This window comes from Neobacillus sp. 19 (genome assembly GCF_049463095.1).
Classification (GTDB): domain Bacteria; phylum Bacillota; class Bacilli; order Bacillales; family Cytobacillaceae; genus Neobacillus.
The window spans coordinates 1-57671 of the sequence record NZ_JBMPZU010000099.1 but is presented as its reverse complement, the minus strand read 5'-3'; the positions used below and the strand labels follow the sequence as shown (position 1 = coordinate 57671).

The window sequence follows — 57671 nt, the reverse complement described above, 5'->3', positions numbered from 1 at the left end:
AAGACCATGTATTAAATCATCGTGTTAGCCGGCTTTCAATCGTATCAAGTGATCCAGGCTTACTTAATGAAGTCGACCCTGGTAAAATTGCTGCCTATCAAAAAATAGCTGGAAAGGCTTTCAAAGCACAACGCATAGCTACGCAGAACGATGATTTAAAATGGACCGTTGCCGCTGCTGCCGGAGCAGGCTGGGCTGCAAAAGTGTTCCCTGATCTTGCAACTTCTGAAGAACAAGTGGATGCTTTATGGGATCAAATCTTTAAAACTACACGTGTGTATGCAGAGGATCCAATTGCTGCCTGGGATGAACACAAAAAGACATTGAATGAAAAGGCAGTGAAATTAAACGATATTCAATTTGATGCCTTGCACTACACAGCACCTGGTACGGATTTAACATTAGGCTTACCAAAGAATCACATTTGGGCATGTGCGGAAAGTTATAATCCAAAAGGGGAAGAATTTATTGCTAACATGCCGACAGAAGAAATCTTCACTGCTCCTGACACCCACCGCATGGATGGTGTCGTTCGCAGCACGAAGCCATTAAGCTATGCCGGTACATTAATCGAAGGCATTGAAGTTCATTTTAAAGAAGGAAAAATCGTGGATATTTCTGCTGAAAAAGGCGATGAAGCGATTAAGAAATTGGTGTTTGATAACGAAGGCGGCACTGGATTAGGTGAAGTTGCCCTTGTACCAGACCCATCTCCGATTTCTCAATCCGGAGTTATTTTCTTTAACACTCTTTTTGATGAAAATGCATCTAATCACTTAGCAATCGGGTCAGCCTACCCGACTACAATCCAAGGCGGAACAAAAATGAGCCAAGAAGAATTATTAAAAAACGGCATGAATACGTCTACCGTACACGTTGACTTCATGATCGGCTCTGACAAAATGAACATTGACGGCATCAAACAAGATGGAACCATCGTTCCAATCTTCCGTAATGGAGACTGGGCGTTTTAATTAAAACAGGGCCGGATCTTATACTTCGTAAGCATAAGATCCGGCCCCCTGCTTTATATTATCTCTGCTAACGCAACTTCCTGATAGGTTTTAAAGAAGGCATTGCAAAATGCATCCCACTCACTTGCGGACTCCATCGACTCTTCAGTTACTTCTCCGAGAACCGGCCGTTGCAGCAGGTCTTCCAGCTGCGCTGAAAATGTTTGAATGGTTTCTTGTGGTGCTCCATCAAGAGCATTCCTGACAAAATCAGCCGGTGGATACCAGTCAGCGACTCTAGTGATGTCACGATAAATTTGAGTTAATAAAAGATTTCTTGGTCCTTCCCATTGTTCGTTCACCACGACATCACGGAATATCCTTGGCAGCGAGGAGAACTCTTCCATTACACCATGACCGGCGAACACGGAAATGGCCTCGCGCAATACTTCCACTCCCTCTTTGGTAGCACCAATTTTCTGCAATAAAATTAATTCCCTTAGATTAAATAGTTGTTTCCTGATTTCCAGCGGATGGTCGGATTGAAGTCCAGGATTGAGCGGCTTTTCAAGACGTAAGAATAGATCATAAATCTTAAAGGCACCTGCCGTTGTCCGTTGGGCTGCATTCTCTATTAGCCTTAATTTGCTTGCGGCCAGTGGGTAGTCTTTTATCTTTTTTCCAAAAACGGAGCGGAATTCACTATAAAGATTTGCTTCCCTAGATGCTCGAAGCATAAAACCGGCACAGGCAATGCCGATTTCAAGCCGTGATAACGTCAAAACAATTCCTACTGCTACAGCAATGCCCTTATCTTTCGGTCCAATTGGATAGGCTAATGCACCATCATATTGAAATTCACCTGTCGGAACCTCGGCTGTACCCATTTTCCATTTAATCCGGTTAATTTGATAGCCATTTCTCTTTTCCTTCACTTTATCTCCCGGCAGCCACGACGGAACAATAAAGGTGGACACTTTGTTTGATCCCGTTATTTTCGCAGTGACGACGGAATAATCCGCATGCGCAACAGAACAGAAAAACTTATTTCCATATAAGCGATAGTTTTTTCCATCCGGAACGGCTTCTAACAGGTTTGCAGGCAAATCAGATCCGCCCTGAATCTCTGACATAAACTGGGCGCCGATGGCAAATTCGCCGTTAACCCCTTCTTTTGTATGTTGCAAAATTTCATGGAGTTCTGAATGGGCCTCATCCGGAAATTCTTCAATTAGGGCAATTAATCCATGGGTACAGGTCAAGGGGCATGTTACTCCTGCTTCGCCTAATTGATGAATGAGCATTCGTTTGACAAAACTCTCCCAAGCTGTGATTTGACTAGAAAACAGCCCTTCGCCAAAAACTCCCTTTTCTAACAGCTGCGTTTCCATCGGCCGTACCACTCTGTCAATCCTGTGGTTAAATGCATCATAATGAAGCATGTGCGGACGAACCTCCGGCCGCGCACTTTGTGCCGCCAGATGATCCCATGTGGAAGATACGGTTGGAGAAAAGGAAAGAATTTTTTCATGAATTTGTTCGTATTCGTGACCAGTAAATTTTTGTAATGATTTCTGTAAAAATGGTTCATCACGGTACCAATCAAGATTTCTGCGCTTTTCTACGAATTCATCAAAGGTGTAGGAATTTTTCCCTCTAGCTTCTGTTTCTTGGGAAGTCAGGCTCATCAAATGCTCACTCCATTTCAATTGACAAATTTGATTATTCGGAATTATTATATAGTTAAGTTTACGCAAACGTCAACTAGGGGGATGCTTTAATGTCTGAAGAACGTCTTTTTTCAATAAGTGAACTTGCAAGTATGTTTGATGTCAGCTCCAGAACGATTCGTTACTATGAAGAAGTCGGAATGCTAACGTCAGAATCGCGCGATCGTTTAACGAAGCAGCGCAGCTATACGAACCGTGAACGAGTACGGCTAAAATTAATTCTTCGCGGTAAAAAACTGGGATTTAGTCTGCAGGCAATTAAGGAAATGATTGAGCTGTACGAAGCAAACCCTGAAGGAGTAGAAGAGAAAAAAAGAATTATTCAGCATGCAGACCGGAAGATTCAGGATATTAATGAGCAAATTTTACAACTGCAAATGCTAAGAGATGAAATTATCGCTCATAAGGAAAGGTATATGGAGCAAGCTCCCAGGAATGATTGACGGCTCTAGATTGGAATTGCATTAGGAATAAACAGTCGGGGGTATTGGCTTCAAATCTTGTCAAGAGATTTTGAGAAATGAATCTAATAGGGATTATTGGCTTCAAAACTCATTAAAAAAGTTTGAGTAATGCATCCAATAGGGGCTATTGACTTCAAAACTCATTATAAAAGTTTGAGAAATGCATCCAATAAGGGCTATTGGCTTCAAATCTTGTTACAAAAATGGGAATGTAAATTATTTTGTGTAAATGGTTGAATTACCTTATTTTAGACTATACTGACATTACAATGTTCTTACCTACTAGGGGGATAGGGCAATGCTGGGGAGCAACCCGAGCACCTAATAGGGTTCTGTACAAAAGGAGAGGGGAATTTTCCTCTCTTTTTCCTTTTGGGAGAACAAAAGCGATAAACCCTTAGGGCGTAGCCCTAACTCTATAAAGGGTAACTTACAGAATTACTTCCCAAGCCGCCCTTCAAACATAATCTCAAACTGTTGTCTACATTCTATCCAACCCGGAATAGGATTAGTCCATTTATCCGTAACACCCACTGTAGCCAGATATACAATCTTTTTGAGTGCATTGTCGGTAGGATAAGCGGTCTTGGTTTTCGTGACTTTTCTCAATTGTCTATGGAAGGCTTCTATCGTGTTCGTGGTATAGATTAGTTTCCTAATCTCTACAGGGTACGAGAAGAAGGCAGTAAGTTCGAGCCAATTAGCCTCCCAAGATTTCACAACAGCAGGGTATTTTTTGCCCCATGTCCCCTTAAATTCGTCAAAGGCAATTTCAGCCTTTTCAAGAGTAACAGCCTTATAGACTTTCTTTAAATCATCCATAACGGCCTTACGGTCTTTATTTGGAACATACTTAACATTATTACGTAATTCATGAATAACACACGACTGAATAGTGGTCTTTGGATAGGCCGCGTTGATTGCCTCAGAGAAGCCAGAAAGCCCGTCCTTACAGGCAATTAAGATGTCCTGGACACCACGACTTTTTAACTCCTGGCACACATTCAACCAAAAACTTGCACTCTCGTTTTCGCCAATCCAAATGCCAAGAATGTCCTTAACACCTTCCGAATTGATGCCTAATACCGTGTAAGCAGCTTTACTGATGATCCTATTTTCATGTTTCACCTTGAAATGGATGGCATCTAAAAACACAATCGGATAAACAGGGTCTAGTAGACGGGTCTGCCATTCAACAACCATGGGTAAAACTTTATCAGTCACCTTACTCACCAAGCTTGGTGAAACGTCAATACCGTAAATATCCTTCATATGTGCTTCGATGTCCCTCGTTGACACTCCTTTGGAATAAAGAGCAATAATTTGATCCTCTAAACCATTGATTGAGGTTTCGTAATTTTTAATAATTTGAGGTTCATATGTTCCATTACGATCCCTTGGGATGCTTAATTTAGTCTCACCAAACTTGGATTTAATCGTCTTCGATTTAAACCCGTTGCGACTATTTCCCGAGTTATTCCCTCTTACGTCATTTTTTGCATATCCGAGGTGATTCTCGATTTCAGCTTCAAAAACCTGTTGTAGAGTTTCCTTAAAGAGGCCCTTAATCATGGCTTGAATATCATCCACGGTTTCACATTGGCTAGCCAATTCCTTAATCGTCATATCCCCAAAATTTTGCATAAATGATCATCTCCTTAGTTGGCAAGTATAACCATTTACACAAAATTTTAGACGTTCTCACAAAATTTGAGAAATGCATCCAATAGGGGGTATTAGCTTCAAATCTTGTTACAAAAGTTTGAGAAATGCAGCCAATAGGGGGTATTAGCTTCAAATCTTGTTACAAAAGTTTAAGAAATGCATCCAATAGTCGTTATTGGCTTCAAACTCGCAATAAACAAGAACATGAAACAAAGAGGACTAGGATTTCAATTATTTGAAGCAGGTGATCGCACCTCTGTTTTATTCTTTTGGTATGAATGGTCTCCTCAAATATCCCTTATCCCTGTGATATAAAACTATTGCGATCACTAAAAACCCTGATGCAATCCAAATAGATGTATTCCCAATATAGGTGGTCGAAACCGTCCCTGTCATGGCACCAAATAGAAAAGAAAGAATGATTCCAAAGAATTCTTTGAACTGTCTTTTTGCCTCCTGGTTATGTTCGATAAAGGCCGCATAGGCTGCTTGTGTTGCTGTTCGGAGATTCCCGGTTGTCATCGTTGAATTGTAAGCCCATTTGTCTAATTTATTGAAAGTGGAGATTTGTAATGATGATACAAATGATATACTCACGGTTACCACGATATTTGGCACACTATTTGGCAAAATACCGACAACGACCAGGACAAGGCACTCTAAGATGAGGATGGAACGTCTATAGCTATGCAGCACTTGCCTTATATGAGGAATCTTCACTATTTCGGATACCAAAACCCCAAGAATAAAAGCTAGAATAGGCAAAATAAAAAGAAACGAACCCCTCCACTCGCCATTTGCCACTTTCACCGCTAATAATACGATATTTCCTGTTTGGGCATTCGCAAATACCCCGTCCCTGCTAATGAAAGTATATGCATCTAAAAAACCGCCCACTATGGCTAACAATATGCCCAATCGAACAGAATTCGACGATAATGAAGGGATCATCTTTTGTTTGTCTATCATATGTTGTGCTCCTGTTTCTCTGATAATGATTTATTTTACACCATAATCGGCCTTTTTAAGAATCTAACATTGACAAAAAGAGTACTATTAACACGCTATTAATAGTTAATCAATCGTTTGATTAATTTTCCCATCCTAGTCATACCAACAAATCAGCCATTCAATCAAACGTTTGGTTAGTTTTTTTAATGCAGACATTCCTTGTATATAGAAAACCTAGTAAAGACACTTTTGCTATTTTCCAGAACCGTTTTGTCTTTAAGAGGCCTTATTAAAGACACTTTTGCTATTTTCCGGAGCAATTTTATCTTAAAGAGCCCATTCAATCAAATGTTTGGTTAGTAATAAATTGCATGTTTTAGGAATCTATTCCCTGTTTTGTGCTATCTTAAAACATAGTAAGTTAATGTATTTAATGAAGGATGTGTACAATGAACTTTTCTAAAAAAACTGTGGTCATAACAGGTGCCGGAAATGGGATTGGCAAGGGGATCGCTTTACTTTATGCGGAAAAAGGAGCCAATATCATCCTTGCGGATATAGATGAAAAAGCAGGGGCTAGTGCAGCCAGTACGATAAAGGAACTGGGCGGAGAGGCCATTTTCGTACAAACAGATGTAAGACTAGAAACGGATATTGTTCGGTTAATGGAACTAGCCCATCAAACGTTTAGTCAAATTGATATTTTAATCAATAATGCAGGGAAAGCAATATTCAAGTCTCCATTTGAATTAACTTTAGAAGATTGGGACGATGTGATGAACACAAACTTAAGAAGTGTTTTCTTGGGATCACGTGAAGCAGCAAAATATATGCGTCATAACAAGGATGGCGGCTCGATTGTGAATATTGCCTCCACAAGAGCCATCATGTCAGAGCCTAATTCAGAATCGTACGCCGCCACAAAGGGCGGAATTATTGCTATTACACATGCGCTCGCGGCTTCATTGAGCAATGATCATATTACCGTAAATTCTATTTCTCCCGGTTGGATTGAAACTGGTGATTATTCAAAATTAAGCCCCCAGGATCATGACCAGCATCTCTCAAAGCGGGTGGGAAAACCAGAAGATATTGCCCGAACCTGCTTATATTTGACATCCACAGAAAATGATTTTGTTACAGGAATTAACCTTGTCGTAGATGGCGGTATGACGCGAAAAATGATCTACGAGGAATAGGATTGGGTAATTTCCATATCGCCATAAATTTTTTAATCAATCAATTGATTAATTTCCTCAGGCTAGCCATACCAACTGATCCATACAGTTAATCAAACGTTTGATTGGTTTTTTCGACAGTCCTGTATAGGACCTTAGAATTTTAATCAAACGTTTGATTCGTCTTTTGACTAGTAAATCTAATCAAGATATGGATTAACTTTCTTCACATGTAGCGGAGGAAAGAGCTAGAACATGTTTCTGTTCTATCACCACTGTTCCCCCAATATCAATACATGCTTCTAATTTAATCTGATTTGCCTCATAATTACTTTTCATTTGGAGGAATCTAATCACTCCACTTATAAGAATAACAATGGATAAAACGATTGGAACTAGCATTTTTATTCTGTTTTTATTCAACCCCAGCCTCACCCTTTCCTATTTTTATTTATCTCTAACAAACTCAGTTCTGGCACCATATGAGTCTATTAATTCTATTGATAGTGGCAGTCCGTTATCATTCAATCGGAAGATATACGTATCGTGGATCCAATCGCTTTTGCAGACGACTCTTGCTTGATCTGCCTCGGTTGGAAGCAGTTTAAACTTATACGGCACCCCGTACAATTTTGGAACAATGGCATAAAGCTCTTTGTCAAAACTTATAGATACAGTCTCTTCACCGTTCAAATACGTCCCAACTAGGTTTTTACTCTCTATCTTTAACGGTTTAAACGGTGGAAATCCCTCAACCTCTTTTCCAAAAACAATACGAATTAGGTCGCCGCTAATTTGCATAACCGGTGTAATATTGATATTACTTAACACTATCACAACCAGTTCCTCTTCCGGATACATCACGAGTTGATTGACGAAGCCATTGATATCACCGAAGTGACTTACCTCCTTATGGGCACCGTCCTCGATGAACCAGCCAAACCCATACCCATTTGTGCTTGTATACATTTGATCCTGTAAATTCTTATCAATTAATGAATTTTTCAAGAGTGCCTGACACCATTGATATAAATCTTCAACAGTTGAATACATCCCGTAGGCGCCTAATGGGAACGACATGTCGATGTAATCTGTATGAACGACTTTTTCCCAAACAGTATGGCCTTGTGCCAGTGACTTAACGATTGATCGTCCGTTATCAACCCCAGTGCTTGTTAAACCCAGTTCATCGAAAATTTCCTTTTGTAGAAAATCGGCAAACTCCATCCCGGAAACTTTTTCAATTATAGCTGTTAATAATAAATAGCCGGAGTTGCTGTAACTCATGTTAGTGCCGGGTTCAAACTCTAGCGGCATTGACTGAAACGATTCAATCACCTCCTGCAAAGTTGCCGGCAGTCTCATCGTCTTTGTCCAATAATCCGGTGTAGAGGTAAAGTTTGCTATTCCCGATGAGTGGTTCAATAAATGGCGGATTGTCATCGAAGCGCCCTTCGGATAATCCGGAAAAAACGGATCGAGAGAATCGTCAAGGTTTAAAGCACCTTTGCCATGCAGTTTCACAATCGCCATCGCGGTGAATGCTTTCGTTAATGAACCAATACGAAATTTAGTAGCAGGCGTATTTGGAAGATCATACTGAAAAGACGAGAATCCAAACCCTTTCTTTAACAGGACTTCTCCTTTATAACCAACAAGAACTGCCCCATTAAAATAATTGTGGGCAGCCAAATTTTCTATGTAATCATTAAGCATGCTGATTTTAGTTTTCATTTTTTCCCCCTTGCTCCTCATTATTGACCAATCCCTCTCAATCTGGAATATTTATGCTCTTCATCCATTTTAGCACAATCTTCCAGATCGTCTTTTAGAGGAATTTAGAATAGTTTAAGAAAAATTATAACTTTGAGGATTTTATCAAGTGATTATATTCGTTTTCAATCAAATGAATATCTAACCGATCAAATAATGGTAAGACAGATTCTAATTTTTCTGGCAGTTGGTGTTGTTCATGCCAGTCAACCTTTGAGACACCTAACATTTTTCGAATTTTCTCTGAAGAAAAGGGCAAAAATGGCTGCAGTAATTGCGCTAAATTCAAAATGATATAGGTACAGGTTGCCAGCGTAACATCGCCATTAATTGGGTTTTCCTTTACTTGAATCCATGGTTGTTGTTCATCAAAATAACGGTTGGCACGACGGATATATTGAAAAATCCCCTCTAAGGCCTGTTTAAAATGCCCTTTTTCAATTAAGTCACCAGTAGTAGTGAAAAGATCAATCGTATTTTTCTTAATCTGCGTATCTACTTCAGCTTGCGGTATGTTACCATCAAACGATTTTTCAATAAACTTTAACGTGCGATTAACAAAATTTCCATAGGCCCCAAGCAGCTCACTATTGTGGCTGTAGATAAATTCACGCCATGAGAAATCGGTATCTCGACTTTCCGGAGCATTGATGGTTAAGAAATAGCGAATAGAGTCGGGATCGTATTTACTTAAAATGTACGGAACCCAGACGGCCCAATTTCGGCTCGTGGATAACTTTCTTTTCTCCAATGTTAGATATTCATTCGAAATAATATGCGTCGGCAAAGTTTTGCTCTTAATACCCATTAAGATAGCGGGCCAAATAACCGTATGGAATGGGATATTGTCCTTACCGTGAACATAATAAGATACTGAATCCTCATTCCATAGCTGGTCAATGCTTACACTATTTTGTTTAGCCCATTCTAAGCTAGCCGTTAAATATCCCGCAACAGCTTCGATCCAGACATAAATTTTCTTCCCTTCAAATCCTACAACAGGAACATCCACACCATTTGGCAAATCTCGGGTAACAGCTCTATCTGGAACGCCTTCATGCAAGTATCTTTTCGTTAACGCCACAGCATTTTCCCGCCAGCGCTGCTCCTTATCTGCTTTGTTGACAAAATCCTCTAACTCCTGTTGCAATTGACTAAAGGCAAAATAAAAATGTTCCGTTTCCTTAATAACTGGCTCATTTCCGCAAATTTTACAGCGTTTTTCAAGTAAATCCAGTGGATCAAGAATTTTCGAACAATTATCGCACTGATCACCTCTTGCTTTGGCCCCACAATTCGGGCAAATCCCTTCCACAAAACGATCCGGCAGAAACTGCTTATCATGTTCACAATATGCTTGTTCAATCTTCTTCGTATATAAATAACCATTTTCCATCAATTTTAGAAATATCTCTTGAACGGATTCATGGTGATGTTTTGCATCCGTTCTTGTATAAAGATCGTAGGTAAAGCCCAGTTCCTTAAAGCACTCAGAAAACTCCTCATGATATCGGTTTGCGATAATCTCCGTTGTTGTTTGTTCTTGATTAGCCCGAATTGAAATTGGTGTGCCATTGCAGTCACTTCCTGATACGTAAAGGACCTTTTTTCCCTTTTGCCTGTAATACCTTGCTAAAATATCTCCTGGCAACAGTGCCGCAATATGGCCTAGATGTAACGATCCATTGGCATAAGGCCATGCCCCTCCGATTACGATTGTCATTTTAGATTCCTCCCAAAAAATGAAATAAAAAAACGCCCTAATCAATACGATTAGGACGAGAATACCCGTGTTACCACCTACATTTACAAATAGCTCACACTATTTGCCTCCATCAGTACGTCTTTTTCAGAGATACTGCTGCTGTAATAACGAGTGCCATTCCCGTCGCAGCCTACTAGCTAGAAGCGTTCGGTGCGAAGCTCAAAGGTCATTTTCAAAAGGGTTCATTTACTTCATTTCCACCATCAGAAGCTCTCTATCAAATACTGCCCTATTTACTTTTCCTTCTCAACGCTGTTAATTTCAAAAATATATGAATAATTATATAATTTCCTGCAGATGGAAGCAAGAGGAGGTTCTGATGCTTCGATTAGTTAATTCTTTTTAGTTTCAGCATTCCAATTACTATTGGAATCCCTGTTCCAATAAGCGTGAGCGGTAAAAACCATACACCAAACCTGGCTCCCCAGCCTAAAGCAATGGAAATAGATTCAATTAAAATGAGCGAAAAAAGAATGAGACAGATATTTTTCAACTGATTAACCAGCCTTCGGCTATGTAAATAAAACTGTTCGGCGTTTGATTCATTAAAGCGTTTAGGATAATTATGTACCTCAGGGAATTTTTCTAGTACCGCCATTAAAATTGCAATGAATAACCCTACAAAAAGTAATATAAGAAGCTCCCACTTGGAGCCCCACCGATCCACCTCACCGGCTGCATTATAATGCCCAGGTACTTCTTCAGGCAGTGTTTTCCAAACGAAAAGCAACACAATGATTGATCCCAAAAAACATAAATATCCGATAAAATCCCAAATCCATTCACTCTTTGACTTAGGAATTTTTAATTTAGGCCTGCCCAAATAATTTGGCATATTCATTTTCCCTCCCTTTTCCTTCACCTTATTACACTTCCATTATGAATAATATATCAAATATTCCAAATTTTATCATTAAGTCATCTAACCGTGCCCTTTTCGCCAAAAAACGCCAATTCCCAGCGATTGAGAAGTTGGCGTTTTTCATTTAATGATTTTTATATTGCCTCGTTGTATCTTTTTCCGCAAAGAATTAATCATGAGGAATTTAATTGCACGTCTTGTTGGCGGAAATAGCATGAAAAAGCCGCCAATGTCTGTAATAAATCCCGGCAAAAGCAGCAGGATACCGCCTACCAATATACAAATCCCATCTAATAACGCTTCACCTGGAATATGACCGTTTTGCAGCTGCACACGCGCCTTCTGAATGGTTTGCAGGCCTTCTCTTTTTGCTAAATACGCTCCAACTACACCTGTCAATATAATGAGTAGTAATGTCGGCCAAACTCCGAGCGTTTTTCCGGAAAAAAGGAGTAACCCTATCTCTGCCGCAGGAATCGCAATAATCAAGATAAACAAATAACGCACCTGAGAGGTCTCCTTCCAAATGAATTAATTACATTATAACAGGAACGGCTATTTAAATGAAAATCCCTTGTCTTAACATATGAAAAAAGGGGGGTTCCCCGCCGCATTATCGCAGCGGGGAACCCCCCCTAAATTACTTAAAGTTTCACCTTAACCTGATTTAAAGAATAAGTAAGTGGTATTCCCTTGGCTCCGTCGATAATAATCTGACAGGTCCTGCGCTTTAACTCTGTTAGGGATTCCTCTGAAACGTAGGAGGAATGCGGTGTAACGAAAACCTCTTCCATTGTCAGGAGCGGATGGTCCAGTTCAGGTGGTTCCTTTGCCAGCACATCGAGCCCTACCCCTGCTATATGCCCTTCATTAATTGCCTTCTTTAAATCAACCTCATTTATTACACCACCGCGGCATGTGTTAATAATGAACGCTCCTTTAGGCAGCATTTTGAGGCGTTCATAGTTTAGAAGGTTTTCTGTTTCCGATGTAAGTGGTACATGTAAACTTAGAATGGTAGATTGCTGCAGCAATTCGTTTAACGATACTGACTCTACCCCATAAGAATCGAAGGTTTCTGCAGAAACATACTCATCATAGGCTAATAGGCGGACACCAAATGATTTAAGCTTTGCTGCTACTATCCGGGCAATCCGGCCAAAGCCCAGCAATCCTACGGTGTTATTCCTGAACCGGCGAATGGGCAGTGTATCGAGTGGATCCCATTTTCCCTCTTTCACTTTTTGGTTATAGGCAGTGATGCGGCGAGTGACCGCCAGCATTAGTGTAATCGTATGATCTGAAACCTCTTCCGAACAATAATCGGGTACATTTGAGACAATAATTCCCCGGTTAGTGGCTGCCTCCAAATCAACATGATTAAAGCCCACCCCTGAAATAGCTATAACCTTGCATGATTGCAGTTTATCAATAAGATCAGCCTTACATGGGAATCCAACTTGAGCAACTACCCCGTCCGCATAGGGCGCATAGAGTGGGAGGTCTTCCTCAAACGTCTCCGAGCGTGTTACTTTTACCTCAAAGCCCTCTTGTTGATAGATTCCCTTTTCCATTTGATGATCAATCCATTCATCGTCTAAGATCCAAACTAAATGCCTTCCATCCTTCACTTTATCTCCTCCTTTTTTATTATGATGTGGGCAGTTTCTGGCCGATTTTCCGTAACGAGTTTACTAGACGTTTATTCTGCTCCGCAGTCCCAATGGTAATACGGACATATGTGTGCAATCCCCACGCTGCGCATGGTCGAATAAGGATTCCTTCCCGCATGAGCGCATCCGATAGCTTCATTCCATCTTCTTTTACATCGACAAACAGAAAATTTGCGTGTGTTTCGGTCACGCTAAACCCTAAAGCGCTCAGTTCCTTGATCAGCATTTCCGCCTCTCGCTTATTTTCTTGTAAACTTTTCTGTTTATATTCTATATCGTCTAAAGCCGCAATTGCCCCTGCTTGTGCCATTCGATTGGCAGCAAATGGTTCTCTTACTGCCCGTATAGCCTCGATATACTCTTCATTCCCAGCTACGTAGCCAATTCTCGTTCCGGCTAACCCGTACAATTTTGAGAATGTACGTATAAAGATAACCGGATACCCTTCCTTGACAAAATCAATTCCTGTACGGTATCCTTCCCGGTTAATAAATTCAACATATGCTTCATCAAGCACGACGATCACATGTGATGGTATTTGCTTCAGAAATGCCTCGAGTTTGTCTTCTTCTATAATGGTTCCAGTCGGATTATTAGGATTACAGATAAAAATTAATTTGGTATTTTCATTTATGGATGCGAGAATTCCGTCCAGATCATAGGTGTAATCCTCAGTCACTGGAATCTCTACAGGAATCCCTTCCATGAGCAAGGTTATCGTTCTATATGCAGGAAACGTAGGGGTGCAATAGATAACCTCATCACCTGGATTAATATAAGCCGTTCCAATTAAGGTAATAACATTATCCCCGCCATTTGCCACTAGAAATTGATCGGGGGCGAGTTGATAAATTCCCGCTAATTTTTCTCTAAGCTCCCTGCCTGTTGGCTCAGGATATAACTGGCTTTCCTGCAAGGCCAATTGCATAGCCTGCACTGCTTTTGGTGACGGGCCAAACGGATTTTCATTCGAAGCCAGTCGAATGATTTCATCTAATCCCAATTCCCGTTTTACCTCTTCTATCGCTTTTCCGGGTATATATGGCTTTAACTTTCTTCCGCTTCTACGCCATAGGTCTTGAGACAAATCTATCTCCCCTTTTTATAAAAATCGCGGGTCCAAATAGTTAAGCTTCCCCTTTGGTCCACTTGCCTATTTCACTTCCATCATGGCCTTCAAGCTTTCCTCACGGATCAATTCTGTCAGCTGCTCTTTATACTCAAGAAAACGAGGTGCCATTTTAATATTATATGGACGAGGATGCTCAAGCTCAATTGGAATATCCGCTTTAATTCTGCCGGGTCTTGAGGTCATCACAATGACTCTGTTGGCAAGGAAAATCGATTCCTCGACATCATGTGTAATAAATAAAATGGTTTTGTTCGACTTCTCCCAAATTTCCAGCAATAGCTCTTGCATTAGGGTCCGGGTCTGATTGTCAAGCGCTCCAAATGGTTCGTCAAGCAGCAGAATCTCCGGGTCATTCGCCAAAGCTCTTGCAATGGCGACGCGCTGCTGCATTCCTCCAGAGAGCTGCTTAGGATAATGCTTCTCAAAACCTGTCAACCTGACTAATTCAATATAATCCTTAACAATTTCTTTACGCCGGGCAGCATTCATTCCTTTATTCTTCAATCCAAATTGGATATTTTCTTCCACCGTCAGCCATGGAAATAAGGAATAAGCCTGAAAAACCATTCCCCTATTGGAAGATGGCCCGTTAACCTCATGTCCATCAAGGTACACCTGACCCGAGGACTGTTCCTCAAGTCCTGCCACAATCCGCAGCAGGGTAGATTTTCCACATCCAGATGGACCAAGGATGGTAATAAACTCGTTGGTCATAATGTTCAGGCTGACATGATCTACTGCCAGTACTTGAGAATGCTTCCTGTTACCTGAGAATATTTTTGTGACATTATCAATTTGTACCTTCGGATTCAGCATCCTATCCTCACCTTCCATAATTCCATGGGAACAGTTTTCGAATTGACACTTTTAAGATTAAATCTGAGAGCAAACCTAACGCTCCAATTGTCAAGATTCCAAAAATGATATTACCCGTTTTCAACATTCGCTGGGATTCCAGAATTAAGCTTCCAATCCCTGATGCTGAAGCGACAAGTTCCGCGACAATAATATAAGACCATGCCCAGCCAAGGATAAGCCTGATTGTTTCCATAATACCTGGAATAGCTGCCGGAAGAATGACAGAACGTAATACGCCAAAGGTAGAAGTCCCAAGTGTATAGGCAGCTTCTAAAAGCTCCCTTCGAACATTTGACACTTCAACCGCCGTCATAAGGACAAGCGAAAAGAACGTTCCAACAAATATGATCGTAATTTTCTCCATCTCGCCTACACCAATCCACAAGATAAAAAGCGGAATGAACGCAGATGCCGGCATGTACCGTACAGATGAAATGACTGGTTCAAAAAAGGCCTCCACCACTTTAAATGTTCCCATTAATATGCCAAGCGGCAGCCCAATGATCACCGCAATTAAAAAGCCGGCAAGCACACGATAGATTGTAATCCCGATATCATTGATGAACCCAAATTCAGTAAATAGCGTAATGCCCGATTGGATAATCTGGGTTGGAGTCGGCAGAAAAAGTGGATCTACTATTCCGGTATACGTTAACAAGGACCAGATGACGAATAAGATGACGATACTTGATATGCTGACCCAAATATATAATGTATGTGGTATGTTTTCCTGCGGCTGAAGCCACTTTCTTCTTCTAGGTGTTCCCTTTCGTTCGTTTTGAAAGGGCAGTAGAGGCACCTGATTACCTAGCTCCTCATTTTTAGCCACCTTTTCCATAGGATCTCCCCCCTCTTTAATGAACAAATGAATAATCAATAAGTTCATCGATATTTGGCTCTTTATCGATTAACTTTAGCTCCACCCATAATTTAGAACTTAAAGTTGTAAGCTCATTCAATTTCCCTGGATTTTCTTTCGTACCGAAATATTCTTTATTTTTTTCCTGGTCATAGAATCGAACACCATTTAATGATTCCTCAAGCTCTTCATTCGATTGCCCCATCGCCTTTGCCATGATCCCGATCGCATCTTCCTTATCCGTTTGAATGTAGTCTAATGCTTCGTACCAGGATTTCACTAACGCCTTTACCACTTTTGGATTTTTCTCAACAAAGTCCTTTCGCAGCCCAATAGTATCAGCAATAACGCCCGGAGTTTGGTCACTTGATGTGAGAACGCTTCCAAAAGTAGTCTCCTTTGCTTTACTTAGCCACGGTTCCCATGTAACAGCCGCATCTACCTTATTTGCTACGAATGCTGCCCCCGCATCACCAGCTGTCATGTTTTGCGTCTTAATATCCTTAAAGTTGATTCCCTCTTGATTTAATTGATAAAGGAACCAAAAGAAGCTTGCTCCTCCGTCCGTTTGTACAGCTACCGTTTTTCCAACAAGATCTTTCAAACTTTTAATCTCTTTGTTTGCTACAATTCCATCCCCGCCATAAGAATCGTCCAGTGCTACTACCTGTACGACTGGGAGATCACTTGCTGCGGTAACAACATGGGAATCTACAGTGGTAGCAAAACCTTGAATACGGTTTGCGGCCATTGAGCTTCTTCTGTCAGAGACGCTTTCCATCTTTACCAATTCGACATTAATGCCATTCTTTTTGAAAATCCCCTTTTCTTTAGCAATATAAAGTGGGGCATACCCTACCCATGTGGAGACGGCTATAGATAACTTCTCACCGGATTTACTCTCTTCTTTTCCCGATGTGTTATTTGAACATCCAGTCGCTACTACCATAACAATAAGCAAAACGATTATCCAAAGTTTTTTCATTCACTACCATCCCCCTATTATTTATTTTTCAGCCGTAATGGATTTCTCGACCCATTCATACAGTGAAATTGCCCTTACATTTACATTTTTCACTTAAGATTGACCCTTTCTCTATCAACCTCTCTTTCTTAAATGCCGAATGAATATTTTGTATTTTTAAATAATTCTAACTTATATAATAATAACATTCTAAATAATAGAAAAAAACTATTTAAATTGTTATAAATATATATAATAAAAGTATAGAAGGAGGCTTTCATAAATGGATATCAGGCAACTTCGCTACTTTGTCGTCATCGCTGAAGAAAGTCAGCTTACTCGTGCAGCCCAGCGACTCCATATGGCACAGCCCCCCCTGAGCAGGCAACTAAAATTATTAGAACAAGAGCTGGGTGTGACCTTGTTCGAAAGAAACGGCCGAAATATGAACCTGACTGAGGCGGGAAAATCGTTATATAGAAGAGCTGAGAGCATTCTGAATCAACTGGAAGAAACGATCACAGAGGTAAAGGACACCGGAGAGGGCTTACGGGGTTTGTTAACTATTGGGACAAACATTTCTTGTTTGCCATTTCTCTCTAAAAAAATATATCAATTCAGGGAAAGGTATCCCCAAGTTATTTTTAAGATTTGGGAGGAAAGCCCTTCGAAATTAATTGAACAATTGGAAAATAGAACGATTGAACTCGCTATATTACGTTCTCCCTTCAAAAGAGATATTTTTTCAATTATTCGTTTACCAAAGGAACCATTGGTTCTCGTCATGCCTCCAATATGGGAGCTGCCTGATTCAAAGACAAACATTCACTTAAGTGAATTAAAGGAAATGCCCCTTTTACTTTTACATAACGGTAAAGAAGAGAGAAGCTATCATCAAATGGTCATTGATGAATGCAGCCGAATTGGCATCGATTTAAATATTGTTTGTGAATGCCCTGATGCCGCTACACTTCTCATGCTTGTTTTTGCGGGAATTGGAGCCACGATCCTGCCAAAGAGTCTAATAACCTATATTCCAACTAAATTCATAAGAGTAATGGAGATCTCAGATTACCCATTCTACACTGAATCCTCCGTAATTTGGTTAAAGGATCGGCCGCTTTCAAAGACTGCCAGCCGGTTCATCGAAACCTTGGATATATAAATAAAAGGCGCATGAATGGTTCATGTGCCTCTTAGCTTGTTGATCCCCTGCTTGAAATATTTGTTACTAACATGGAATTCCTAAACTCACTTGGGGTCATACCCATATATGCTTTAAACACCCTGCTGAAATAGCGTGAATTTCTATAGCCGACGTCTTCAGAAATTTGATAAATGGTGCAGTTTAAATCCATCAGCATCGATTTCGCTTTATCGATCCGCAAATGAGTAAGATATTCAATAAAGGAGGAGCCCGTTGTCTTTTTGAAAATATTGCTAAAGTAATTCGGACTTAAGTGCGCTTGCTTTGCTACGCTTTCCAGGGAGATTTCTTCTGTGAAATGATGATTAATATACATTAATGCCTTTTGGACCGACTTTAGCATACTTTCATTATGATTGCTTACGATATGTTCTAAAAGTTGATTGACCACTTCATAAAACCATTGGCAAATCTGCTCCAGGTTTTCCAGGAGAAGCAGTTCTTTGGCATATTGTAATTGGGTCGTCAGGACTTCTTTCAGGTGTGCCCCCCCATTGATGGCGGCATGTGCAAGTGTAGAAAGTAGATCTAAGGTTTGCAATTTGAATAAGTTGGGATTTATATTTCTTTGGGAGGATATAATTCTTATGACACTGTTTAAACTTTTCTTTACTCCGTCGAAATCCCCTATCGTTAACTGATTTGCCATAACAGCGATTTCTTTCATCTGTAAAAGATCGATTTCATTCGTAAAAGGCTCTACATCTCCATAGTGAATGACGGCATTGCTCCCCGTAAAAAATTTATTAGCAAGCGCCTGCAATGATTCTTGATAGGATAAATGGAGATTTCTAGCATCCTCATAATAGTTCCCAACACCAATGGTTACCGAATATCCTGTACCTTCCTTAATATCTATCTTTATTTTTTCAGCATGTATGGTCGATAATTTCTTAAACTCTTTTATTTTATTTAGCACGGGTAATGATAAGAGAACATTTACCTTTTCCGGCCCATTAATGATGACGATCATATCCTCCACTTGGTTGTGGTCAAAATATTTATCGACACACTTTATAATATCCTTTCTAATCGTTTGCCCCCATGACTCACTCTTATTTTCCATTAATCGGTGATAGTTATCTATACAGATGGTCATACATGTATTAGGTATGGTAGATAATCCTGCAAGTTGACTCCGGTCCCATATTTTCTTGGAATGTTTAACATTTCCAAAGATTAAATCATACGCTAAACTCCTCTTTACATCGTCTTTGACGTGCTCCATCTCTTGGTTAGCAGGCGTCGAAATTGGAGACTGCGATCCTCCTTTGATCAATTCCAGGAAAAGCTTGTAAATATCCTCTTCATTTATTGGTTTTTTTAGACAGTCAAATACACCATTTTTAAAAAAGCCTCTGATTTCGTCATGACTAAAATGGACGTTCATCACGATTACATGGGGGTATTTTTGGTACTCCATCCCTTCTAATAGGGCATTTTGTTCTTTGGCCGTTTTATTATCTAAATCAAAAAAGATTGCAAGAGCCGGTTCGGCTGGATCGTATTCTATATCCTTTTCAAGGAACGAATTTACCTTTTTAATAGAAAAGGGAGAATGAAGCAGTTCATTTACATGCTCCATTTTCTTTAAAAGAGACTCATCTTCAGATACGATTAAAACCTTGGACTTCAATTCAACACAACCTTTCTTTGCTAAATGAAACAGCATATAGTGCTATAAAGGCCTTTTTAAGCCCAGCTCCCGCGCTCTGTTGTTCGCTTTTATGTAGCCGGCATCTGCGTGTCTTATGATATTTAAACCGGGATCAATAGTGAGTAAATTCTTTAATTTCTTTAACGAAGCTAAGCTTCCATCCGCTACTGCCGTCATACCGGAATGAATGGAGTTCCCAATCCCTACCCCGCCGCCATGTTGAATGCTGACCATCGTTGCCCCGGAAACAGCATTTAACAATCCATTTAGAATCGGCCAATCTGCAACGGCATCGCTCCCATCCGGCATTCCTTCTGTTTCCCTGGTTGGAGCAGCCATGGTACTGCCTTCTGAATGATCCCGAGTAATTGCAATAGGGGCCGATAGCTCACCTTTTGCTACCATATCATTGATTAATTCACCAATCTGACTCCGTTCATTGTAATCCAACCAGCAAGTACGTGCCGGCAATCCATAGAAATAGATTCTTTCTTGAACAAATTTAATCCAGCGGCAAACCCTTTCGTCGCTTCGAAAGGTCGATAAAATCGCTTCATCCAATTTGTATATATCCCCTGGGTTTCCGGAGAGAGCAATCCAGCGGCATGGTCCTCTCCCTTCACAGTAGAGGGGACGTAAATATTCAGAAATAAAGCCAGGGAATGAAAAGGCATGATCGTACCCTGCTTTATATGCTTGACCCCGAATATTATTTCCATAGTCAAAAACGATTGCCCCTCTGTCCTGTAGCTTGCACATGGCTTCCACATGGGCAACAAGGGTTTCTTCCGCCATTTTCAGATATTTTTCCGGCCTTTTCCCCCTTAGGAAGAACGCTTGCTCTAAGGTTAATCCACTAGGAATATAGCCATTTAATAAATCATGAACAGCTGTCTGATCGGTCACGATATCCGGTGTCACACCCTTATTGACCATCTCGCAGAATATATCTGCTGCATTGCCATGCAATGCAATGGCAAGTGCCCTTTCCGCCCCTATTGCTTCCTTCGCTAACTTTAAAGCCTCATCAAGTGAATGAACTTTCACATCGCAATAATTATTAACCAGCCGCTTATTTATCTTTCCTTCATCAACTTCTACGACGATACAGACTCCGCCATTCATGGTTACGGATAAGGGCTGGGCGAACCCATTCCTCCAAGCCCGGAGGTCAAAACCAGTTTCCCTTTTAAAGATCCATTGTAATACCGGTTTGCGATTTCACTCATCGTTTCAAATGTTGCTTGCAGTACACCTTGGACACCAATGTATGCCCAGGACGCAGCTGTCGCTTGTCCATACATCGTTAAGCCCTTTTTTTCCAGCATGGTGAAGTATTCGTCATTTGCCCAATTTGGTACAACCATTGCAGTAGAAGAGATGACCCGTGGGGAAAACGGAAAAGTCCGGAAAGTCGCAACTGGCTTTCCGGATTGAATCAATAATGTATGGTTTTCATCCAACTGTTTTAACTCACGGATGATCGCTTCCATCGCCTGCCTGTTTCTGGCGGCTTTTCCCCTGCCGCCGTAAACAATCAATTCATCACTGTTTTCAGCCACACGGGGATCAAGGCTATTAAGGAATAGCCGCAATAATGCTTCTGTTTCCCAATTTTTGCAGGAAATTTCCTTGCCTATTGGTGATTGGATTGTTTGAAACATAGATTCGCTCTCCCTTGTTTCACGAAAAAATAGAATATTTAGAATGATGTCCTTGGTTTAATTCACGATAGACCTGACGATTTCCTTCATTTATAAAATTATTTTAGGACATAGTTAGCAATGACCATTTTTTGCACTTGAGAAGTTCCTTCAAAAATTTCCAAAATTCGTTGATCCCGATAGAAACGCTCCACTGGATATTCCTTCATAAATCCGTAACCGCCATGAATTTGCACGGCTTTATGAATGATGCGATTAGATGCTTCGGATGTAAATAGCTTTGCAATGGAAGCTTCTTTCGACAATCTGTACCCTTTTTTATCCTTAAGACTAGCCGCATAGTACGTATACAAGCGGCCGATTTCAAGTTCTGCAGCCATTTCAGCAAACATCCATTGAAGTCCTTGGAACTGCGAAATCGATTGGTTAAAGGCAACGCGCTCTTTTGAATAAGAAACAGCTGCATCAAGGGCGGCCTTGGAAAGACCTATCGCCATGGAGGCAATCCCAATACGCCCCCGGTCTACCACTGTCATCGCGATTTTAAAACCATCCCCTTCTTTCCCAACAAGATTCTCCTTTGGTATACGGCAGTTCTCAAAGATGATTTCATGTGTACGGGCACCGCGAATCCCCATTTTATCGTCCCCAGCCCCATATGATAATCCCGGAGTCCCTTTTTCGACGATGAAGGCACTGATTCCTTTTGCGCCTTTTTCTGTGTCAGTTTTTGCATATACAACCAATGTATCCGCATAAGCTCCGTTCGTGATGAAAATCTTTGAGCCGTTCAGGACATATTCATCACCTGCAAGCCTGGCATTCGTCTTCATCGAGGAAACATCGGTCCCGCCATTTGGCTCAGTCAGACAAAAGGCAAATAACTTCTCTCCGGTACAGCCCGGCACTAAGTATTTTTTCCGTTGCTCCTCGTTTGCAGCAAGATAAAGACCATCAATTCCCAAATAATGGGCAGTAAGGATGGAGCCTGTGGCAGCGCAGGCATACGTAATCTCCTCAACAGCGATCGCCTCCGCAATCGAATCAGCGCCAACTCCGCCATCTTTTTCAGGATAGGCGATTCCCATTAATCCTAGTTCGGCCAACTTGGGGATATGCTCAGTTGGAAAGCGATTTTCTTGATCCAATTCCGCTGCCTTAGGCTGCAGAACCTCCCTGCTAAAATCCCGCACCATTTTACGAATACTTTGCTGTTCTTCCGTTAATTCGAAATTCACGTTACATTCCCCCTATTATTCTTCTATTCATCGATTATTTTTTCAGATCGGACTTTTGATATTTCGCAAGAATTTCATCCGTATGCTCACCTAAAGAAGGGCTTGGTCTTTGAATCACTGCAGGCGTTTTTGAGAACTTTACCGGATTCCCCACTATTTTCATTTTCCCTGCAACAGGATGCTCTAATTCGACGAGCATTTCCCGAATGGCTATATGTTCATCTTCACAGATCTCTTGAATATTTAATATAGGTGAGCTTGGAACACCGCCATTGTTAATAAGTTCTACCGCTTCCTCGACCGTGTAAGCCTGAAGCCACTCTTCAATGATTGGTTTAAGCTCATCCACATGTTCAGTTCTTAATGCATCCCTGCAGAATCGCTCATCCTGTTCGAGTTCTGGCTGATCCATGATTAAACATAATCGTTTAAAAAGCGAATCATTTGCCACCGCAATGACGACATAACCATTTTGCGCTTTATAAATATCAAATGGCGAACTAATCGGATGGCGGCTCCCAATTCTCTCAGGAACAATTTGATCCACTGTATACCGCATGACATTACTTTCTAATAGCGAGAAGATGGAATCAACCATAGCTACATCAATATATTGACCTTCACCTGTTCGTTCTCGATGAAATAAAGCGACCATTATCCCATATGCCGCATACAAGGCTGCACTCATATCACCGAGCGATGCCCCGGCGCGTGTCGGCGGCTGATTCGGGTGCCCCGTTATACTTGCCAATCCGCCCATCGCTTGCGCAACGAGATCATAGGCAGGTCTCCCGCTATACGGGCCATACTGTCCAAAGCCGGAGATAGAGGCGTAAACAATCCCGGAATTTATTTGTTTTAATGTTTCATAATCCAAACCAAGCTTTTTCATGACACCTGGACGGAAGTTTTCGATCACAACATCTGCTTCCTTCACTAATTCCATTATAAGCTCGATGGATTCAGGCTTTTTTAAATCGAGTGCTACACTTTTCTTCCCCCTGTTTAAAAACACAAAGTATCCGCTTTCATTATTTTGAAATGGACCGAACCCTCTTGTGTCATCACCTGTACCAGGCTTTTCTATTTTTATCACTTCAGCTCCCATATCTGCTAACAGCATCGTGCAATATGGTCCAGCTAATACACGTGTAAAATCAAGGACTTTTATTTTCTCAAGCGGTTGTGGCTGTGCGTGTTCCATTGTGATTCCCCTTTCATTTCCAGTATGTTACTAGTAATTTTCATACGGATGGCCTTTGGTAACAAGAGGAATTTATTACTTTTTTGTGCACTTTTGTACGAATCTTCTGAAAAAAGTGCACTTGCAAAACTATATAAAAAGAAGAAGCAAGGGAAAGAACCCTTGCTTCCTAGATAACCATTTTTTTATTTTCTTGCAGTTGTAATTCTTGTTCACCCGTGCCGTCATGCTCACGGTTCTTTTTAATTTTGAAATGATAGATTAAGTAACAAGCTATGACAAATGGAACTCCTAAATATAGAGCCAAACGCTGCTCGGAGTCAAACGCTAAACTGGTCAATACAATACAATTCAAGGTTAATGCAATGATTGGAAGCAGAGGGTAAAGCGGTGTTCTAAATTTAAGATCCTCCACTCTGCCGCCTTCGCGAATGAACTTTCTGCGGAAGGCAATTTGCGATGCAGTGATAGAAATCCAGCCTACTTGGGCACCTAATCCTGCAATGGAAAGCAGCCAAACAAAGACGGTTTCTTCTGCAAAGAACCCTGACAATAATGATAATAAGGCAATCCCGATTGTTAACACTAGTGCGTTAAACGGAACCCCTTGTTTATTGACTTTTGTAAGTTTAGGACTCGTCATCTTCTCTTTTGACATCGCATATAACATCCGGGTGGCCGCATACAGTCCGGAGTTCGCAACAGACAGTAAAGCAGTCAGAATAACAAAGTTCATAATGTCCGCTGCATAAGGAATACCAATACTATCAAAAACGACGACAAAGGGACTTTCCACAACACCTGCTTGTTCCATAGGGATTAAGCTTGCGAGAACAAAAATAGCTAACACAAAGAAAAATAACGTGCGCCATACCGTTTGCTTGATTGATTTTGGGATGGTCTTCTCCGGTTCTTCACTTTCACCGGCAGCAATCCCAATTAATTCTGTGCCTTGGAAGGAAAAGTTAACCGCAATCATGGTAATAAGTAAAGCAGTAAACCCGTGTGGCAGGAAGCCATGTGCTGTAAAGTTTGAAAGAAATGGTGCTGGCTGTCCGCCTTTCAAGTCGATGAAGCCGAACATTGCCGCCCCGCCAAGGACTATAAAAGCAAGAATGGCAAAAATTTTAATGCTTGAAAACCAAAATTCTGTTTCCCCAAAGGCGCGAGCTGAAAGCGCATTGAGTGAAAATAATACCACTGCAAAAATAGCACACCAGATCCACACAGGTGAATCAGGAAACCACCGCTGCATAAGCTGCCCTGCAGACAACAGCTCCAATGCAACCGTTACCGACCAGCCTAGCCAATAAAGCCAACCGAGTGCAAAACCTGTTCCCGGACCAATAAACTTCGTTGTATACGTTTGAAAAGAACCGGAAACTGGCATGGCTACGGACAATTCACCTAAACAAAGCATGGTTAAAAACATGATGAACCCGCCAACAACATAGGAAAGAATTGCACCTGCCGGACCAGCCTGGCTAATCGTATACCCTGAACCTAAGAAAAGCCCTGAGCCAATTACCCCTCCTAGAGAGATCATAAACAAATGCCGTGTCTTCATGGTTCTTTTTAGTTCATGAGTGGTATTGTTCTCCTGTAAATTCATTAATCCTTCTCCCTTCCCTTTGAAAGAATGCGCTTTCAAACCCATATAATTCACTGTTTTAAAATAGCAAATTTTGCACAAGAAGCTATTTGGATTCTTGCTTATAAAAGATTAGTTCATTCTTGGAACATTATCAACGACCAAATCTTTCTAATATTATCACTATTTTAATCTATTTATATATGCAATTTCTATACCAATAATGAAACCCTTTGTTTTAGAACATTATTTTGCCATAGATGCTAAATTCCTTTGCACTATTTTACAATAATTTTGCACTAGTGATGCAAAAAAGCTCTTACCATATTATTGGGAATAGATTTCATTTGATTTTTAATTGTCAGTGTAAAGCCAATACGTTTTGCACAAACTGATTTTCCACAGTAAAATAATGCAAAATTTTTTTGCGTTATGACCCCATATTTGATTAAATAGGGATATAAGGGATGGAACAAGGGGTAGAAACGATGAAAAAATCACAAAATGATTTGTACTATTTAACACGTATGTATAAACGGATTTTGGACGAAGTGGACGTTGGTGTTCATGCGGTAGACGAAACGGGCAAAACCATTATTTATAATAAAAAAATGATGCAAATGGAATCTATGGATCTCCATGATGTGATTGATAAAAACTTATTAGATGTATTTATGTTTAAAGACGACCAATCCAGCACGCTTGTCAAAGCGCTGCATGAAGGCAAAGAAACGAGTAACGTAAAGCAGACCTATTTTAATAATAAGGGTCATGAAATTACAACGATAAACAATACGATTCCTATTTATACTGATGAGAAACTCCAGGGTGCTGTTGAAATTGCCAAAGATGTAACGAAGCTTGAACGGCTCATGAAAAGCAATCTGACCAAAAAAGGATCCACTAGATATACGTTTGATAATATCATTGGCACAAGTCCTGCCATTCAGGAAGTAATTGAAGCGGCTAAACGGGCAACCCGAACCTCTTCGTATGTTTTGATTATCGGCGATACGGGTACTGGGAAAGAGCTGTTTGCCCAAAGCATTCATAACGGGAGCGGGCGTTTATCCGGGCCATTTATTTCGCAGAATTGTGCTGCTTTACCAGATAATTTAATTGAAAGTCTTCTCTTCGGTACAAAGCGTGGTGCTTTCACAGGGGCAATTGATACCCCGGGATTATTTGAACAGGCAAACGGCGGCACACTGCTGCTGGATGAGATTAACTCATTAAATCTTAATCTTCAGGCCAAATTGCTTCACGTCCTGCAGGAAAAAGTAATCAGACGAATCGGTGATACGAAGGATACGCCTGTTGACGTTAGGGTCATTGCTAATATGAATGAGGATCCCATTGACGCCATTGCCAATCAGCGGATGCGGAAAGATTTGTACTATCGGCTGGGAGTCGTGACCCTCTTTGTCCCGCCGCTTAAAGAGCGCAAAGAAGATATTCCCTTATTAGTGGAGCATTTTATTGAAAAATACAATGAACGATTTCAGATGAATGTAAAAGGCTTGTCAGGAGAGGTCAAATCATCTTTCCTTGAGTATGATTGGCATGGGAATGTCCGTGAACTTGAACATATTATTGAGGCGGCTATGAACATTATGATGGATGAAGAGTACATTATGTACCCCCATTTACCCTACCAATATCGGAGCAAAATTCAGCTGAGAGAGAGAATGATGCCTCTTTCCACTGTTGATACCTTCATTAAAGGAAATTCAGATGTCACTATACCGCTAAAAGATCAAATGGAGCTATTTGAAAAAACGTATATTGAACATGTTTTAGCAAAACATGATTCTAATATCTCAAGAGCGGCTAAATCACTCGGATTAAGCCGCCAAAGCTTACAGTATCGAATGAAGAAATGGAAGCAAGAGTGAAGAAATGGAAAAAAGGGTCAGTCCTTCGCCGCTTGATACAGCGTAGGACTGACCCCTTGCTTTTCCTTTGTCTCATGCACGCTCAAAAACTATTCGTCCAGCAACAACTGTTTTCACAGCTTTTGCTTCAAGCATTTCTTCTGATGTTCCGGCAAATAAATCACGATCGAAAATTGAAAAGTCAGCAACGTAGCCAGTTTTTATCAACCCGCGTTCATGCTCTTTGCAAATAGCCTGGGCACTGCCAATGGTATACATTTGAACGGCTTCAAAACGTGATAGCTTTTGTTCCGGTAAATACCCATTATGCTCTGCATTCGGCTTTTTCCGTTCAACGGCAGCATAAATAGAGGCAATCGGGTTAATATCTTCTATCGGGGCATCCGTCCCCCCCGCGCACATAATTCCACGGTCTAATAGGGTTTTCCAAGGATAGGCCAAGGCTAGCCGCTCTTCACCGAGTCGATTGATTACCCATGGAAAATCTGATGGGACAAATGCTGGCTGTACATCCACGACAACCGGTAACTTCGCCATTCTCTCCACTAAATCTTCACGCAGCACGCAACCATGGATTAGGCGGTCGCGTTTGCCGGCCGGGGCTTGATATTTTTCAATTACATTAAGAATTTGTTCTGCTCCTGCATCCCCAATCATATGTACAGCAACGGCTTCGTCATATTGTCGCGCAAGCTTCACTAGTTCTTCTAATTGTTCATCTGTTTGAATTAGCAGCCCTTTCTGATCCGGCTGATCTGCATATGGCTCCGATAACGCCGCCGTTGAACCGCCTAATGACCCATCCGTAAAAATCTTCATGGCTCCCGGTTCAATAAAGGGTTCGTCAAATTCCACATTCGCCTTCATCATTTTTTCAAATACCGCATTATGACGCAGCAAGTTGACTCTGAAATGATGCTTTTCGCCAATAACGCGGCGATAGGCTGTGAGCGGATTGATAAATTCTCCGAAATAGTACATTTCCTCTGTATGACCACCGGTTAATCCATAGGACAACATCGTATCAACAGCCAGGTTGAGCTCCTCTGTTAATGTATCAATATAGGCTTCCCCGTCTCTTGAAATCACTTCCGTAACTAATTCACTTGCTTTTTCATATAAAAGACCATTTAGTTTTCCTTCGGCATTCCGTCCAATTTCCCCACCCGCTGGAGACTCACTTTCCTCCGTAATACCTCCAGCTGCAAGTGCGGCAGAATTGCCAAGAACAACATGACGGCAAACTCTTGTTAAGAAAATCGGCTCTTTGCGAATCGCGTCAAGCTCCTCGATCGTGGGAATGCGTTGATCCGCCATGTTATTTTCATTCCAGCCTTCGCCAAACAGCCATTGATCAGCAGGGACTGTCTTCGCGGCTGCTTTGACCATTTCTAGCATTTCTTCAGCAGAACCTGCTTTTGCTAAATTCAGCCGAACTAACTTTTCACCTAAGGAAATCATATGCAAATGACTATCCACGAAACCCGGGTACATCACGGCCCCTTGCAAATCAATTCGTTCATCTGCTTGTCCGCAAAGTTCAGCAAATGAACCCGTTGCAAGAATACGGTCATCCTCAACAAGAACAGCTTCGACCGTTTCCCCCTCTTGCCCCATTGTGTAAATCGTGCCGCCATACCAAAGTTTTTTCATAAAAACGCCTCCTCGTCCAGATAAACTTTTTTACTATACCTGATATCTTCTCTACTCTATTTCCATTCTATCGTCTTCTACCCAAAAGATGAATACAAAAAACGCCCTGAGTTATACTCGGGCGCACTTATCAAAGTCATCATTATAGGTTCACCTCTTCAAAGATGGCTAATATTTCAGCCGCTGACTTTGCAGAAACCAGTTTTTCAATATTCTCCTCTTCTGAGCAGACAATCGCAATATTCGAAAGAATGTCTAAATGCTCGTTATCTTTACCGGCAATGCCAATTAACAGCTTGACGATATTTCCAGCACCAAAGTCCACCCCTTGTGGTACTTGAACAAAGGAAATTCCCGATTCCTTCACAAATGACTTTGAATCCTCCGTACCATGCGGAATCGCTAAAAAGTTCCCCATGAAAGTGGAAGTTAAATGTTCTCTTTCAAGCATTTTTTCGATATAGGCTGCTTCAACATAACCTTTATCCACGAGGATGCTTCCCGTTAAGCGAATCGCTTCCTCCTTCGATCGAACACTAGCATTTAATAGAATATTTTCTTTTGCTAAAATCGATTTCTCCATCATTACACACTCCTTAATCCTTTTAATTTCTCGGTAAAAAATTGATCTAATCTGGCAGAAAGCAATCCAGCTATTTTTCCATAGTCTCCCGATTGAAAAACAGCTATATTTTCTTCACTTTCAATTAATAGTGAGCTGACAAAACTCAATACTTCTAATGATTGTTCCGAAATATTTCTCGGTGACAGCAGTAATAGCAAGTAGTTCATTTCCATTTCCTGATCGTCCATCCCTATTACCTTAAGTGGTGTTTGCAGGGCAGCCATACTGAAGCTTGGCACCATCACATGTGTTGATCGGGTATGGTATAATGCCATTCCTGTCTCAGGAATCCCCACTCCCCCAAGCCTTTCCCTATCGAGGATATTCTGAACAACCGCTTCAACATCCTCTATTTTTTTCCCTTGATAGAGCATTAGACATGCTTCGGTTATGATTTCCTTGATTGAGTTATACCCGCAAATTGGGTTCAAAACGAATCCTTTTAGAATAGTGGCTATCGTTCCAGCATAGTCGCGGATATGATTCATTTCCTCCATTAATTCTGCCGGATCCTTTTTACACACATTCGTATGGAATGCGACAGGGAGTTTTTCCTCCGAACTGTTCACGATTTTATATTTATTGATAAAGGAACGAATCTTCTCAATCTCTTCTTTATTTAAAAAGGGATTAACCATAATATAATCTGCTTCGTAGTCAGCAATCGGGATGGTAGAAAGAACTAATTGATACTCATCTATGTTCATCTTTTTAAATTCCATGACCGATACATGTTGAATGTGCCTCAGCTCAGGAAACTCCTTTTGCAATCTTGTTGCCAGCATCTTAGATGTGCCGATTCCGCTTGAACAGACCACTAGCGTTCTAAAGTTAACAAGCTCTCGCCTGCCCATCATTGCCGCACCAAAATGCAGAACGAGATACCCTGTTTCTTCATCTGGAACAGTAAAATGAGGAAAAACCTTCGCAGTTGCCTGTTTAACAATGGCAAATAAATCTGCATAGTCCAGTTTTATCTTATCTATTAATGGGTTGCTGATTCCCATTTTTTGTTTCATTCGATACATGGCTGGCTTTAAATGCGTAACAAGCCCTTCAAATAAAGAGCGATTTTCCGATAAATCAATCCCTGCTAATTCACTAACATCTCTAATGAGCTTCTTTGTATTCACAGCAACTGCTAAACTCGTTTCTTCATTAATAAATTCATTATTATGTCTCAGTTTTGCACCTTTTAAGTGCATGGTAATGTAGGCAACCTCAGCCTCTGGTATATTAATAGAAAAAATCAGTTCCAATTGAGCGACAATCTTTTCTGCAAATTGATATTCCTTCGTTACTTTTTGATTTTCCAAATAAGCCGGATTAATGGTGATTCCTTCACCTTTTTGGATTCGCTCCACCGCAAGCGCTACATGAACGACTAAGGCAATATAGGCACTATCTGCCATTGAAAACGGTAATTCTTTGACAATTGAATGAACTATTTTTTCAACAATCGCGAGTTTTTTCTGTTCAACAAGTCCCATTAGTTTTTCGGAAATAGTATGAATTTGCTCTGTTGACCGCTTTTGAATGTTTTCTCGTGTTAATGAGAGAATTTCAGCTTCATCAATATATTCAGAGATTAAATTGCTAATCGCCCTTCTTTTTGCACCTTCATCCCCTTCGATTTCAACACCGTAACCTCTTCTTCGAATGAGTGCTAAATCAAAGCTAGTTAATCTCTCTTCCAATTTCGTTAAATCAGCACTTACAGTAGCAATCGTGACATTTAGATCGTTGGCAAGACCGAGAAGCTTTACAGGTTCATTGGTTTCCAATAGCTCACATAAAATAATCGTTTGCCGTTCTTCAGGAGTGTATTCCGAATGAGAGAGATTAAACAAATACCGTTCCAGTTCCCGTAGTCTATGATCATCGCCGGTAATTTGGACGCCAACACCTGACTTTTTGTGTAATATCAGTTCATATTCCCCTAGAATATCTGCTACATTTTTTAAATCGCGGTGAATCGTTCTCCCGCTTACACCCATTTGATTTGCAAGGTCTTTCACGGTCACTTCATCCGTATTCTTTAATAAAATTTCAAGGATTTGCCTCTCTCTTGCGGAAATATACATATTTCTCACTCCTTAAAGTTGACCGTCTGCCTCCATTGTTGACATGTTTAACCAAGCAAAAGCCTAGCGTATAGTGTCTAGGCTTTTCATGAGACTATCCCTTTAAATTATTTACTAATTCATCATACTTAGGACTATTTAAAAAGTTTTCTACTGAAACATGAGTGGCATTCGGAAGCTTTTCTTTCGCACGGTCTGTTAAATCTTTATGTGTTACGACCACATCAGCATCCGCCGGTAAATTGTTAATCGCTGTGTTAATCACCTTCACATCCAGGCCCGCTTTCTGTACTTTATTTCTTAAAATCGATGCACCCATTGCACTTGAACCCATTCCAGCATCACAGGCAAACACAATTTTGTTTACAACTTCCGGAACAAATGTATCCTGTGTGCTTGTTAACACGGATGAAATGGAGCTCTTCTTACCTTTCATTTCTTCCATTTTTGCCGCAGCAGAAGTTAAATCTTCATCCACAGCCTTGCTTGTTTTTAGAATCAAGGAAGCTACTCCGAAGGAAACGGCTGTTGCCACGATAACACCAGCAAGTGTGGCAAAATAACCGCCTTTTGGCGTCATTGCCAGCAGCGCGAAGATACTGCCTGGTGATGGTGCCGCGACAAGACCTGCATCGAGAATATTAAATGTGAAGACACCGCTTACACCACCGGCCATCGCTGCGAAGATTAACATTGGTTTCATTAAGATGTATGGGAAGTAAATTTCATGAATACCACCCAGGAAGTGGATAATCACTGCTCCGGGAGCTGTTTGTTTTGCCGTTCCCCTGCCAAACAACCAATAAGCAAGCAGGATCCCTAATCCCGGTCCAGGGTTTGTTTCTAATAAGAATAAAATCGATTTACCAGCTTTTGTTGCTTGTTCGATCCCTAATGGACTTAATATACCATGGTTAATTGCATTATTTAAAAAGAGAACTTTTGCTGGTTCAATAAAGATGTTTGCTAACGGTAACATATTATGATCAACGATAAATTGCACACCTGAAGCTAATGCCTTACTTAATGCTTCTACAACTGGGCCAATGCCTTTATAAGCTATTAAGGTTAAAGCTCCTCCGAGAATTCCGGCAGAGAAGTTATTGACGAGCATTTCAAAACCTGACTTTACTTTTCCTTCAATAAGTTTGTCAAACTTCTTAATGACATAACCGCCAAGCGGTCCCATTAACATAGCCCCTAAGAACATGGGGATATCTGTCCCGACAATCACACCCATGGTTGCAGTGGCACCAACGACCCCGCCGCGAATGTCGTATACCATTCGGCCGCCGGTAAAACCGATTAATAATGGCAATAGAAATGTAATCATTGGGCCGACGAGTGCTGCCAGATCCTTGTTCGGCATCCAGCCAGTTGGAATAAATAATGCTGTGATCAGTCCCCACGCGATAAAGGCGCCAATATTCGGCATCACCATCCCGCTTAAATAACTGCCGAATCTCTGTATCTTTATTTTTACATCTGGTTTTTCTTTTGCTGTTTCTGTAACTGTTTCAATCATCTCTTTTTCCCCCTTCAACTTATTTGTTGAACCTTCTATCTCTAGATTAAAGCGTTTTCAATATTCATTCAACGAATACAAAACTTCATTTTGTCACACTGATTGTTGCCAAGTTTAATGTAAGTAAAAAGGGCCAGCCCCTCGCTGCTATAAACGCAGCGTGGGACTGACCCAAAGTATGGAAGGTCCTTAGTAGTTTCTGATGATTTCTTGAGTGATTTCGCTATTTTCATCCAATCCCGATACTTCTTTAAGAACAGCGGGCAAGCCCTTTTCTTTAATCATTGCTTGGAGTCTTACTGCTTCCGGGTCATCCTGATAATCGAAATGCAATGCTGAAGCAATAGCCTTTGCAAGATTTGTATACGAAAGCCCCGCCTTCGCTGATTCCGTTGCCGGACGAACAAGACGATCATTTGCTCCAAGTTTTCTAAGAGGGCCACGGCCAACTCTTGTCACCGCATCATTTAAATAAACATTTTTGAAGCGCTGAATAATCTTATCAATATATTCCTGATGTTCTTGTGGATTTAAACCGTACTGTTTTATTAAATAGGCACCAGTCTCGCCCAGCGTTGCGCGAACTTGATTCTGAATCGTTTCGTCTGCAAGTGCTTGGTCAATCGTTTCTTTATTCGCAAGATAACCAAGATACGCAATGGTAGCATGACCTGTATTCACAGTAAAAAGCTTTCTTTCAATATATGGAGCAAGGTCTTCGACAATCTTCATTCCTTCCACAGGCGGAATGCTTTCACTTGTTTCCACGACCCACTCATGATAGGTTTCAACCAGCACATCGAGTGTGCCATGATTGTTTTGAATCGGCACAATTCGGTCAACAGCAGAATTAAAGAAATAAACTTTTCCTGCTAACTTCTCCTTTGTTTCTACATCAAGTTGCTCGAATATATAGCCCTTTAAGAGGTCTGTAGCTGAAATTTGATTTTCACAGGCAATCACATACAACTTTTCATCAGTATTTCTCACTCTTTCAATGATTCCCTTTGCCATTAACGGGGCAATATGGGGCAGAATATTAGGCCCAATCGCTGTCGTAAGGTACGTCGCCTTGCCGATTGCTTCGATTACCTCCTGCTCCTGTGACTGATTATTCAACCCGGAAACATTTTCAATCATTACGCTTTCTTGCTGATCCGTTGCTAATTTTACTTGATATCGCTTTTCCGCATTTAATTGGTTTATCACTTGTTCAGCGATATCAACAAAGGTGACATGATAGCCAGATTGTGAAAAAAGTGCGCCAATAAATCCTCTGCCAATATTCCCTGCGCCAAAATGGACTGCTAGTTTCATTTTTATCATTCCTTTATTATATTTGTGTAAAGATAGTCTAAAAAGATGGATTCTAATCTTGTCCGAATCATCGCTTCATTCGCTGATGAAAAAGTCAGGATTGCTTCATGATTTTCAATTAAACTCGTGCTTATCAAGCTTACTATTTCCTGCTCTCTTACTGCCAATTCTTCAGGAGCCAGCATGAGCAGCAAATTTTTCATTTTCATATCTTTGCCATCCATTCCCTTTACCACTAAAGACTGCTCCAAATGCGTAATCTGAAAAATAAGTTCATGAACATGTGGATCCCTGCAGTGAAATAGAGCCATTCCGGTACCGGGTATTCCGAGGCCGCCTTTTCGTTCTCGCTCTTTTATTGAAGCCAAAACGGCTTTTCGGTTTGTCATCAAATGATCCTTTTCCGCTTTACGGACCATTTCCGCGATAATTTGATCATGGTCGTTTCTATGCGGCACCCGATACACTCGGAAGTTCTTCAAAACAGCCTCAATACTGTGCTGGACAACCTTTAGCTCTTCTAAAACTTCAGTAATGCCTGTTTTGGTCACTGAACCAGCTTTCGAGATCTCTTTAGATAAAGATGCCAGGTACCTTTTATTCTCCGTTAGGGTTTCAATATTATCGCGCAAAAATTGCCGTATCGCCGCTATATTTTCCTCTGTTAAGAGTGGAGAAACCAACATATAATCTACGTCCAAAAATGGAAGGTTTACCGTTGAAATGATCATATCAAAATCTTTTATTTGATCTTTTCGTTGAATCTCTTTGATAGATTTTATCTCTATGTGATCAATACCGGGAATCTCCTTTTTAATTCTACTTGCGAGCATTTTAGAGGTTCCTATCCCGGTCGGACAAATCACCAATGCATGGATAGGTAATTTTTCTTCCCTTAGAACAAGTGCCGATCCGAAATGGAGGACAATAAAGGCAATTTCATCATCAGGAAAAGAATCAATTTCGTACAAATGCTTCTCCACACTATTTTTTACTGCCAAAAACAAAAACGGATACTTTCGCATGATTTCCTCTTTTAAAGGGTTAAACGAGCCCATTTGCTGTTTAATCCGATAGAGAGACGGTTCCAAGTGGGCCAGCAGCCCCTGGTACAAAGAAAAGTCATTTGTTAAATCAATATGTAATTGGGATGAGACATCTTGGATAAGGCTTCTGACCAATTTACTAAGAGCAATACTGTCATAGGGAACCTCATTTGCCTCTTGAAGTTTAGACCCCTTAAGGATTACTGCTAAATAAATGACATCCTCTTTCGTGAATGTTACCGGGAATAATGCTTCAAGTTTACTACAAATATCAACAATCAGATGAGATTCATTCGTCAGTTCATTAGAAGGTTCTATCTCCCCCTGTAACAGAGGAAAGTCTTCCGTCCTCTGCATAGTGATACATATATGAAGAATGAGTCCGATATATCCACTATCGGCAAGACGCTGCTTCGAACGGGTAAAAGTCGTATTGACTAACCGATCGATGGCAAGAAGATAGTCTGGAAGAAAGTAATGTAAGATGATTTCTTGATTCGAATTTCCATTTTCCAATAAAAACAAACTTTCGATTAGTTCGTCATGAAAATACAACAGGATATAATTCGCCAGGGCTTTTCGCTTGGATGACTCAGAGCCGAGAATATCAACCCCTACACCTCGTTTTCGTATGATTTGCAAATGAAAATGGCCAAGCCATTCAGCCAGTTCATCCAAATAAGTCCCCAATGTTGTCATACTAACACCGATATCAGCAGATAATGCTTGAAGCTTAAAAGACTCCTCTTGGAACAATGCGATTAGCAGCTGCAGTTTTTTTACCTTCGGCGTTTGGTCAATAGGGTTGCTTCCCATTAAGTATTGGATGAGGCGAAAAATCTGTTCGTTCTTTCCTTCAATTGCTAATCCCTTCTCCATTTTACGCACTAACTGCAAATCGAAGGTCTCAAGAATTTTCTCTACCGCTTTTAAATCCCGCTGGACAGTACGCCCACTCACATCCAAGTAGGCTGCAAGCGATGCCGCCGTATGTTTACCAGATGTTTTGACGATTAATTCAATGATTGCTTTTTCCCTTGAGGTAATATACACGCAATCAACTCGATTCTATTGAAATACACGAATAGAAAAGCGGCATAGGCAGCTTTTCTATTCGGTCCATTCATTATTTATCATTTAAGATATCCATGATTTCTTTTGCCGTTTTGGCTTCGACCAATTTTTCGATATTGGCCATATCTGAGCATGTAACCGCAATTCCAGACAGGATTTCTAGATGTGTCCCATCTTTACCGGCAATCCCAAAAATCAATCGTACCTTCTGTCCATCAAAGTCTACCCCATTTGGAACCTGTAAAACGGTAAATCCGGAATTCAGGACATCCTTTTTCGCTTCTTCGGTACCATGCGGGATCGCGACATCATTTCCCATATAGGTGGAAGTCATTTCATCACGGGCAATCATGGCATCAATATAGCTTTCTTTTACATATCCGGCCTTGACAAGCGCACGGCCTGCGAAACGAATCGCCTCTTCTTTCGAAGTAAATTCTTGATTTAGGAAGATATATTCTTCACGAAGCAAGGCATCATCTGGTTGCTGATCATCGCTTGGAACGGCTGCTTCTGCATCTTCAACGATTTCTTGAAGTTCCGCTGTTTCAGGATTTTTTAACCGATTCATTAACTTATCATATTCTGGACTTGATAAGAAATTATCAACGGAAATATGATAGGCTTTCGGTACTTGCTTTTGAGCTCTCGGTGTTAACTCTTCCTGCGTAACAACAATTTGAGCATCCGAAGGCAGATTACTAATGGCTGTATTGGTAACTGAAATATTCATTCCCGCTTCCTTTACCTTTTTCCGAAGCAGTGATGCCCCCATTGCACTTGAGCCCATTCCGGCATCACAAGCAAAGATAATTTTGCTAACCTGTTCCGGAAATTCCCCGTTATTAGCAGCCAAGACATTCGCAACAGAGCTTTTCTTGCCTTTCATTTCTTGCATCTTTCTTGCAGCCTCTTCAATATCTTCCTCTTGCTGTTTCCCTGTTTTTAAAATTAGTGACGAAAGAACAAAGGAAACAACTCCAGCGACAAGGACTCCAGCGATGTTCGCCAAATAAGTACTAGCTTGCGGCGGGGTAACAGCCATAATGGCAAGAATACTACCCGGTGATGCCGGAGCCGATAAGCCTCCGCCTAAAAGCATCAAGGTGAAAACACCGCTCATTCCACCTACAATAACGGCAAAAAACAACATTGGACGCATTAAAATATACGGGAAGTAAATTTCATGAATCCCGCCAAAAAACTGAATAATCGCAGCCCCTGGTGCAGACCTTTTCGCATTTCCTTTTCCAAAAATACAATAGGCTAAGAGGACACCGATACCAGGTCCTGGGTTTGCTTCAAGTAGAAATAGAATGGATTTCCCTGTATCCTTCGCTTGCTCTAACCCAATTGGTGAAAGCACACCATGGTTAATGGCGTTATTTAAGAATAATACTTTTGCAGGTTCAATTAAAATACTTGTCAACGGCAAGAGTCCTGTGGCTAATAACCAGTCAACCCCCGTAACGAGCCAGCCTGTAAACACGGTAACGGCAGGGCCAATTCCTATGAAGGCTAAAATAGCGAGAAAACCGCCAAGAATTCCTGCTGAGAAGTTGTTTACAAGCATTTCAAATCCAGCTTTAACTTTTCCTTCAATTAGCTGATCGAATTTTTTAATCACATAACCGCCAAGCGGTCCCATAATCATTGCACCGAGAAACATCGGAATCTCTGCTCCAACAATGACACCCATTGTCACAATCGCCCCGACAACGCCCCCGCGCTGATCGTGTACAAGCTTACCCCCGGTATAACCGATTAATAACGGAAGCAGGTATGTAACCATTGGTCCAACCAGTTTGGCAAGGCTTTCATTTGGGAAGAAACCTGTGGGAATGAATAGTGCAGTAATTAATCCCCATGCTATGAAAGCGGAAATATTCGGCATAACCATCGAACTTAGGAAGTTACCGAATTTCTGAACCGCTACCTTTATATTAGATTGAGCCATATGCTCTCATCCCTTCATTATAAGAATACCTAATTAATGTTAAGGCACAAATCTGCTATATTCAATAAAGAGGTAATCTAACTTTGTCACAACAAAGGTGACAAAGTTATTGTTGCTCAAACAATAAAGGGATATGCCCATTTTAAATATGGATCGACTGGAGCTTTTATAGGTATTTGAGGAAAAGTGGCGGACCATGTAAAGGAATCTAAATTAAAAAATTTTATAAAAACAAAAAGAAGGTTCTTAGAACAGTGACCTTCTTGTCTATTACATTTCAACAAAATTCTTAGCAGCTTTATTAATTGAAGCCCATTATTTCAAGGCTTTCTAAGTTTTCAATTAAACGTTTGGTTAATTTTTTAAAAACTAATCAAATGTTTGATTGAATTCGGCCTATGGTCATATAAAATAAAGGTTTAATCTTTGAAACCGATTAAATTCCTGTCGAAAATGGAACTTCAGTTTTTTCTTTCTCCGCAAGCCATGACGAAAAACAGATCTTTTCGGCTCATCATACACATTTCGACAAGCATCCCCAAATTTCCGTATTAACTAAACGTTTGATTAAAACACCCCTAATCTCTTCTGCCGTTTGGCCTTTTCCCGGGAAATTGATAAAAACAATGTCGATAATTGCTCGACTATTTTTGCAAAACTTCATTTAAACTCATTATGTTATTCAGCCTGTAAATTACAATAGCCGTTTAAAAAAATCCATTTTGAAGGAAGGCTGCTTCAAAATGGATTCATCCTTAATTAGGGTTGGTATCTTCGTTCTATTGCTAAGTTTTTCACTTTATACCTGAAGTGACTTTGCTTGCATTTGATACATTTGGTCATAAATTCCGCCTTTTGCAAGCAACTCATCGTGTGTTCCTTGTTCTTTAATCACGCCGCGTTCTAAAACTAGAATACGATCGGCATTTCTAATCGTCGAAAGACGGTGGGCAATAATAAATGTCGTTCGTCCCTTCTTCAGGACATCCATTGCATGCTGGATGATTTCTTCTGTCTCTGTATCAATATTTGATGTTGCTTCATCCAAGATCAAAATCGCAGGATCGAAAGCAAGCGCCCGTGCAAATGAGATAAGCTGACGCTGGCCTGAAGAAAGTGTACTTCCTTTTTCAATAACAGGTTCATCAATCCCCTTTTCAAGATTCTTGAGGACACGTTCCGCTCCAACTGCATCCAATGCTTCCTCTACTTTTTCCCTTGAAATCTTTGGATCATTTAAACTTACATTCGACGCGATGGTTCCAGTGAATAAATAGGGGTCTTGTAAAACAATCCCCATATGTTGGCGCATCGTCTGTCTTGGCACATCTGTTACGTCTACCCCATCAATATAAATCTTCCCCTTCGATGGATCGTAGAAGCGGAACAATAAATTCATAATCGAACTTTTTCCGGAACCCGTATGACCAACAAGTGCCACTGTTTCGCCACGTTTTGCCTCAAAAGATAGGTTTTTCAAAACATATTCATTTTCTTTATAAGCAAATGACACATCATCGAAAACGACATGCCCTTCATATCTCGGCATGACTTCCTGCGATACTTCTTCCCCCGTTCGATCCAGCACTTCAAATACTCGGTTTCCGGCCACGAGTGAGCGTTCAAGCTGTGAAAACTGATTCACGACATTCGTAATCGGATTAAATAATTTCGTTAAATAATCCACAAATGCATACAAAGTACCTGCTGACACAATCTCTGCTGTCGTAATTGATTTTGTTCCAAAATAGATAATAAAAATCGTAAACATAATGAGACGTAATGAACTCACTAGGTTAAATGAGGTTGCCGAATCCAAAAATAATAATTTTCGCCCATATGCATAATGCTCTTCATTCATTTCATCAAATTCCTTCGTCATCTGCTTTTCGCGGCGAAAGGCTTGAATGATGGTCATCCCTTGTATGGATTCATTAATCATCGCATTAATATCGGCAATTTTTGTACGTATCACTTCATTATACTGTGACGCATATTTCCGATATAAAATCATCCAAAGATAGATAATCGGAATCATGAGCAGCGCAATTAGCGCCATTTTCCAATTCAAAATAAACAGGGCAACATATACACCAGCGATAGAAATGAAGCTTGTCGCAAAATTAGATAGTACCTGCACATATAAATTTCTTACAGCTTCTGTATCGTTTGTGACACGTGCAACAATCTTTCCCGCTGGCAGATGATCAAAATACTGAATCGGCAATGTTTGAATATGACCAAACACGTCCTGACGTAATTTCTGGACCACCCGGTTTGCACCCATTTGCAAATAAATATACATAAAATAGCGTAATATCGCTGTGGCAATCGCTAAAATAAAATATAAACAAAGCAGCCAGGCAATAGGCTCAATTTCAATTTGCCCAATGACCATATGTTCATCGATAATATATTTTGCGATGAATGGGCCGGCAAGCTCTGTAAAGACGGCGGCTGTTAAGAAAGATAGCCCAAGGAAAATAGTTTTCTTATAATACATCGCATATTTCGTTAATCGTTTACTCGTACTCATGCTTCGCCTCCTTCCAGCTGCTGACGGTCAAATTGTTCTTTATACCAGCCATTTTGCTTGAGAAGCTCCTCATGTGTCCCTTGCTCGGTAATTTGCCCCTCATCCAGCACGATAATTTGATCAGCGTGCTGCACACCGGATAAACGATGGGTGGTAATGATGGTCGTCTTCCCACTTCGTTCACCTTGAATGTTTTGAATGATCCGGGCCTCCGTTTTTGCATCGACTGCAGATAGTGAGTCATCAAGAATTAATATTTCCGGATCTTTAATCAGCGCACGGGCAATCGACACACGCTGCTTTTGCCCCCCGGATAAAGAAACCCCTTTTTCACCGACAAGTGTGTCAAGTCCCATCGGTAAGTTTTCTAAATCCTTTTTAAAGTAGGCAAGGCGAATGGCTTCTTGCAATTCTGCCTCCGTAGCATCTTCTTTACCAAATAATATATTTTCTCGAATCGTCCGTGAAAATAACACATGATCCTGTGGTACATAGCCGATCCAATCAAGAATCTGCTCTTTCGTTTGTGAGACGATATCGATTCCGCTAATCATTAATTGACCCTCATCAAGGGGATATTCACGCAGTAACTGTCTTAAAAATGTTGTTTTTCCCGCACCTGTCTTGCCTACAATCCCGAGTGTCTCTCCCTTTTTTAATGACAAGGAGATCTGCTGTAAATTTTTTACCTGGCTCGTTGGGTATTGAAACATCAAGTCATCGATCCCAATAGCGCTCGGTGTAGCTATGGCAACAGGATCTTTCGTGTTTTGGACGTCTGCTTCGTAATCAAGTGTTTCTTGTACACGATCAAGGGAAGCATTTCCTTGCTGCATGACATTGATTAACTCACCAATGGCAAAAATTGGCCATACAGCTAGCCCTAAATAGACATTAAACGTCACCAGCTGACCGACCGTCATCGCCTCATTTGAGACGAGAAAGGCACCATAACCAAGGGCAACAACAAAGCTAATGCCTGTGCCAACCTTTGTAATCGGTCCAAATAAAGCGTTTATTTTCGCGGTATCCATATTTTTCTGGTACACTTCTTCACTCATGTCGGCAAAGGTCATTTCATCTTTTTTCTCCTGCACGTAGGCACGAATGACACGCACCCCCGCGATGGATTCTAGAACACTATCATTCAATTCTCCAAATGAGTCCTGTGCTTTCATATATCGTTCATGTACAAGCTTACCTAAATACTGAATGAGCACGGCCATAATTGGTACTGGCAGCATCGCAAAGAACGTTAACTTCCATGAAATCATAAGCCCCATCGCCAAAATGATGGTACCCAAAAATAAAGTGGAATCAATTAATGTCATGATTCCGAATCCAGCTGTTAATGACACAGCATTTAAATCATTTGTCGCACGTGCCATTAAGTCACCCGTACGATTTTTTTCGTAAAATGTCGGCGTCATTTTTAAAAATTGAAGCATTAATTTCCGCCGCATTAATTTTTCAAGATTAAGAGCCCCTTCAAATAAACGATATTGCCAAAAGAAATTTAAAAAATATCCAAAGATGATAATCGCCACGAATATCAGCACATATTGACCCAATACAGCCCTTGTCATATCACCTGCTGTTAAAATATCAATAAGGGAGCCAAGTAAATACGGTGGAATCACTTCCAACAACGTAGCAATCATTAATAAAATAATAGCAATGGTGTATTGCTTCCAATACTGTTTAAAAAACCAGCCCAATTTCCCTAATACATCAAACATTTATCCACCCCTGCTTTCTTGCTCAATCCTTGAACAATAGCTACCCGCAATCTAGCAACATACTATTACGAATCAATCTTCTTTGTTTCATCCTCATCTTCATCTACTCCTTTTTATTCAACTACACCAACAAATCCTTATCACCCAAAAAAGATGCATACCCAAAAAGAGCATGCATCTTTAGGAAAAGTATAAAAGTCGTCGACATACCTTTCATTAGTTAAGAATTAACCATTTTTTCAGGTAACAGGTATGGACTATATGCAGTTAGTAAATTTGTCATACGTAGTTGATCGCGCATTGTCCATTCCTCCTCTGTAAAAAATTGTTTAGTGTTCTTGAAGATTATCATTTTTATCGGATAATTGTCAACAGTCGGACAAGTAATAATTTAACATTTTTAATTTCATGTCAAATTACTGCTAGTAATGAATTTCCGATTTCTTCTTCGCCTTATCCAAAAAAAAACCGAAGGCATACCGGATAAATACCGGAAAAAACCTTCGGATTTGGAACATTATTTTTTTAAGGACACAAGGTAAAATTCAACCTTTACTTCCTACTCAACCGTCACTGATTTTGCGAGGTTACGTGGTTTGTCTACGTCGCAATCGCGGTGCAAGGCTGCGTAGTAAGCAATGTATTGCATTGGTATGACAGAGATAAGCGGTGTTAATAATTCATTTACTTCTGGGATGACAAAGCTGTCTTCATCCATTTCGAGACCCTTCATCGAGATGATGCATGGGTTTGCTCCGCGGGCAGCGACTTCCTTCACATTACCACGGATACTTAAATTAACATTTTCTTGAGTTGCTAAAGCAATAACCGGTGTACCTTCTTCAATTAAGGCGATTGTGCCATGCTTTAATTCGCCGCCGGCAAAGCCTTCTGCTTGAATATACGAAATTTCTTTCAGCTTTAAAGCACCTTCTAAGCAGACATAGTAGTCGACTCCACGACCAATGAAGAATGCACTGCGAGTTACCGATAAGAATTCTCTTGAAATGTGCTCAAACAATTCTCTAGAGTCGCAAAGAGCTTCCATTGCGTTCGCAATAATCCCAAGCTCATGCACAAGGTCGAAGTTCACTTCAATATTTTGGCTTTTCGCCGTCACATCAGCCAAAATTGATAATACTGCTAATTGCGCGGTATAGGCCTTTGTAGAAGCAACAGCAATTTCAGGTCCTGCATGCAGGAGCAGCGTATAATCCGCTTCACGGGAAAGGGTTGACCCAGGAACATTGGTGATCGTAAGCGTGCGATAACCCATTTCTTTCACTTTCACAAGCACGGCACGGCTGTCAGCCGTTTCCCCGCTTTGTGTGATGAAAATAAATAACGGCTTCTTCGTTACTAGCGGCATATTGTAAACAAATTCACTGGCAATATGAACTTCAACAGGGATTTTTGCCATTCGTTCAATAAACTGCTTTCCGCCAAGTCCGGCATGATAAGAAGTACCAGCTGCAATGATGTACACACGATCCGTATCATTCATCGCACTAATAATTTCAGGGTCAATGGTCAATTCCCCTTGCTCGTTTTGATACGTTTGAATGATCTTACGCATCACAAGCGGCTGCTCATCGATTTCTTTTAACATATAGTGCGGGTATGTGCCCTTTTCAATGTCGCTTGCATCAAGTTCCGCTGTGTATGGTTTACGGTTAATATTGTCACCATTTAAATTTTGAATTGTTACATCATCTTTTGTAACAATAACAATTTCTTTGTCCATTAATTCTACGTATTGGTTCGTTACTTGCAGCATCGCCATTGCATCACTGGCGACAACATTAAAATCAGTTCCTAAACCAACGAGCAACGGGCTTTTATTTTTAGCCACATAAATGGTTTCATTGTCTTCAGCATCTAAAAGGGCAATGGCATATGATCCATGTAAAAGGGTCAATGTTTTACGGAAAGCCTCAATAACCGCTAATCCTTCCTTTACAAACCGCTCAATAAGCTGAACAACCACTTCTGTATCTGTTTCACTTATAAAATGAACATCTGCTAAATATTCACGCTTTAAAAGATCATAGTTTTCGATGACGCCGTTATGAACAAGGGTGAAGCGCTCAGATCCACTTTGATGCGGATGGGAATTCACCTTACTTGGCACCCCATGTGTTGCCCAGCGGGTATGGCCAATTCCGATATTTGCCATTACATCTTCGTCCACGATTTCACGCAAATCGGCAATGCGGCCTTTTTCTTTAAACACATGAATGCCGTTCTCATTTTTCACAGCGATCCCGGCTGAATCATAGCCTCTATATTCAAGCTTTTCTAAACCTTTTAATAAAATTTCCTTCGAGTCGTTATGACCAATATATCCAACAATTCCACACATTTTTATATGTCCTCCCTAATACAGGGGGCAAGGTGCTTCTTCGAGGGCAGACTTGCCCCCTTATCTCTGTTTTTTTGTCAGGTATCTGTCTATACCTTTTTAAACATTACGATTAGTATGCGCATTTCCTTCTCTTTGTGCACAGAGTTGCCTCCATGTTTTAAAGAAGAAATTAACGGCCCTGCGTCACAGCCGGGAGGTATCCGCCGAATGTTTCGATAAACCTCCACCTCGTCAACTAATCTAACCTCTGAAGATTAGTTCAGGCGCTTTTTTTATTCCTGTTCCTTCTGCTCCTACCCTCCTTTCAAAGCATGGTGACCAACTGCTGCTTTAAAATTCAAAGCAGATTAATCTTACATGATTTGTCAGTCGTCCGTCAACTAAAACTATAAATGGTTCAAATTTTGTTCAAGAACCATTCATAATAAAATATGCATAAGGAGACAGTTTCGTACTGTTCCTTATGCATAAATTTTAAGCTTTATTCTTTTAATTCCATTTCTTCTTTTACCACTGTGACAATGCGGTCTACATAGGATGCACACAATTCCTCAGTGGATGCCTCTCCCATCACACGGACGAGCGGCTCAGTTCCGGATGGACGGACGAGAATTCTTCCATCTCCAGCCATTTCCGCTTCAACTTGTTCAATGACCTCTTTTACCTTAGCATTATCGGTCACATGATGTTTATCGGTGACTCGTACATTCACAAGCTTTTGCGGATACTTTTTCATTTCTCCGGCAAGCTCTGATAAAGGTTTTCCAGTCGCCTTCATAATATTCACTAACTGAAGCCCTGATAATAGGCCGTCCCCAGTTGTATTGTAGTCCAAGAATATAATATGACCAGATTGCTCACCGCCAAGATTAAAGCCGTTTTTCTTCATTTCCTCGACAACATAACGGTCGCCCACTGCTGTTGGCACACTATGAATACCATGGGTTTCAAGTGCCTTATAAAAACCAAGGTTGCTCATGACCGTAGAAACAATCGTTCCATGCTTTAAGCGCCCTTGTTCCTTCAGATACTTGCCACAAATATACATGATCTGGTCGCCATCGACAATTGTACCATTTTCATCAATCGCGATTAACCGGTCGCCATCCCCATCAAAGGACAGCCCCACATCGGCACCCTTTTCCTTTACTAAAGCAGCTAATGCCTCCGGATGGGTAGAACCAACGCCTTCATTGATATTTAACCCGTTTGGTGATGCCCCCATTGTAGATAGGTCAGCATCTAAATCGGCAAATAAATGCGACGCCAATGATGAAGTTGCTCCGTGCGCACAATCTAATGCAATATGGATGCCAGAGAAATCTTCCTCAACGGTATTTTTCAAGTATTGCAGGTATTTCTGTCCGCCTTCAAAATAATCCATCACTTGCCCCAGTTCAGCACCAGTTGGCCGCGGTAATTGATCTTCTGGTAAATCAATGAGCCCTTCAATTTCTAACTCTTGGTCATCGGATAGTTTAAAGCCATCCGGCCCGAAAAATTTTATTCCATTATCAGCCACAGGGTTATGAGAAGCAGAAATCATGACTCCCGCCTGTGCTCCCAATGCTTTTGTTAAGTAGGCAACACCCGGAGTGGAAATGACGCCTAAACGCATGACCTCTGCACCAATAGAAAGTAAGCCGGCAACAAGAGCTCCCTCAAGCATATGCCCTGAAATACGTGTATCACGCCCAATCAATACTTTTGGACGATCCTTATCCTTTGTTAATACATACCCGCCAAAGCGACCTAATTTAAAGGCCATTTCAGGTGTTAATTCGCTATTTGCAATGCCGCGTACCCCATCGGTACCGAAATATTTTCCCATTTAAAAATCTCTCCTTCAACATATCAATTGCTGGATCTTATGCGTTATTCGTTATCGTAACTTTTGCTGTCGATTTATCAGGCTTCCAGTTGACATCTGTCGGGCCTTCTACCTGAATTTTAACATCGTGACTTCCTTCCGATAATCCGGATAAGTCGATGAAAACAGTAAAGTCTTCCGGGCCAATATTCGAAACTGTCCCACTTATGCCATTCACCATAATATTAATCGTTTGGCTCGCGGGGTCATTCAACTCTGCCTTAAGGGTGTCAGTTAACCCTTGGATTTTCACTGGTACACCAGAGACGGTTGTCTCTTCTTGTTTTTTGACCACTATGGTTGCTTTTACCGTTTGCGGAGACACCTTCGAGACCCCATTTGAGATGATGACAGGTAAGGTTAGAGTGGTGTTTTCAGAAATTTTACTAAGATCCACTTCCACTCTTACATTTTCTGTGTTTTTCAGAACATCGTCATTCCCTGTAATCGTCGCTTCTTTTTCATCAATATCGATCGATTCAATCGTAACACCCGGTGGAGGTGTGCCTTTTTTGACAATATTGATGGGAACCGTTTTCGTATTACTCTTAATGGGGATCGTCATTTTGACTGTCTCCGGCTCCACGACAACATTCAGCTTGTTTAATTCCTTGTCTAGTACTTGTATCCGTGCTTCTTTCGTAATGGAAGCTTTCAGTTTACCCTTTTCCTCAATCGTCGCCTTCACATAGGTAATTCGGTCAATTACATCTTTAGCACCGGTAATTTTTACTTTACTTGGCTCAACAACAGGTTGTCCTGCTGAATAACCTTCTTCAATTTGGCTAGAGTTAAATTCGGCATCGACTTTAAATTCCTTCGTTATCTTTTCTTGGATCGTGACATTTACACTAGCCGGTTTCAACGTCGCCTTCAATTTATCAGATAAATTCCTCACCTTAAGGTTTACCTTCTGTTTTCCTATCTTTGCATCGGTCAAATCGACATACACTTCAAAGTTCTTTGAAGCTTTAGCAGACTGGACATGGGTGAGAGGCCCTTTGATAGTAATATCAACCGTGTTGGGAATACCGGATACGACTAAATTTTCTGTATCATAATAAACCTTTACAGGTATATCCTGAATGGTTTCTGTGGCTTTTTCGCCAGGGACATTCACATCTGATAATTTTTTCCCTGTATTGGGCACAGAAGAATATAACAGGACTGCCAATAACAAGGCCAGAACTTTTAAGAACCAAGGGTTATCCATCAGTTTATCCATTGCTTTTCCCCCTCCAGTTCCAACGAGCTGAAGAAGCTTGTTTCGTTTTGTTTTGAATCACCATTTCACTCGTAAGGAGCGCTTTTAATTCCTCTAACTTTAGATCGCGGTGGAGTTCACCATTTTTGGTCAGTGAAATATTACCTGTCTCTTCCGATACGACGACTGTTACACTATCGGTGACTTCACTGATTCCTAATGCAGCCCGATGTCTAGTACCCAGTTCCTTTGAAATAAACGGGCTTTCGGATAAAGGAAGATAGCAGGCTGCTGCTGAAACATTATTTCTTTGAATAATAACTGCACCATCATGTAGTGGTGTATTAGGTATAAAAATATTTATGAGCAATTCCAATGAAATATTGGAGTTTAATTGGATTCCAGTTTCTATGTAATCACTCATGCCCGTTTCTCGTTCAATTGAGATTAATGCTCCGATTCGTCGCTTTGCCATATAATCGGTCGCTTTTAAAATGGCTTCGACTGTTTTTTCCTGATTATCATCATCCTGTGTTCTGCTGCTGGAAAAAAATCGCCCTCTTCCTAATTGCTCAAGGGCCCTTCTAAGTTCAGGCTGAAAGATAATGATAACGGCAAGAAATCCCCAATTTATGGCCTGTTGCATCATCCAGCTTAATGTCGTTAAACCAAGCCACTCACCGACCACTCTGACAAGAAGAATAACGAGAATTCCTTTTAATAACTGAACAGCCTTCGTTCCTCTTATCACATTGATCAGCTTGTAAATGACATACCATACGAGGACAATATCAACAATACTAGCTAGATACTTCCATACAGTAAAATCAGCAAACTGCATTGTTCTTCCTCCGTAACTTTCTTAAAACGTATAGTGAACCAATTTATTATACCATAAAGTGAAACGTACACCTTACCCCTATTATATGTTACTGGTTAAAAAAACAAATCACTCTAGTGCGAGTGATTTGTTTTTATTGGGTTTCCGGCTGGTCAAAGATATCAATGACCTCTTGCGCTGTCTTTTTCATATGATACCAAATCCAGTCAAAGACTTCATTTACTTCTTCAATTTGTCCTGTGACGTGACCGGCTGAGGCAAGGTACTTTTCCCCATTAATGACTGTTACATCCCCTTGGACTTCACCTTCTATTTTCAATTTCCCATTGCGAACGACCACATCCCCTTTGACCGTTTCCCCCTTGGGAACAATGACAGTATTATTTTTGACGACTAAATTCTCTTGCTTTGATACAGAAAATTCACGGTCTTGACTCCAGGTGGAAAACAAACTTCCCACCATTAATATTATGAAAACAGAGGCAGCTGCTAGCATTGGATGATTTCTTAACCAGCGCTGCATCGAAACTTTTTTCTTTTCTTTCGGCAGTCGCGCCAATACATTGGCTGTAAAATCTGCGGGAGCCTGCATATGTGATAGACTTTCGACAAAGGCAATCGTCTTTTTTAATTCATTAAAAATCTCTTCACATTCTTTACAGCTTTGGAGGTGTTCCCGTAAAATTCGTTCCTTTTCAGGCTCAATTTCTTCGTCTAGGTATTCGTGCATTAGTTCGATGATCTGTTCTGGACACATATTTGGTTTCACCTCTATCACACATATCGTAATTGTTGTCTTAATGCTTCACGGCCGCGGTGAATTCTTGTTTTTACAGTTCCGAGAGGCAAGTCAAGAATTTCACTTATTTCATTTAAGGACATCTCTTCAATGTATTTTAATACAATGGGAGACCGGTATTTTTCCGGCAGCTTTAAAATTTCCTTCTGCACCGTCTCATGCAGTTCTAAACTCTCTACCTCCGACTCCGGAAGCGGTGTGTTGGAAGGAACCTGTGAATACATGGTTAATCCTTCTGTTCCAGCTACCTCTGCATCTAAATAATGATCGGGTTTCTTTTTTCGCATTCGATCAATACAAAGATTGGTGGCAATCCGAAAAAGCCATGTGGAAAATTTCAAATCCTGGTTAAACGAGCGGATATTCACATACGCACGGATAAATGCCTCCTGCGCCATGTCCTCTGCTTCGTGGCGATTTCCGAGCATTCTAAAACATAGCTGATAAACACTATTTTTATATATTTCAACGATTTCACCATAGGCATCCTGATCACCTTTGATGACTTGCTTTATTCTCTTTTTTACAATAGCTTCCATTAAGTTTCCTCAGCTCCAATGCTGCTATACGATAATACGAATCGCTAGCGAAAAAGTTTCGTTTTCCACGAAAAACTTCTTAATCCCTATAATTTTAACAAAAATTTACTAAAGGGGGGTAAAATAAGTTTAAAGTTTTTCCTAGGGGAAATACAAATAATAGGGTAATACTTCAATTTGTGGGAATCTCCCCGCAATCGCAGGTTAAAAAATAGGGATGTGACGGCATGTATGAGTGCGGAATTTCGCGATTTAATGAAGGAAATTGAAAATTGCCGAGACAAAATGGTTCAATTAGCATCAGAAACTTCATTAAGCAATCATCAGGTAATCGAAACAAGTAAGAGACTGGATCATTTATTAAATCAATTACTACATAAAAGATAGGCAGCTGCAATGGTTCGGTTCGCAGCTGCCTTTTTCTTTATGGCTCTGTTAAACGTGGCTGTTGATTTCCGCTACATCCGCTTCGCTTTCCGCGGGGCGGGCGGTGAGCCTCCTCGGCGCTAAAGCGCCTGTGGGGTCTCTCCTGTCCCGCTGTTCCCGCAGGAGTCTCGCGGCTTCCGCTCCAATCAACAGTGGTAAAAAATCAACAATAAACTATAACAGAACCTTCTTTATAAAAGTTTTTCACCGAATAATGAACCCATTAACCCGACAGCAACAGAGGCTGTTTTATTTTTTTCATCTAATATTGGGTTTACTTCCACAAATTCCGCTGAAGTAATAATCTTTGCTTCTTCCAGCATTTCCATTGCCAGATGGCTTTCACGGTAGCTGATGCCGCCCATGACCGGTGTACCCACACCAGGACATTCACTTGGATCCAAACCATCTAAATCAAGAGAGAGATGAACACCATCAGTTCTTTCCTTAAGGTAGGCAATCGTTTCTTCCATAACCTTCGCCATTCCCATCCGGTCAATTTCGTGCATCGTATAAACCTTTATTCCTGTTTCTTTAATTAAGATTCTTTCCCCTTCATCAAGTGATCTGGCACCAATGATTACTACATTCTCAGGTTTAACCTTTGGAGCGTATCCGCCAATTTCCGTTAATTTCTTGTGCCCTAATCCAATGCTGGCTGCTAAGGGCATCCCATGGATGTTTCCAGACGGACTTGTCTCCGCTGTATTCAAATCACCGTGGGCATCGTACCAAATCACGCCAAGGTTCTTGAAGTGTTTGGAAACGCCGGCTAATGTCCCGATTGCAATGCTATGGTCACCACCAAGGACCAGTGGAAATGCACCTGATTGCACGGCTTCATCCACCTTTTCAGCAAGCATGGAGGTTTTTTCAGCCACTAAATCTAAATTTCTCAAGTTGGATTCTTCGTCTACAACTACTTCGGGTCTCCCGATTGGTATGTCTCCTAAATCATGAATTTCATCAAAAAGAGGTGTTAGTCGTTCATTAATCCCTGCATAACGGATGGCACTCGGCCCCATATCAACCCCGCGGCGCATTTGCCCTAAATCCATCGGCATCCCAATTATCGAAAGTTTTCTGCTCATCTCTCGCATTCCCCCTAGCTCTTTATAGGTACTATTTTAACCGCTTTCATAGGAATGACTCAACTCGACAAAATGGTGTATATATATGCGGAGAATATCAAAAAAGCAGGCTCTGAATCATAAGGGCTGCTGGAATACTTTTGTGCGAAGATTTAGGCAGAAAGGGTTCCAATACGGTCTATTGGAACCCTTTCGCTTTATTTTTTTGCTGGAACGGGCTCCAATACTGGCTATTGGAACCCCTTTGCTTTATCTTTTTGCTGGAACGGGCCCCAATATGAGCCATTGGAACCCTTTTGCTCGAAAAATAGACATATAAAAATAAAAAAAGCCTTAAATCAGCAACCTGATTTAAAGCGAAATATGTAGTGTGATGGTGGAGCCTAGCGGGATCGAACCGCTGACCTCCTGCGTGCAAAGCAGGCGCTCTCCCAGCTGAGCTAAGGCCCCGTATTCAATTGGAGCGGAAGACGGGATTCGAACCCGCGACCCCCACCTTGGCAAGGTGGTGTTCTACCACTGAACTACTTCCGCATATTCACAGATAAAAACCCAAAAGAAAAAATTCGTCTGGGCTTTTACCTATAAGTTATGAGCCATGAAGGACTCGAACCTTCGACCCTCTGATTAAAAGTCAGATGCTCTACCAACTGAGCTAATGGCTCATGGCTGGGCTAGCTGGATTTGAACCAACGCATGTCGCAGTCAAAGTGCGATGCCTTACCGCTTGGCTATAGCCCAATAAGAAGTAATTAAATCTAGTATGTCCATTATTTTTAAAAATATGAATGGTGGAGGGGGACGGATTCGAACCGCCGAACCCGGAGGGAGCGGATTTACAGTCCGCCGCGTTTAGCCACTTCGCTACCCCTCCATATTCAATTTAAAAAAGGTGCCGGCGAGAGGACTTGAACCCCCAACCTACTGATTACAAGTCAGTTGCTCTACCAATTGAGCTACCCCGGCATATGGTTTAAAAAATATAGTGTTAACATAAAGATATTATGGTGGAGGATGACGGGATCGAACCGCCGACCCTCTGCTTGTAAGGCAGATGCTCTCCCAGCTGAGCTAATCCTCCAAAATGGTGACCCCTACGGGATTCGAACCCGTGTTACCGCCGTGAAAGGGCGGTGTCTTAACCGCTTGACCAAGGGGCCGAATGTTATTAAAATAGGTAAGCTTCCAAGCGGGCTCGAACCGCTGACCTCTTCCTTACCATGGAAGTGCTCTACCTACTGAGCTATGGAAGCATAGCTGATATTCTTAGCTGCATAAAAATGGCTCCGCAGGTAGGACTCGAACCTACGACCGATCGGTTAACAGCCGATAGCTCTACCACTGAGCTACTGCGGAACGATAGTATATAGCCTGGCAACGTCCTACTCTCACAGGGACGCATGTCCCAACTACCATCGGCGCTGAGAAGCTTAACTTCCGTGTTCGGTATGGGAACGGGTGTGACCTTCTCGCCATTGTTACCAGACTATTTTTTTAGACACTATTTATTATAATGTCTATTTTACTTTTTGCAAGAGAAATTTTTCATTCCCTCAAAACTAGATAATGCAGAAGAAGTTTTTGTAAAAACGAGTTCAACCACTTAAAAATGGTTAAGTCCTCGATCGATTAGTATCAGTCAGCTCCACATGTCGCCACGCTTCCACCTCTGACCTATCAACCTGATCATCTTTCAGGGATCTTACTAGCTTGACGCTATGGGAAATCTCATCTTGAGGGGGGCTTCATGCTTAGATGCTTTCAGCACTTATCCCGTCCGCACATAGCTACCCAGCGATGCCTTTGGCAAGACAACTGGTACACCAGCGGTGCGTCCATCCCGGTCCTCTCGTACTAAGGACAGCTCCTCTCAAATTTCCTGCGCCCACGACGGATAGGGACCGAACTGTCTCACGACGTTCTGAACCCAGCTCGCGTACCGCTTTAATGGGCGAACAGCCCAACCCTTGGGACCGACTACAGCCCCAGGATGCGATGAGCCGACATCGAGGTGCCAAACCTCCCCGTCGATGTGGACTCTTGGGGGAGATAAGCCTGTTATCCCCGGGGTAGCTTTTATCCGTTGAGCGATGGCCCTTCCATGCGGAACCACCGGATCACTAAGCCCGACTTTCGTCCCTGCTCGACTTGTAGGTCTCGCAGTCAAGCTCCCTTGTGCCTTTACACTCTACGAATGATTTCCAACCATTCTGAGGGAACCTTTGGGCGCCTCCGTTACTCTTTAGGAGGCGACCGCCCCAGTCAAACTGCCCACCTGACACTGTCTCCCACCCCGATGAGGGGTGCGGGTTAGAATTTCAATACAGCCAGGGTAGTATCCCACCGACGCCTCCACCGAAGCTAGCGCTCCGGCTTCTCAGGCTCCTACCTATCCTGTACAAGCTGTACCAAAATTCAATATCAGGCTACAGTAAAGCTCCACGGGGTCTTTCCGTCCTGTCGCGGGTAACCTGCATCTTCACAGGTACTATAATTTCACCGAGTCTCTCGTTGAGACAGTGCCCAGATCGTTACGCCTTTCGTGCGGGTCGGAACTTACCCGACAAGGAATTTCGCTACCTTAGGACCGTTATAGTTACGGCCGCCGTTTACTGGGGCTTCGATTCAGAGCTTCGCTTGCGCTAACCCCTCCTCTTAACCTTCCAGCACCGGGCAGGCGTCAGCCCCTATACTTCGCCTTGCGGCTTCGCAGAGACCTGTGTTTTTGCTAAACAGTCGCCTGGGCCTATTCACTGCGGCTCTTCAGGGCTATGAACCCTAAAGAGCACCCCTTCTCCCGAAGTTACGGGGTCATTTTGCCGAGTTCCTTAACGAGAGTTCTCTCGCTCACCTTAGGATTCTCTCCTCGCCTACCTGTGTCGGTTTGCGGTACGGGCACCTTGAATCTCGCTAGAGGCTTTTCTTGGCAGTGTGGAATCAGGAACTTCGGTACTAAATTTCCCTCGCTGTCACAGCTCAGCATACGCGGAGAACGGATTTTCCTATTCACCAGCCTAACTGCTTAGACGCGCATATCCAACAGCGCGCTTACCCTATCCTCCTGCGTCCCCCCATCACTCAAACGATTCATAGGTGGTACAGGAATATCAACCTGTTGTCCATCGCCTACGCCTTTCGGCCTCGGCTTAGGTCCCGACTAACCCTGAGCGGACGAGCCTTCCTCAGGAAACCTTAGGCATACGGTGGATGAGATTCTCACTCATCTTTCGCTACTCATACCGGCATTCTCACTTCTAAGCGCTCCACCAGTCCTTACGGTCTAGCTTCAACGCCCTTAGAACGCTCTCCTACCACTGACACCTAATGGTGTCAATCCACAGCTTCGGTGATACGTTTAGCCCCGGTACATTTTCGGCGCAGAGTCACTCGACCAGTGAGCTATTACGCACTCTTTAAATGGTGGCTGCTTCTAAGCCAACATCCTGGTTGTCTAAGCAACTCCACATCCTTTTCCACTTAACGTATACTTTGGGACCTTAGCTGGTGGTCTGGGCTGTTTCCCTTTCGACTACGGATCTTATCACTCGCAGTCTGACTCCCACGGATAAGTCTTTGGCATTCGGAGTTTGTCTGAATTCGGTAACCCGATGAGGGCCCCTAGTCCAAACAGTGCTCTACCTCCAAGACTCTAACAACGTGAGGCTAGCCCTAAAGCTATTTCGGAGAGAACCAGCTATCTCCAAGTTCGATTGGAATTTCTCCGCTACCCACACCTCATCCCCGCACTTTTCAACGTGCGTGGGTTCGGGCCTCCATCCAGTGTTACCTGGACTTCACCCTGGACATGGGTAGATCACCTGGTTTCGGGTCTACGACCACATACTCAAACGCCCTATTCAGACTCGCTTTCGCTGCGGCTCCGTCTCTTCAACTTAACCTTGCATGGGATCGTAACTCGCCGGTTCATTCTACAAAAGGCACGCCATCACCCATAAACGGGCTCTGACTACTTGTAGGCACACGGTTTCAGGAACTATTTCACTCCCCTTCCGGGGTGCTTTTCACCTTTCCCTCACGGTACTGGTTCACTATCGGTCACTAGGGAGTATTTAGCCTTGGGAGATGGTCCTCCCTGCTTCCGACCGGATTTCACGTGTCCGGCCGTACTCAGGATCCACTCAGGAGGGAACGAAGTTTCAACTACAGGGCTTTTACCTTCTCTGGCTGACCTTTCCAGGTCGCTTCATTTACCCCGTTCCTTTGTAACTCCATGTTGAGTGTCCTACAACCCCAAGAGGCAAGCCTCTTGGTTTGGGCTATGTCCCGTTTCGCTCGCCGCTACTCAGGGAATCGCGTTTGCTTTCTCTTCCTCCGGGTACTTAGATGTTTCAGTTCCCCGGGTATGCCTTCTATACCCTATGTATTCAGGTAAAGATACTGTTCCATTACGAACAGTGGGTTTCCCCATTCGGAAATCTCCGGATCAAAGCTTACTTACAGCTCCCCGAAGCATATCGGTGTTAGTCCCGTCCTTCATCGGCTCCTAGTGCCAAGGCATTCACCGTGCGCCCTTTCTAACTTAACCTAAAAAGGTTTATAACTCTTATTCAATAAGAGAGAAAAACTAAAATGGCGATTACTCGATGTTTACTTTGCTTCTTCTTACGATTATCTAGTTTTCAAGGAACGAAAAAGTCTTGAGAGAATTGCTCCCTCAAAACTAAACAAACAAGAAACGTCAACCTTATTATGAGTCCGAAAGGACTGCATTATCCTTAGAAAGGAGGTGATCCAGCCGCACCTTCCGATACGGCTACCTTGTTACGACTTCACCCCAATCATCTGTCCCACCTTAGGCGGCTGGCTCCATAAAGGTTACCCCACCGACTTCGGGTGTTACAAACTCTCGTGGTGTGACGGGCGGTGTGTACAAGGCCCGGGAACGTATTCACCGCGGCATGCTGATCCGCGATTACTAGCGATTCCGGCTTCATGCAGGCGAGTTGCAGCCTGCAATCCGAACTGAGAATGGTTTTATGGGATTGGCTAAACCTTGCGGTCTCGCAGCCCTTTGTACCATCCATTGTAGCACGTGTGTAGCCCAGGTCATAAGGGGCATGATGATTTGACGTCATCCCCACCTTCCTCCGGTTTGTCACCGGCAGTCACCTTAGAGTGCCCAACTGAATGCTGGCAACTAAGATCAAGGGTTGCGCTCGTTGCGGGACTTAACCCAACATCTCACGACACGAGCTGACGACAACCATGCACCACCTGTCACTCTGTCCCCCGAAGGGGAACGTCCTATCTCTAGGAGTGTCAGAGGATGTCAAGACCTGGTAAGGTTCTTCGCGTTGCTTCGAATTAAACCACATGCTCCACCGCTTGTGCGGGCCCCCGTCAATTCCTTTGAGTTTCAGCCTTGCGGCCGTACTCCCCAGGCGGAGTGCTTAATGCGTTAGCTGCAGCACTAAGGGGCGGAAACCCCCTAACACTTAGCACTCATCGTTTACGGCGTGGACTACCAGGGTATCTAATCCTGTTTGCTCCCCACGCTTTCGCGCCTCAGCGTCAGTTACAGACCAGAAAGCCGCCTTCGCCACTGGTGTTCCTCCACATCTCTACGCATTTCACCGCTACACGTGGAATTCCGCTTTCCTCTTCTGCACTCAAGTCCCCCAGTTTCCAATGACCCTCCACGGTTGAGCCGTGGGCTTTCACATCAGACTTAAAGGA

39 protein-coding genes, 10 tRNA genes, 3 rRNA genes, 1 pseudogene and 1 other annotated feature (1 of these 54 running past the window's edge) are annotated in these 57671 nt (G+C 41.8%); of the genes and pseudogenes, 6 read left to right on the top strand and 47 right to left on the bottom strand.

Translation table 11 applies throughout. From position 1 onward, the window contains the following. On the top strand, nucleotides 1-974 hold the 3' portion of the coding sequence (locus ACO1D1_RS26585; protein ID WP_149868196.1) for an aminopeptidase. Its footprint begins 271 nt before the window's first position; only the last 974 of its 1245 coding nucleotides appear in the window; its start codon lies off the left edge, out of view; it ends in the stop codon at nucleotides 972-974. Between the two features lie 53 nt (nucleotides 975-1027). Here the strand turns inward: ACO1D1_RS26585 and ACO1D1_RS26580 are convergent, their stop codons facing one another. After that, complete coding sequence (locus ACO1D1_RS26580; RefSeq protein WP_149868195.1) at nucleotides 1028-2641, bottom strand: acyl-CoA dehydrogenase family protein; 1614 nt, start codon at nucleotides 2639-2641, stop codon at nucleotides 1028-1030. A 92-nt stretch (nucleotides 2642-2733) separates the two neighbouring features. Between ACO1D1_RS26580 and ACO1D1_RS26575 the strand changes: the two genes are divergently transcribed. Then, entirely contained in the window at nucleotides 2734-3126 is a 393-nt protein-coding gene (locus ACO1D1_RS26575; RefSeq protein ID WP_423337652.1) for a MerR family DNA-binding protein, read from the top strand. Nucleotides 3127-3585: 459 nt separating this feature from the next. On the opposite strand, the gene ACO1D1_RS26570 is transcribed toward ACO1D1_RS26575, so the two are convergent. Next, on the bottom strand, nucleotides 3586-4791 hold the full coding sequence (locus ACO1D1_RS26570; protein WP_149870129.1) for an IS256 family transposase: 1206 nt from the start codon (nucleotides 4789-4791) through the stop codon (nucleotides 3586-3588). 282 nt (nucleotides 4792-5073) lie between these two features. Then, entirely contained in the window at nucleotides 5074-5781 is a 708-nt protein-coding gene (locus tag ACO1D1_RS26565; protein ID WP_149868192.1) for a YoaK family protein, read from the bottom strand. 431 nt (nucleotides 5782-6212) lie between these two features. Between ACO1D1_RS26565 and ACO1D1_RS26560 the strand changes: the two genes are divergently transcribed. Continuing rightward, a complete protein-coding gene (locus ACO1D1_RS26560) occupies nucleotides 6213-6962 on the top strand; it encodes a glucose 1-dehydrogenase (protein ID WP_423337651.1) in 750 nt (249 codons plus the stop codon). 195 nt (nucleotides 6963-7157) lie between these two features. Here the strand turns inward: ACO1D1_RS26560 and ACO1D1_RS26555 are convergent, their stop codons facing one another. The 10 genes from ACO1D1_RS26555 to ACO1D1_RS26510 form a co-directional block, all read right to left on the bottom strand. Next, nucleotides 7158-7343, bottom strand: a complete 186-nt coding sequence (locus ACO1D1_RS26555) for a hypothetical protein (protein ID WP_423337650.1) — start codon at nucleotides 7341-7343, stop codon at nucleotides 7158-7160. A gap of 45 nt (nucleotides 7344-7388) precedes the next feature. Next, the gene (locus ACO1D1_RS26550; protein ID WP_423337649.1) at nucleotides 7389-8675 is read right to left on the bottom strand and encodes a serine hydrolase domain-containing protein; all 1287 of its coding nucleotides are present in this window, start codon (nucleotides 8673-8675) and stop codon (nucleotides 7389-7391) included. A 124-nt stretch (nucleotides 8676-8799) separates the two neighbouring features. Then, the gene (gene metG / locus ACO1D1_RS26545; RefSeq protein ID WP_423337648.1) at nucleotides 8800-10437 is read right to left on the bottom strand and encodes a methionine--tRNA ligase; all 1638 of its coding nucleotides are present in this window, start codon (nucleotides 10435-10437) and stop codon (nucleotides 8800-8802) included. 48 nt (nucleotides 10438-10485) lie between these two features. Further along, nucleotides 10486-10738: a binding site (T-box leader), on the bottom strand. Between the two features lie 69 nt (nucleotides 10739-10807). Next, nucleotides 10808-11314 carry a DUF1648 domain-containing protein gene (locus ACO1D1_RS26540; RefSeq protein ID WP_149868188.1) on the bottom strand — a complete coding sequence of 169 codons (507 nt, stop codon included), beginning with the start codon at nucleotides 11312-11314 and terminating at the stop codon, nucleotides 10808-10810. Nucleotides 11315-11461: 147 nt separating this feature from the next. After that, nucleotides 11462-11848, bottom strand: a complete 387-nt coding sequence (locus tag ACO1D1_RS26535) for an FxsA family protein (RefSeq protein WP_423337647.1) — start codon at nucleotides 11846-11848, stop codon at nucleotides 11462-11464. A gap of 137 nt (nucleotides 11849-11985) precedes the next feature. Continuing rightward, nucleotides 11986-12972: a C-terminal binding protein gene (locus ACO1D1_RS26530; RefSeq protein WP_149868186.1), complete on the bottom strand. Its 987-nt coding sequence runs from the start codon at nucleotides 12970-12972 to the stop codon at nucleotides 11986-11988. A gap of 19 nt (nucleotides 12973-12991) precedes the next feature. Next, nucleotides 12992-14101 (bottom strand): histidinol-phosphate transaminase, encoded by a 1110-nt coding sequence (hisC, locus tag ACO1D1_RS26525; RefSeq protein ID WP_423337646.1) that lies wholly within the window; start codon nucleotides 14099-14101, stop codon nucleotides 12992-12994. 66 nt (nucleotides 14102-14167) lie between these two features. Further along, nucleotides 14168-14962 carry an ABC transporter ATP-binding protein gene (locus ACO1D1_RS26520; RefSeq protein WP_423337645.1) on the bottom strand — a complete coding sequence of 265 codons (795 nt, stop codon included), beginning with the start codon at nucleotides 14960-14962 and terminating at the stop codon, nucleotides 14168-14170. A gap of 7 nt (nucleotides 14963-14969) precedes the next feature. Beyond that, a complete protein-coding gene (locus tag ACO1D1_RS26515; protein WP_423337644.1) occupies nucleotides 14970-15842 on the bottom strand; it encodes an ABC transporter permease in 873 nt (290 codons plus the stop codon). 16 nt (nucleotides 15843-15858) lie between these two features. Then, a complete protein-coding gene (locus ACO1D1_RS26510) occupies nucleotides 15859-16848 on the bottom strand; it encodes an ABC transporter substrate-binding protein (RefSeq protein WP_423337643.1) in 990 nt (329 codons plus the stop codon). A gap of 262 nt (nucleotides 16849-17110) precedes the next feature. On the opposite strand from ACO1D1_RS26510, the gene ACO1D1_RS26505 reads away from it, so the two are divergent. Then, nucleotides 17111-17992 (top strand): LysR family transcriptional regulator, encoded by an 882-nt coding sequence (locus tag ACO1D1_RS26505; RefSeq protein WP_149868181.1) that lies wholly within the window; start codon nucleotides 17111-17113, stop codon nucleotides 17990-17992. Between the two features lie 31 nt (nucleotides 17993-18023). On the opposite strand, the gene ACO1D1_RS26500 is transcribed toward ACO1D1_RS26505, so the two are convergent. The 5 genes and pseudogenes from ACO1D1_RS26500 to ACO1D1_RS26480 all read right to left on the bottom strand — a co-directional run bounded on the left by ACO1D1_RS26500 (nucleotide 18024) and on the right by ACO1D1_RS26480 (nucleotide 25409). After that, nucleotides 18024-19670, bottom strand: coding sequence for an AraC family transcriptional regulator (locus tag ACO1D1_RS26500; RefSeq protein WP_423337642.1), 1647 nt, complete (start codon nucleotides 19668-19670; stop codon nucleotides 18024-18026). A gap of 42 nt (nucleotides 19671-19712) precedes the next feature. Continuing rightward, nucleotides 19713-21355 (bottom strand): annotated as a pseudogene (gene hutU, locus ACO1D1_RS26495) (urocanate hydratase). 98 nt (nucleotides 21356-21453) lie between these two features. Then, nucleotides 21454-22593, bottom strand: a complete 1140-nt coding sequence (locus ACO1D1_RS26490; protein WP_423337641.1) for an acyl-CoA dehydrogenase family protein — start codon at nucleotides 22591-22593, stop codon at nucleotides 21454-21456. Nucleotides 22594-22627: 34 nt separating this feature from the next. Next, nucleotides 22628-23797, bottom strand: coding sequence for a CaiB/BaiF CoA transferase family protein (locus tag ACO1D1_RS26485; protein ID WP_423337640.1), 1170 nt, complete (start codon nucleotides 23795-23797; stop codon nucleotides 22628-22630). Between the two features lie 169 nt (nucleotides 23798-23966). After that, nucleotides 23967-25409, bottom strand: a complete 1443-nt coding sequence (locus ACO1D1_RS26480) for an amino acid permease (protein WP_423337639.1) — start codon at nucleotides 25407-25409, stop codon at nucleotides 23967-23969. Between the two features lie 467 nt (nucleotides 25410-25876). Between ACO1D1_RS26480 and ACO1D1_RS26475 the strand changes: the two genes are divergently transcribed. Further along, a complete protein-coding gene (locus tag ACO1D1_RS26475; RefSeq protein ID WP_423337638.1) occupies nucleotides 25877-27283 on the top strand; it encodes a sigma-54 interaction domain-containing protein in 1407 nt (468 codons plus the stop codon). Between the two features lie 72 nt (nucleotides 27284-27355). Here ACO1D1_RS26475 and ACO1D1_RS26470 read toward each other — a convergent pair whose 3' ends face one another. The 15 genes from ACO1D1_RS26470 to sigW form a co-directional block, all read right to left on the bottom strand. After that, entirely contained in the window at nucleotides 27356-28936 is a 1581-nt protein-coding gene (locus ACO1D1_RS26470; protein ID WP_423337637.1) for an amidohydrolase, read from the bottom strand. A 142-nt stretch (nucleotides 28937-29078) separates the two neighbouring features. After that, nucleotides 29079-29519, bottom strand: coding sequence for a PTS sugar transporter subunit IIA (locus ACO1D1_RS26465; protein WP_423337708.1), 441 nt, complete (start codon nucleotides 29517-29519; stop codon nucleotides 29079-29081). 2 nt (nucleotides 29520-29521) lie between these two features. Beyond that, on the bottom strand, nucleotides 29522-31645 hold the full coding sequence (locus ACO1D1_RS26460) for a BglG family transcription antiterminator (protein WP_423337636.1): 2124 nt from the start codon (nucleotides 31643-31645) through the stop codon (nucleotides 29522-29524). 94 nt (nucleotides 31646-31739) lie between these two features. Beyond that, entirely contained in the window at nucleotides 31740-33170 is a 1431-nt protein-coding gene (locus ACO1D1_RS26455) for a PTS mannitol transporter subunit IICB (RefSeq protein WP_423337635.1), read from the bottom strand. A 189-nt stretch (nucleotides 33171-33359) separates the two neighbouring features. After that, nucleotides 33360-34487 carry a mannitol-1-phosphate 5-dehydrogenase gene (locus tag ACO1D1_RS26450; RefSeq protein WP_423337634.1) on the bottom strand — a complete coding sequence of 376 codons (1128 nt, stop codon included), beginning with the start codon at nucleotides 34485-34487 and terminating at the stop codon, nucleotides 33360-33362. Nucleotides 34488-34492: 5 nt separating this feature from the next. Next, nucleotides 34493-36586: a BglG family transcription antiterminator gene (locus ACO1D1_RS26445; protein WP_423337633.1), complete on the bottom strand. Its 2094-nt coding sequence runs from the start codon at nucleotides 36584-36586 to the stop codon at nucleotides 34493-34495. A gap of 73 nt (nucleotides 36587-36659) precedes the next feature. Next, entirely contained in the window at nucleotides 36660-38564 is a 1905-nt protein-coding gene (locus ACO1D1_RS26440) for a PTS mannitol transporter subunit IICBA (protein ID WP_423337632.1), read from the bottom strand. Between the two features lie 799 nt (nucleotides 38565-39363). Continuing rightward, on the bottom strand, nucleotides 39364-41100 hold the full coding sequence (locus ACO1D1_RS26435) for an ABC transporter ATP-binding protein (RefSeq protein WP_423337631.1): 1737 nt from the start codon (nucleotides 41098-41100) through the stop codon (nucleotides 39364-39366). Continuing rightward, nucleotides 41097-42839 carry an ABC transporter ATP-binding protein gene (locus tag ACO1D1_RS26430; protein ID WP_423337630.1) on the bottom strand — a complete coding sequence of 581 codons (1743 nt, stop codon included), beginning with the start codon at nucleotides 42837-42839 and terminating at the stop codon, nucleotides 41097-41099. The genes ACO1D1_RS26435 and ACO1D1_RS26430 overlap by 4 nt, the downstream gene beginning before the upstream one ends. Before the next feature lie 559 nt (nucleotides 42840-43398). Beyond that, nucleotides 43399-45201, bottom strand: coding sequence for a glutamine--fructose-6-phosphate transaminase (isomerizing) (gene glmS / locus ACO1D1_RS26425; RefSeq protein WP_423337629.1), 1803 nt, complete (start codon nucleotides 45199-45201; stop codon nucleotides 43399-43401). 484 nt (nucleotides 45202-45685) lie between these two features. Continuing rightward, on the bottom strand, nucleotides 45686-47035 hold the full coding sequence (gene glmM, locus ACO1D1_RS26420; RefSeq protein WP_149868148.1) for a phosphoglucosamine mutase: 1350 nt from the start codon (nucleotides 47033-47035) through the stop codon (nucleotides 45686-45688). 37 nt (nucleotides 47036-47072) lie between these two features. Continuing rightward, complete coding sequence (locus ACO1D1_RS26415) at nucleotides 47073-48299, bottom strand: CdaR family protein (protein ID WP_149868147.1); 1227 nt, start codon at nucleotides 48297-48299, stop codon at nucleotides 47073-47075. Beyond that, on the bottom strand, nucleotides 48292-49119 hold the full coding sequence (gene cdaA, locus ACO1D1_RS26410) for a diadenylate cyclase CdaA (protein ID WP_423337628.1): 828 nt from the start codon (nucleotides 49117-49119) through the stop codon (nucleotides 48292-48294). The genes ACO1D1_RS26415 and cdaA overlap by 8 nt, the downstream gene beginning before the upstream one ends. A gap of 133 nt (nucleotides 49120-49252) precedes the next feature. Next, a complete protein-coding gene (rsiW, locus tag ACO1D1_RS26405; protein WP_149868145.1) occupies nucleotides 49253-49876 on the bottom strand; it encodes an anti-sigma-W factor RsiW in 624 nt (207 codons plus the stop codon). Between the two features lie 17 nt (nucleotides 49877-49893). Next, nucleotides 49894-50457: an RNA polymerase sigma factor SigW gene (gene sigW / locus ACO1D1_RS26400; RefSeq protein ID WP_149868144.1), complete on the bottom strand. Its 564-nt coding sequence runs from the start codon at nucleotides 50455-50457 to the stop codon at nucleotides 49894-49896. 231 nt (nucleotides 50458-50688) lie between these two features. Between sigW and ACO1D1_RS26395 the strand changes: the two genes are divergently transcribed. Further along, entirely contained in the window at nucleotides 50689-50844 is a 156-nt protein-coding gene (locus ACO1D1_RS26395) for an aspartyl-phosphate phosphatase Spo0E family protein (protein ID WP_149868143.1), read from the top strand. Between the two features lie 230 nt (nucleotides 50845-51074). Here the strand turns inward: ACO1D1_RS26395 and rocF are convergent, their stop codons facing one another. The 14 genes from rocF to ACO1D1_RS26325 all read right to left on the bottom strand — a co-directional run. Next, nucleotides 51075-51974 carry an arginase gene (gene rocF / locus ACO1D1_RS26390; RefSeq protein WP_423337627.1) on the bottom strand — a complete coding sequence of 300 codons (900 nt, stop codon included), beginning with the start codon at nucleotides 51972-51974 and terminating at the stop codon, nucleotides 51075-51077. A gap of 374 nt (nucleotides 51975-52348) precedes the next feature. Further along, a tRNA-Ala gene (locus ACO1D1_RS26385) sits at nucleotides 52349-52424 on the bottom strand. Between the two features lie 9 nt (nucleotides 52425-52433). Next, a tRNA-Gly gene (locus tag ACO1D1_RS26380) sits at nucleotides 52434-52508 on the bottom strand. A 58-nt stretch (nucleotides 52509-52566) separates the two neighbouring features. Continuing rightward, nucleotides 52567-52639: transfer RNA gene (locus ACO1D1_RS26375), tRNA-Lys, on the bottom strand. Nucleotide 52640: 1 nt separating this feature from the next. Then, a tRNA-Gln gene (locus ACO1D1_RS26370) sits at nucleotides 52641-52715 on the bottom strand. Nucleotides 52716-52763: 48 nt separating this feature from the next. Further along, nucleotides 52764-52848 (bottom strand) — tRNA-Tyr (locus ACO1D1_RS26365). 19 nt (nucleotides 52849-52867) lie between these two features. After that, a tRNA-Thr gene (locus ACO1D1_RS26360) sits at nucleotides 52868-52940 on the bottom strand. A 39-nt stretch (nucleotides 52941-52979) separates the two neighbouring features. Further along, nucleotides 52980-53055: transfer RNA gene (locus ACO1D1_RS26355), tRNA-Val, on the bottom strand. Between the two features lie 4 nt (nucleotides 53056-53059). After that, nucleotides 53060-53134 (bottom strand) — tRNA-Glu (locus ACO1D1_RS26350). 20 nt (nucleotides 53135-53154) lie between these two features. Further along, nucleotides 53155-53227: transfer RNA gene (locus tag ACO1D1_RS26345), tRNA-Thr, on the bottom strand. 28 nt (nucleotides 53228-53255) lie between these two features. Beyond that, nucleotides 53256-53330: transfer RNA gene (locus tag ACO1D1_RS26340), tRNA-Asn, on the bottom strand. 13 nt (nucleotides 53331-53343) lie between these two features. Then, nucleotides 53344-53460: ribosomal RNA gene (gene rrf / locus ACO1D1_RS26335) — 5S ribosomal RNA — on the bottom strand. 123 nt (nucleotides 53461-53583) lie between these two features. Further along, a 23S ribosomal RNA gene (locus ACO1D1_RS26330) occupies nucleotides 53584-56520 on the bottom strand. Between the two features lie 194 nt (nucleotides 56521-56714). After that, nucleotides 56715-57671, bottom strand: a 16S ribosomal RNA gene (locus ACO1D1_RS26325); the annotation flags it as partial.

Coding starts and splice junctions, on each gene's coding strand:
- ACO1D1_RS26465 (WP_423337708.1), bottom strand. CDS start 29,519: ATGGAGAAATCGATTTTAGCAAAAGAAAATATTCTATTAAATGCTAGT.
- ACO1D1_RS26580 (WP_149868195.1), bottom strand. CDS start 2,641: ATGAGCCTGACTTCCCAAGAAACAGAAGCTAGAGGGAAAAATTCCTAC.
- glmS (WP_423337629.1), bottom strand. CDS start 45,201: ATGTGTGGAATTGTTGGATATATTGGTCATAACGACTCGAAGGAAATT.
- ACO1D1_RS26505 (WP_149868181.1), top strand. CDS start 17,111: ATGGATATCAGGCAACTTCGCTACTTTGTCGTCATCGCTGAAGAAAGT.
- rocF (WP_423337627.1), bottom strand. CDS start 51,974: ATGAGCAGAAAACTTTCGATAATTGGGATGCCGATGGATTTAGGGCAA.
- sigW (WP_149868144.1), bottom strand. CDS start 50,457: ATGGAAGCTATTGTAAAAAAGAGAATAAAGCAAGTCATCAAAGGTGAT.
- ACO1D1_RS26440 (WP_423337632.1), bottom strand. CDS start 38,564: ATGGCTCAATCTAATATAAAGGTAGCGGTTCAGAAATTCGGTAACTTC.
- glmM (WP_149868148.1), bottom strand. CDS start 47,035: ATGGGAAAATATTTCGGTACCGATGGGGTACGCGGCATTGCAAATAGC.
- ACO1D1_RS26475 (WP_423337638.1), top strand. CDS start 25,877: ATGAAAAAATCACAAAATGATTTGTACTATTTAACACGTATGTATAAA.
- ACO1D1_RS26540 (WP_149868188.1), bottom strand. CDS start 11,314: ATGCCAAATTATTTGGGCAGGCCTAAATTAAAAATTCCTAAGTCAAAG.
- ACO1D1_RS26485 (WP_423337640.1), bottom strand. CDS start 23,797: ATGGAACACGCACAGCCACAACCGCTTGAGAAAATAAAAGTCCTTGAT.
- ACO1D1_RS26550 (WP_423337649.1), bottom strand. CDS start 8,675: ATGAAAACTAAAATCAGCATGCTTAATGATTACATAGAAAATTTGGCT.
- ACO1D1_RS26575 (WP_423337652.1), top strand. CDS start 2,734: ATGTCTGAAGAACGTCTTTTTTCAATAAGTGAACTTGCAAGTATGTTT.
- ACO1D1_RS26470 (WP_423337637.1), bottom strand. CDS start 28,936: ATGAAAAAACTTTGGTATGGCGGCACGATTTACACAATGGGGCAAGAG.
- ACO1D1_RS26555 (WP_423337650.1), bottom strand. CDS start 7,343: ATGCTAGTTCCAATCGTTTTATCCATTGTTATTCTTATAAGTGGAGTG.
- rsiW (WP_149868145.1), bottom strand. CDS start 49,876: ATGTGTCCAGAACAGATCATCGAACTAATGCACGAATACCTAGACGAA.
- ACO1D1_RS26450 (WP_423337634.1), bottom strand. CDS start 34,487: ATGAAACTAGCAGTCCATTTTGGCGCAGGGAATATTGGCAGAGGATTT.
- ACO1D1_RS26570 (WP_149870129.1), bottom strand. CDS start 4,791: ATGCAAAATTTTGGGGATATGACGATTAAGGAATTGGCTAGCCAATGT.
- ACO1D1_RS26430 (WP_423337630.1), bottom strand. CDS start 42,839: ATGTTTGATGTATTAGGGAAATTGGGCTGGTTTTTTAAACAGTATTGG.
- ACO1D1_RS26435 (WP_423337631.1), bottom strand. CDS start 41,100: ATGAGTACGAGTAAACGATTAACGAAATATGCGATGTATTATAAGAAA.
- ACO1D1_RS26515 (WP_423337644.1), bottom strand. CDS start 15,842: ATGGAAAAGGTGGCTAAAAATGAGGAGCTAGGTAATCAGGTGCCTCTA.
- ACO1D1_RS26395 (WP_149868143.1), top strand. CDS start 50,689: ATGAGTGCGGAATTTCGCGATTTAATGAAGGAAATTGAAAATTGCCGA.
- ACO1D1_RS26480 (WP_423337639.1), bottom strand. CDS start 25,409: ATGAATTTACAGGAGAACAATACCACTCATGAACTAAAAAGAACCATG.
- metG (WP_423337648.1), bottom strand. CDS start 10,437: ATGACAATCGTAATCGGAGGGGCATGGCCTTATGCCAATGGATCGTTA.
- ACO1D1_RS26510 (WP_423337643.1), bottom strand. CDS start 16,848: ATGAAAAAACTTTGGATAATCGTTTTGCTTATTGTTATGGTAGTAGCG.
- ACO1D1_RS26520 (WP_423337645.1), bottom strand. CDS start 14,962: ATGCTGAATCCGAAGGTACAAATTGATAATGTCACAAAAATATTCTCA.
- ACO1D1_RS26460 (WP_423337636.1), bottom strand. CDS start 31,645: ATGTATATTTCCGCAAGAGAGAGGCAAATCCTTGAAATTTTATTAAAG.
- ACO1D1_RS26415 (WP_149868147.1), bottom strand. CDS start 48,299: ATGGATAAACTGATGGATAACCCTTGGTTCTTAAAAGTTCTGGCCTTG.
- cdaA (WP_423337628.1), bottom strand. CDS start 49,119: ATGCAGTTTGCTGATTTTACTGTATGGAAGTATCTAGCTAGTATTGTT.
- ACO1D1_RS26560 (WP_423337651.1), top strand. CDS start 6,213: ATGAACTTTTCTAAAAAAACTGTGGTCATAACAGGTGCCGGAAATGGG.
- ACO1D1_RS26565 (WP_149868192.1), bottom strand. CDS start 5,781: ATGATAGACAAACAAAAGATGATCCCTTCATTATCGTCGAATTCTGTT.
- ACO1D1_RS26455 (WP_423337635.1), bottom strand. CDS start 33,170: ATGATTGAAACAGTTACAGAAACAGCAAAAGAAAAACCAGATGTAAAA.